The organism is Bhargavaea sp. CC-171006, assembly GCF_009761675.1.
Lineage (GTDB): Bacteria > Bacillota > Bacilli > Bacillales_A > Planococcaceae > Bhargavaea > Bhargavaea changchunensis.
The window spans coordinates 1-56357 of record NZ_QUZH01000006.1; the positions used below are offsets into that span (position 1 = coordinate 1).

The 56357-nt window shown below is 54.1% G+C and carries 61 protein-coding genes and 1 riboswitch (1 of these 62 running past the window's edge); of the genes, 36 read left to right on the forward strand and 25 right to left on the reverse strand.

The features are described 5' to 3' along the window. Positions 1-95: 95 nt before the first annotated feature. Positions 96-617: an antibiotic biosynthesis monooxygenase family protein gene (locus DZC51_RS02610; protein WP_157293821.1), complete on the reverse strand. Its 522-nt coding sequence runs from the start codon at positions 615-617 to the stop codon at positions 96-98. A gap of 211 nt (positions 618-828) precedes the next feature. On the opposite strand from DZC51_RS02610, the gene hemE reads away from it, so the two are divergent. From hemE to DZC51_RS02625, 3 genes are all read left to right on the forward strand, one after another. Continuing rightward, positions 829-1869, forward strand: coding sequence for a uroporphyrinogen decarboxylase (hemE, locus tag DZC51_RS02615; RefSeq protein WP_157293822.1), 1041 nt, complete (start codon positions 829-831; stop codon positions 1867-1869). Between the two features lie 30 nt (positions 1870-1899). Beyond that, positions 1900-2829, forward strand: coding sequence for a ferrochelatase (hemH, locus tag DZC51_RS02620; protein WP_157293823.1), 930 nt, complete (start codon positions 1900-1902; stop codon positions 2827-2829). A gap of 106 nt (positions 2830-2935) precedes the next feature. Further along, positions 2936-3421 (forward strand): nucleoside deaminase, encoded by a 486-nt coding sequence (locus DZC51_RS02625; RefSeq protein WP_157293824.1) that lies wholly within the window; start codon positions 2936-2938, stop codon positions 3419-3421. Positions 3422-3693: 272 nt separating this feature from the next. Here DZC51_RS02625 and DZC51_RS02630 read toward each other — a convergent pair whose 3' ends face one another. Continuing rightward, a complete protein-coding gene (locus DZC51_RS02630; RefSeq protein WP_157293825.1) occupies positions 3694-4347 on the reverse strand; it encodes a LytR/AlgR family response regulator transcription factor in 654 nt (217 codons plus the stop codon). Between the two features lie 188 nt (positions 4348-4535). Between DZC51_RS02630 and aceA the strand changes: the two genes are divergently transcribed. From aceA to DZC51_RS02650, 5 genes are all read left to right on the forward strand, one after another. Then, complete coding sequence (aceA, locus tag DZC51_RS02635) at positions 4536-5813, forward strand: isocitrate lyase (RefSeq protein WP_157293826.1); 1278 nt, start codon at positions 4536-4538, stop codon at positions 5811-5813. An 18-nt stretch (positions 5814-5831) separates the two neighbouring features. Continuing rightward, positions 5832-7442 (forward strand): malate synthase A, encoded by a 1611-nt coding sequence (gene aceB / locus DZC51_RS02640; protein WP_157293827.1) that lies wholly within the window; start codon positions 5832-5834, stop codon positions 7440-7442. A 27-nt stretch (positions 7443-7469) separates the two neighbouring features. Beyond that, complete coding sequence (locus DZC51_RS16185) at positions 7470-7598, forward strand: hypothetical protein (protein WP_008300729.1); 129 nt, start codon at positions 7470-7472, stop codon at positions 7596-7598. A 178-nt stretch (positions 7599-7776) separates the two neighbouring features. Next, positions 7777-8148, forward strand: coding sequence for a hypothetical protein (locus tag DZC51_RS02645; RefSeq protein ID WP_157293828.1), 372 nt, complete (start codon positions 7777-7779; stop codon positions 8146-8148). Between the two features lie 107 nt (positions 8149-8255). Beyond that, entirely contained in the window at positions 8256-8522 is a 267-nt protein-coding gene (locus DZC51_RS02650; protein ID WP_157293829.1) for a hypothetical protein, read from the forward strand. A gap of 206 nt (positions 8523-8728) precedes the next feature. On the opposite strand, the gene DZC51_RS02655 is transcribed toward DZC51_RS02650, so the two are convergent. From DZC51_RS02655 to yhfH, 3 genes are all read right to left on the reverse strand, one after another. Further along, the gene (locus DZC51_RS02655) at positions 8729-9511 is read right to left on the reverse strand and encodes a CPBP family intramembrane glutamic endopeptidase (protein WP_157293830.1); all 783 of its coding nucleotides are present in this window, start codon (positions 9509-9511) and stop codon (positions 8729-8731) included. A gap of 101 nt (positions 9512-9612) precedes the next feature. Next, positions 9613-10002: an RDD family protein gene (locus DZC51_RS02660; protein ID WP_157293831.1), complete on the reverse strand. Its 390-nt coding sequence runs from the start codon at positions 10000-10002 to the stop codon at positions 9613-9615. 294 nt (positions 10003-10296) lie between these two features. After that, on the reverse strand, positions 10297-10422 hold the full coding sequence (yhfH, locus tag DZC51_RS02665) for a protein YhfH (protein ID WP_157293832.1): 126 nt from the start codon (positions 10420-10422) through the stop codon (positions 10297-10299). Positions 10423-10633: 211 nt separating this feature from the next. On the opposite strand from yhfH, the gene lplA reads away from it, so the two are divergent. The 10 genes from lplA to DZC51_RS02715 all read left to right on the forward strand — a co-directional run bounded on the left by lplA (position 10634) and on the right by DZC51_RS02715 (position 21583). After that, positions 10634-11626: a lipoate--protein ligase gene (gene lplA / locus DZC51_RS02670; protein ID WP_157293833.1), complete on the forward strand. Its 993-nt coding sequence runs from the start codon at positions 10634-10636 to the stop codon at positions 11624-11626. A 131-nt stretch (positions 11627-11757) separates the two neighbouring features. Continuing rightward, positions 11758-12462: a response regulator transcription factor gene (locus DZC51_RS02675; RefSeq protein ID WP_157293834.1), complete on the forward strand. Its 705-nt coding sequence runs from the start codon at positions 11758-11760 to the stop codon at positions 12460-12462. Next, positions 12459-13487 carry a sensor histidine kinase gene (locus DZC51_RS02680; protein WP_157293835.1) on the forward strand — a complete coding sequence of 343 codons (1029 nt, stop codon included), beginning with the start codon at positions 12459-12461 and terminating at the stop codon, positions 13485-13487. Before DZC51_RS02675 ends, DZC51_RS02680 begins: the two co-directional genes overlap by 4 nt. Further along, complete coding sequence (locus DZC51_RS02685; protein ID WP_157293836.1) at positions 13468-14241, forward strand: ABC transporter ATP-binding protein; 774 nt, start codon at positions 13468-13470, stop codon at positions 14239-14241. Before DZC51_RS02680 ends, DZC51_RS02685 begins: the two co-directional genes overlap by 20 nt. Then, positions 14213-16135, forward strand: a complete 1923-nt coding sequence (locus DZC51_RS02690; RefSeq protein ID WP_157293837.1) for an ABC transporter permease — start codon at positions 14213-14215, stop codon at positions 16133-16135. The genes DZC51_RS02685 and DZC51_RS02690 overlap by 29 nt, the downstream gene beginning before the upstream one ends. Positions 16136-16291: 156 nt before the next feature. After that, positions 16292-17851 (forward strand): fatty acid--CoA ligase family protein, encoded by a 1560-nt coding sequence (locus DZC51_RS02695; RefSeq protein ID WP_157293838.1) that lies wholly within the window; start codon positions 16292-16294, stop codon positions 17849-17851. Between the two features lie 151 nt (positions 17852-18002). Continuing rightward, entirely contained in the window at positions 18003-18173 is a 171-nt protein-coding gene (locus DZC51_RS02700; RefSeq protein ID WP_157293839.1) for a hypothetical protein, read from the forward strand. 170 nt (positions 18174-18343) lie between these two features. Next, on the forward strand, positions 18344-20320 hold the full coding sequence (locus DZC51_RS02705; protein WP_157293840.1) for a S9 family peptidase: 1977 nt from the start codon (positions 18344-18346) through the stop codon (positions 20318-20320). Positions 20321-20336: 16 nt separating this feature from the next. Next, positions 20337-20882 carry a GNAT family N-acetyltransferase gene (locus DZC51_RS02710; protein WP_157293841.1) on the forward strand — a complete coding sequence of 182 codons (546 nt, stop codon included), beginning with the start codon at positions 20337-20339 and terminating at the stop codon, positions 20880-20882. An 83-nt stretch (positions 20883-20965) separates the two neighbouring features. Beyond that, positions 20966-21583 (forward strand): LysE/ArgO family amino acid transporter, encoded by a 618-nt coding sequence (locus tag DZC51_RS02715; RefSeq protein ID WP_157293842.1) that lies wholly within the window; start codon positions 20966-20968, stop codon positions 21581-21583. Positions 21584-21657: 74 nt separating this feature from the next. Here the strand turns inward: DZC51_RS02715 and DZC51_RS02720 are convergent, their stop codons facing one another. The 3 genes from DZC51_RS02720 to DZC51_RS02730 are packed head-to-tail and all read right to left on the reverse strand — an operon-like array spanning position 21658 to position 24879. Further along, positions 21658-22875 carry an ABC transporter permease gene (locus DZC51_RS02720; RefSeq protein ID WP_157293843.1) on the reverse strand — a complete coding sequence of 406 codons (1218 nt, stop codon included), beginning with the start codon at positions 22873-22875 and terminating at the stop codon, positions 21658-21660. After that, the gene (locus DZC51_RS02725; protein ID WP_157293844.1) at positions 22872-23552 is read right to left on the reverse strand and encodes an ABC transporter ATP-binding protein; all 681 of its coding nucleotides are present in this window, start codon (positions 23550-23552) and stop codon (positions 22872-22874) included. Before DZC51_RS02725 ends, DZC51_RS02720 begins: the two co-directional genes overlap by 4 nt. 1 nt (position 23553) lies before the next feature. Then, positions 23554-24879, reverse strand: coding sequence for an efflux RND transporter periplasmic adaptor subunit (locus DZC51_RS02730; protein WP_157293845.1), 1326 nt, complete (start codon positions 24877-24879; stop codon positions 23554-23556). A gap of 325 nt (positions 24880-25204) precedes the next feature. On the opposite strand from DZC51_RS02730, the gene DZC51_RS02735 reads away from it, so the two are divergent. From DZC51_RS02735 to DZC51_RS02755, 5 genes are all read left to right on the forward strand, one after another. Continuing rightward, positions 25205-25804, forward strand: coding sequence for a trimeric intracellular cation channel family protein (locus tag DZC51_RS02735; protein ID WP_157293846.1), 600 nt, complete (start codon positions 25205-25207; stop codon positions 25802-25804). 43 nt (positions 25805-25847) lie between these two features. Then, the gene (locus tag DZC51_RS02740; RefSeq protein WP_157293847.1) at positions 25848-27002 is read left to right on the forward strand and encodes an ArgE/DapE family deacylase; all 1155 of its coding nucleotides are present in this window, start codon (positions 25848-25850) and stop codon (positions 27000-27002) included. Between the two features lie 590 nt (positions 27003-27592). Next, positions 27593-28378 (forward strand): class I SAM-dependent methyltransferase, encoded by a 786-nt coding sequence (locus tag DZC51_RS02745; protein ID WP_157293848.1) that lies wholly within the window; start codon positions 27593-27595, stop codon positions 28376-28378. Between the two features lie 13 nt (positions 28379-28391). Then, entirely contained in the window at positions 28392-28577 is a 186-nt protein-coding gene (locus DZC51_RS02750; protein ID WP_157293849.1) for a hypothetical protein, read from the forward strand. 65 nt (positions 28578-28642) lie between these two features. Continuing rightward, a complete protein-coding gene (locus DZC51_RS02755) occupies positions 28643-28903 on the forward strand; it encodes an iron-sulfur cluster assembly accessory protein (RefSeq protein WP_157293850.1) in 261 nt (86 codons plus the stop codon). Positions 28904-28956: 53 nt separating this feature from the next. Here DZC51_RS02755 and DZC51_RS02760 read toward each other — a convergent pair whose 3' ends face one another. The 6 genes from DZC51_RS02760 to DZC51_RS02785 all read right to left on the reverse strand — a co-directional run bounded on the left by DZC51_RS02760 (position 28957) and on the right by DZC51_RS02785 (position 32093). Further along, positions 28957-29724 (reverse strand): STAS domain-containing protein, encoded by a 768-nt coding sequence (locus DZC51_RS02760; RefSeq protein ID WP_157293851.1) that lies wholly within the window; start codon positions 29722-29724, stop codon positions 28957-28959. Continuing rightward, complete coding sequence (locus DZC51_RS02765; protein WP_157293852.1) at positions 29678-30355, reverse strand: cobalamin B12-binding domain-containing protein; 678 nt, start codon at positions 30353-30355, stop codon at positions 29678-29680. The genes DZC51_RS02760 and DZC51_RS02765 overlap by 47 nt, the downstream gene beginning before the upstream one ends. Continuing rightward, complete coding sequence (locus DZC51_RS02770) at positions 30342-30701, reverse strand: globin family protein (protein WP_157293853.1); 360 nt, start codon at positions 30699-30701, stop codon at positions 30342-30344. The genes DZC51_RS02765 and DZC51_RS02770 overlap by 14 nt, the downstream gene beginning before the upstream one ends. Beyond that, positions 30698-31003 (reverse strand): antibiotic biosynthesis monooxygenase family protein, encoded by a 306-nt coding sequence (locus DZC51_RS02775; protein WP_157293854.1) that lies wholly within the window; start codon positions 31001-31003, stop codon positions 30698-30700. Before DZC51_RS02775 ends, DZC51_RS02770 begins: the two co-directional genes overlap by 4 nt. 138 nt (positions 31004-31141) lie before the next feature. Beyond that, the gene (locus DZC51_RS02780; RefSeq protein ID WP_157293855.1) at positions 31142-31309 is read right to left on the reverse strand and encodes a hypothetical protein; all 168 of its coding nucleotides are present in this window, start codon (positions 31307-31309) and stop codon (positions 31142-31144) included. Between the two features lie 163 nt (positions 31310-31472). Next, positions 31473-32093: a YdhK family protein gene (locus tag DZC51_RS02785; protein WP_157293856.1), complete on the reverse strand. Its 621-nt coding sequence runs from the start codon at positions 32091-32093 to the stop codon at positions 31473-31475. 171 nt (positions 32094-32264) lie between these two features. Here DZC51_RS02785 and DZC51_RS02790 point away from each other — a divergent pair, with 171 nt between their 5' ends. The 5 genes from DZC51_RS02790 (at position 32265) to DZC51_RS02810 (ending at position 37791) form a co-directional block, all read left to right on the forward strand. Continuing rightward, positions 32265-33671, forward strand: a complete 1407-nt coding sequence (locus tag DZC51_RS02790) for a sensor histidine kinase (RefSeq protein ID WP_157293857.1) — start codon at positions 32265-32267, stop codon at positions 33669-33671. Next, positions 33646-34332 (forward strand): response regulator transcription factor, encoded by a 687-nt coding sequence (locus tag DZC51_RS02795; protein WP_157293858.1) that lies wholly within the window; start codon positions 33646-33648, stop codon positions 34330-34332. Before DZC51_RS02790 ends, DZC51_RS02795 begins: the two co-directional genes overlap by 26 nt. Before the next feature lie 129 nt (positions 34333-34461). Next, on the forward strand, positions 34462-35172 hold the full coding sequence (locus DZC51_RS02800; RefSeq protein ID WP_157293859.1) for a ZIP family metal transporter: 711 nt from the start codon (positions 34462-34464) through the stop codon (positions 35170-35172). 137 nt (positions 35173-35309) lie between these two features. Further along, positions 35310-35696 carry an ArsR/SmtB family transcription factor gene (locus tag DZC51_RS02805; RefSeq protein WP_157293860.1) on the forward strand — a complete coding sequence of 129 codons (387 nt, stop codon included), beginning with the start codon at positions 35310-35312 and terminating at the stop codon, positions 35694-35696. Next, entirely contained in the window at positions 35686-37791 is a 2106-nt protein-coding gene (locus DZC51_RS02810; RefSeq protein WP_157293861.1) for a heavy metal translocating P-type ATPase, read from the forward strand. The genes DZC51_RS02805 and DZC51_RS02810 overlap by 11 nt, the downstream gene beginning before the upstream one ends. Positions 37792-37839: 48 nt before the next feature. On the opposite strand, the gene DZC51_RS02815 is transcribed toward DZC51_RS02810, so the two are convergent. Beyond that, positions 37840-38100 carry a hypothetical protein gene (locus DZC51_RS02815; protein ID WP_157293862.1) on the reverse strand — a complete coding sequence of 87 codons (261 nt, stop codon included), beginning with the start codon at positions 38098-38100 and terminating at the stop codon, positions 37840-37842. A gap of 243 nt (positions 38101-38343) precedes the next feature. Here DZC51_RS02815 and DZC51_RS02820 point away from each other — a divergent pair, with 243 nt between their 5' ends. After that, entirely contained in the window at positions 38344-38874 is a 531-nt protein-coding gene (locus DZC51_RS02820; protein ID WP_157293863.1) for a GNAT family N-acetyltransferase, read from the forward strand. Between the two features lie 25 nt (positions 38875-38899). Here DZC51_RS02820 and DZC51_RS02825 read toward each other — a convergent pair whose 3' ends face one another. The 5 genes from DZC51_RS02825 to DZC51_RS02845 all read right to left on the reverse strand — a co-directional run bounded on the left by DZC51_RS02825 (position 38900) and on the right by DZC51_RS02845 (position 43509). Then, entirely contained in the window at positions 38900-39244 is a 345-nt protein-coding gene (locus DZC51_RS02825) for a DMT family transporter (RefSeq protein ID WP_157293971.1), read from the reverse strand. Next, positions 39244-39567, reverse strand: a complete 324-nt coding sequence (locus tag DZC51_RS02830) for a DMT family transporter (protein WP_157293864.1) — start codon at positions 39565-39567, stop codon at positions 39244-39246. The genes DZC51_RS02825 and DZC51_RS02830 overlap by 1 nt, the downstream gene beginning before the upstream one ends. 148 nt (positions 39568-39715) lie before the next feature. After that, positions 39716-40891, reverse strand: a complete 1176-nt coding sequence (locus tag DZC51_RS02835; RefSeq protein ID WP_370513668.1) for an acyl-CoA dehydrogenase family protein — start codon at positions 40889-40891, stop codon at positions 39716-39718. 14 nt (positions 40892-40905) lie between these two features. Continuing rightward, complete coding sequence (locus DZC51_RS02840; protein ID WP_157293866.1) at positions 40906-42102, reverse strand: acyl-CoA dehydrogenase family protein; 1197 nt, start codon at positions 42100-42102, stop codon at positions 40906-40908. A 24-nt stretch (positions 42103-42126) separates the two neighbouring features. After that, positions 42127-43509: an LLM class flavin-dependent oxidoreductase gene (locus DZC51_RS02845; RefSeq protein WP_157293867.1), complete on the reverse strand. Its 1383-nt coding sequence runs from the start codon at positions 43507-43509 to the stop codon at positions 42127-42129. A 171-nt stretch (positions 43510-43680) separates the two neighbouring features. Beyond that, positions 43681-43785: riboswitch (SAM riboswitch) on the reverse strand. 204 nt (positions 43786-43989) lie between these two features. Between DZC51_RS02845 and DZC51_RS02850 the strand changes: the two genes are divergently transcribed. Beyond that, positions 43990-44193, forward strand: a complete 204-nt coding sequence (locus tag DZC51_RS02850) for a hypothetical protein (RefSeq protein WP_157293868.1) — start codon at positions 43990-43992, stop codon at positions 44191-44193. Positions 44194-44278: 85 nt separating this feature from the next. Here the strand turns inward: DZC51_RS02850 and cspC are convergent, their stop codons facing one another. Then, a complete protein-coding gene (gene cspC, locus DZC51_RS02855) occupies positions 44279-44479 on the reverse strand; it encodes a cold shock protein CspC (RefSeq protein WP_092097212.1) in 201 nt (66 codons plus the stop codon). Between the two features lie 258 nt (positions 44480-44737). Here cspC and DZC51_RS02860 point away from each other — a divergent pair, with 258 nt between their 5' ends. Next, on the forward strand, positions 44738-46330 hold the full coding sequence (locus tag DZC51_RS02860; protein ID WP_157293869.1) for a long-chain-fatty-acid--CoA ligase: 1593 nt from the start codon (positions 44738-44740) through the stop codon (positions 46328-46330). 56 nt (positions 46331-46386) lie between these two features. On the opposite strand, the gene DZC51_RS02865 is transcribed toward DZC51_RS02860, so the two are convergent. Together DZC51_RS02865 and DZC51_RS02870 are read right to left on the reverse strand one after the other, a co-directional pair. Beyond that, positions 46387-46929, reverse strand: coding sequence for a DUF4256 domain-containing protein (locus DZC51_RS02865; protein ID WP_157293870.1), 543 nt, complete (start codon positions 46927-46929; stop codon positions 46387-46389). A 304-nt stretch (positions 46930-47233) separates the two neighbouring features. Beyond that, complete coding sequence (locus tag DZC51_RS02870; RefSeq protein ID WP_157293871.1) at positions 47234-48010, reverse strand: enoyl-CoA hydratase-related protein; 777 nt, start codon at positions 48008-48010, stop codon at positions 47234-47236. A 169-nt stretch (positions 48011-48179) separates the two neighbouring features. Here DZC51_RS02870 and DZC51_RS02875 point away from each other — a divergent pair, with 169 nt between their 5' ends. Further along, on the forward strand, positions 48180-48545 hold the full coding sequence (locus DZC51_RS02875; protein WP_008300262.1) for a YhjD family protein: 366 nt from the start codon (positions 48180-48182) through the stop codon (positions 48543-48545). On the opposite strand, the gene DZC51_RS02880 is transcribed toward DZC51_RS02875, so the two are convergent. Further along, complete coding sequence (locus DZC51_RS02880) at positions 48542-49054, reverse strand: competence protein ComK (protein WP_157293872.1); 513 nt, start codon at positions 49052-49054, stop codon at positions 48542-48544. The two genes, DZC51_RS02875 and DZC51_RS02880, sit on opposite strands and share 4 nt — an antisense overlap. 174 nt (positions 49055-49228) lie before the next feature. Here DZC51_RS02880 and DZC51_RS02885 point away from each other — a divergent pair, with 174 nt between their 5' ends. From DZC51_RS02885 to DZC51_RS02900, 4 genes are all read left to right on the forward strand, one after another. Beyond that, positions 49229-49474: an IDEAL domain-containing protein gene (locus DZC51_RS02885; RefSeq protein ID WP_157293873.1), complete on the forward strand. Its 246-nt coding sequence runs from the start codon at positions 49229-49231 to the stop codon at positions 49472-49474. Positions 49475-49745: 271 nt separating this feature from the next. Then, positions 49746-51728, forward strand: a complete 1983-nt coding sequence (uvrB, locus tag DZC51_RS02890; protein ID WP_157293874.1) for an excinuclease ABC subunit UvrB — start codon at positions 49746-49748, stop codon at positions 51726-51728. 7 nt (positions 51729-51735) lie between these two features. Continuing rightward, entirely contained in the window at positions 51736-54606 is a 2871-nt protein-coding gene (gene uvrA / locus DZC51_RS02895; RefSeq protein WP_157293875.1) for an excinuclease ABC subunit UvrA, read from the forward strand. A gap of 97 nt (positions 54607-54703) precedes the next feature. Further along, positions 54704-55924 carry a DUF4097 family beta strand repeat-containing protein gene (locus tag DZC51_RS02900; RefSeq protein WP_157293876.1) on the forward strand — a complete coding sequence of 407 codons (1221 nt, stop codon included), beginning with the start codon at positions 54704-54706 and terminating at the stop codon, positions 55922-55924. A gap of 175 nt (positions 55925-56099) precedes the next feature. Here DZC51_RS02900 and DZC51_RS02905 read toward each other — a convergent pair whose 3' ends face one another. Further along, on the reverse strand, positions 56100-56357 hold the end of the coding sequence (locus DZC51_RS02905; RefSeq protein ID WP_157293877.1) for an N-acetylmuramoyl-L-alanine amidase family protein. It continues 300 nt past the right edge of the window; 258 of the gene's 558 nt are visible here — the last part of the coding sequence; its start codon lies beyond the right edge, outside the window — the gene reads right to left on this strand; its stop codon occupies positions 56100-56102.

A 56357-nucleotide genomic window follows, 5' to 3' on the forward strand; every position in this document is an offset into this window, starting at 1 on the left:
TTTTCAGGAATAGAAAAAACTGCAGACCAAGGAGTAGTTCACTCACTTTGTCTACAGTCTGAAACGGCGCCTGGGCGCCGTTTCCTGATGCCGGCTCAGATCTTTTCGTCTTCCGGCTTTTCTGTTTCATATTCAGTGATGTAAGAGGACGCGCTGAAGATGTGCTGTACTTTCTCTGCCGTCGTAGGCTGTTCTTTCCGGTCGTGCGCGCTCTTGAATGCCTGCGAACCCTTCCACAGTTCGTAGTGGTCTTTCGACTCCCAGGCGGTTACGACGCGATACGTATCGTCCTTGATCGGACGGAGAAGCCGGAAGGTGAGGAAGCCCGGCTGGCCGTCGACCATATTCGCCCGGTTCTGGAAGCGATGCTCGAAGATCGGACGCCCTTCGTCGGTGACCGGGATATTGTTGACGATATAATACCCGTGCTTGGCAAGCGGGCCGCTTGCGCCGATCACTTCATAGCGTTTCGGCGTCTGGAAAACGCTCTTGCCCTCCGTCTCGTGCAGAAGAAGCGAGTTCCCCGCACCGTGGAGGAGCACCATGTTTTCCCCGTTATGCTTTTCTTTGATTTTCTCCATGAATTCCGGCGTACCGGATGTGGTGTACAAGTTCATTTGACATACCTCCCGTATCTACCTATCCTGCATTAATTTTCCCACAGCCGGGCCGGTTAAAACAAGTGTGACCAATCCTTGACAAGATATATGTCCGAACCGTGTCGGGAAAGGTTAAATTCTATGACATTTGCCTCTCCAATCTATACAATAAATGATGGACAGCCTATAGTTAAAACGGAATGATTACGAAGAAAGTAGGAATCATGACATGACCAAGTTTAACGACACGCTGCTTCGCGCAGCCCGCGGGGAGAAAACGGAACACACACCGGTCTGGTTTATGCGCCAGGCGGGACGTTCCCAGCCGGAATACCGGAAGCTGAAGGAAAAGTACTCGCTGGAGGAAATTACCCACCAGCCGGAGCTTTGTGCCTATGTGACGAAGCTCCCGGTCGACCAGTACAACGTCGATGGGGCGATCCTCTACAAGGATATCGTCACCCCGCTCGCAGGCATCGGGGTGGATGTGAAGATCAAGTCCGGCGTCGGCCCGGTGATCTCCAACCCGATCCGCTCCCGCGCGGATATCGACCGCCTCGGCGAGTTCCATGCCGAAGAACAGGTGCCGTACGTGCTTGAGACCATAAAAATCCTGACAGAGGAGCAGCTGGACGTGCCATTGATCGGCTTTGCGGGTGCGCCGTTCACCTTGGCAAGCTATATGATCGAGGGCGGTCCGTCCCGCAGCTACAACCTCACAAAATCGTTCATGGTGTCGGAGCCGGAAGCCTGGCAGGCACTCATGGATAAACTCGCGGATATGGACATCGCTTACCTGAAGGCGCAAATCGCCGCAGGCGCGAAAATTGTTCAGGTGTTCGACTCGTGGGTCGGCGCATTGAGCGTGGCTGATTACCGCCGGTTCATCAAGCCGACGATGACTCGCATCGTCTCCGAAGTGAAAAAGACCGGCGTTCCGGTGATCACGTTCGGCGTCGGGGCAAGTCACCTGGCCAATGAATGGAACGACCTGCCTGTTGATGTCGTCGGCCTCGACTGGCGCCTCCCGATCAGAGAAGCAGGGGAGCGCGGCATCCAAAAGCCGGTCATGGGCAACCTGGACCCGACACTCCTGATTGCAGACTGGGACGTTATCGAAGAACGGGCGAAGGAAATCGTCGAGCAGGGCGTCGAACACGGCGCGCACATCTTCAACCTCGGCCATGGCGTCTTCCCGGACGTCCAGCCGGCGACACTCAAGAAGCTGACAGAGTTCGTCCACACGTACTCTGCGCAACTGAGAAAATAACCTAAACTCCTTAACTGGAAGGTGAAACGAATGGCGAAAAAGACGATGGGCCTTCTCGTCATGGCCTATGGAACCCCTTATAAGGAAGAAGACATCGAACCGTATTACACGCATATCCGCCGCGGCCGTCCGCCTGCGCCGGAGCAGCTCCAGGACCTGAAGGACCGCTACGAGGCGATCGGCGGAATATCCCCGCTCGCCAAGACGACCGACGAGCAGGCTGAAGCACTCGGCAAGCGGCTCAACGAAGTGCAGGACGACATCGAGTTCAAGGTGTATGTCGGCCTGAAGCACATCCACCCGTTCATCGAGGACACAGTGGAGAAGATGCATGAAGACGGCATTACAGAGGCGGTCACAATTGTCCTGGCACCGCACTACTCGACCTTCTCCGTCGAGTCGTACACCAAGCGCGCAAAGGAAAAAGCGGCGGAACTCGGCGATATGCAGATCCATTCCGTCAAGGACTTCTACCGCCAGCCGAAGTTCATCCAGTACTGGGAAGAGAAGATCCGTGAAGCATACGAGTCGATGACGGAAGAAGAACGCGAAAATGCGTGCCTTGTCGTCTCCGCGCACTCGCTTCCTGAGAAGATCAAGGAACACGGCGATCCGTATCCGGACCAGCTGGACGAGACTGCGAAGCTGGTTGCGGAAGCGGCTGACGTGAAGACTTACGCGGTCGGCTGGCAGTCCGAGGGCAATACGCCTGACCCATGGCTCGGCCCGGACGTCCAGGACCTGACGCGCGACCTTCACAAGGAACACGGCTACAAGGCATTCGTCTACACGCCGCTCGGATTTGTCGCGGAGCACCTCGAAGTGCTCTACGACAATGACTACGAGTGTAAAGTCGTCTGCGATGAAGTCGGCGCTTCCTACTACCGTCCGGAAATGCCAAAAACGCACCCGCTGTTTGTTGATGCGATGGCAGACGCTGTCATGGACGTACTGAAATAAGAAATGAGGGAATCGGGAACGGCTATGTGCCGTTCCCGATTTTTCGTTGGTCCTCTATCTGTTTCTTTATTAAGATGGACATAAAGGAAACAAGGAGGAGATTGAGATGATCACGGATGTGGATTTGAAGCATTTGCGGCGTTGTGTAGAGTTGGCGGAAACAGCGCTGGAGAAAGGGGACGAGCCATTCGGTTCGGTCCTTGTCTCCGCCGGCGGGGAAGTGCTTGCCGAAGACCATAACCACGTGGCAGGGGGCGATCATACCCAGCACCCGGAATTCGCGCTGGCGCGTTGGGCGGCGGAAAACATGACACCCGAAGAAAGAAGCGGGGCGACCGTCTATACATCCGGTGAACACTGCCCGATGTGCGCCGCGGCACACGGCTGGGTCGGCTTGGGCCGCATCGTCTATGCTTCTTCTTCGCAGCAGCTGGCAGAATGGCTCGCTGAACTGGGCGTCGCTCCTTCGCGTGTCCGGAACCTTTCCATACAGGAAGTGATCCGGGATGCTCAAGTAGACGGGCCGGTTCCGGAACTCGCGGAACAGGTACGGGAGCTGCATCGTGAGCTTCACAGTAAGGCGGGAAGGTGATAAGGGATTTTTGCGATTAGGATGTTTTAATTCCGGATCTACGGTTTCGTCCTTCATGGTCGGAGTCTCGTCATTCAAGGCCTCAGTTTCGTCATTCGTGGCCCTAATTTCGTCATTCGCACGGCCGGATCCAGCGAATGACGAAATGATCTGGATGAATGACGAAATCAGACGGTCGAATGACGAAACCTAACCGCTGAATGCGGAAATTGATTAAAAATCTTACGTACGAGAAACGCCGTTCCGGACATGCCGGAACGGCGTTTTCCATTTCAGAATCCGAGAACTTTCCTGAGCGTGGGGGCATGGGTCTGGCTGACCGGGATTTCCGATCCGTCCGATGTCGTGATGAGGAGTCCCGAGGTGAAGTCGTCTTTGCGGATGCGGCTGATGAAGTCCGTGTTGATGAGATAGGAGCGGTGCACCCGGAGGAAGGAGCCCGACAATTCCGCCTCCAGCTGTTTGAGTGTCCGGGTGGAGGCGAATTCTTCCCCGTCCGCATAGAACCAGGTTTTCTTGTCCGCGCTTTCGATGTGTGTGATGCGGCTGACGGAGACCGGCACCCAGTCTTCATCATTGCGGCCGGTCAGGTAACGGATCGGGGCGGCCTTCTCCGTTTTCTTTTCCTCGGGCAGGAGGATGATCACGGCACCCGGCAACGAATCAATTTCCACCGGATAGCCGATTCCATAATAGGAAGAGTCACGGTCGGGGAAGGACAGCCGGTCTTCCGCGCGCCGTCCTGTCTGCAACACCCGGTGGGCAATGTCCCCCGGAGTGACGGGATGGCCGGTGGCGAGCGGGATGTCCAGGCCCCGCTGGTCCAGATGAATGTAATGGCCGTCTGCCGCCACGGCAAATGCCGCCTTTTCCGGAATCCACTCACAAGCAAATTGCGCCAACTGTTCTAACACACCGTTTTTCATCTGATCTCCTCCATTCATCGGCGAACCGCCCATGTTCATCAAAGAATTTCCCTCTTTTGTCCGAAAACCCAGACAAAAAAGACGATTCTGTTATATAGTAAGTTACAACAAAGACAGCTGTTATGAAACAGTCAAAAAGAACTATTTTATAACAGCGTTAATAAAACCCTCTGAAAGGTGTGTATCGGATGACTACAAAACAGGCGGAAATCGAACAGATTGAAATGGGATGGCAGGATGAGCGGTGGAACGGAATCACACGGCCTTACACGGCGGAAGATGTGTACCGCCTCCGCGGCTCCGTCCAGATTGAACATACGCTCGCAAAGCGCGGAGCGGCACGGCTCTGGAAATCCCTTCAGGAACAACCGTTCATCAACGCACTCGGCGCACTCACCGGGAACCAGGCGATGCAGCAGGTCAAAGCAGGACTGCAGGCCATCTACCTGAGCGGCTGGCAGGTCGCAGCTGACGCGAACATCTCCGGCCATATGTACCCTGACCAGAGCCTTTACCCGGCAAACAGCGTGCCGCATGTCGTCAAGCGCATCAATCAGGCGCTCCAACGCGCAGACCAGATCGACCGCGCGGAAGGCCGTGAAGGATTTGACTGGTTCGCGCCGATCGTCGCGGACGCGGAAGCCGGATTCGGCGGACCGCTCAACGTCTTTGAACTGATGAAAGGCATGATTGAATCTGGAGCTGCCGGCGTCCACTTCGAGGACCAGCTCGCGTCCGAGAAGAAATGCGGACACCTCGGCGGCAAGGTCCTTCTCCCGACGCAGAACGCAGTCAAAAACCTGATCTCTGCCCGTCTGGCGGCAGACGTCATGGGCGTCCCGACCATCATCATCGCCCGCACCGATGCGGATGCGGCCGACCTGATCACAAGCGACATCGACCCTGCGGACCACGAGTTCATCAAAGGAGAGCGCACGCCGGAAGGCTTCTACCGCACACGTGCCGGCATCGACCAGGCGATTGCACGCGGCCTCGCCTACGCGCAGTATGCCGACCTGATCTGGTGCGAGACATCCAAGCCGTCTCTTGAAGAAGCGAAAAAGTTCGCCGATGCAATCCATGAGAAGTTCCCGGGTAAGATGCTCGCGTACAACTGCTCGCCATCATTCAACTGGGAAGCGAACCTCGACAAGGAAACGATTGCCGAGTACCAGCGCGAAATCGCGAAGATGGGCTACAAGTTCCAGTTCGTCACGCTCGCCGGTTTCCACTCGCTGAACCACAGCATGTTCGAACTGGCAAATGCGTACAAGGATGAAGGCATGGCAGCCTACTCCCGTCTCCAGCAGGCCGAGTTTGCCAGCGAGGAAAAAGGCTACACGGCGACACGCCACCAGCGCGAAGTCGGCACCGGTTACTTCGACGAAGTCGCGCAGGTCATTTCCGGCGGCCAGTCGTCGACAACCGCGATGGCAGGGTCCACGGAAACCGCGCAGTTCGCATAAGGGAAGGAGCGGGTGTACATGACGACAAACGAAACGGCAAGGGAGCGGCAAGTCAATGTCACGGGCGGCCGGACGCCGTCCTCGGATACGATTCTGACCGAAGACGTACTCCGCTTTATCGGCGAACTGCATGAGCGGTTCAACAACCGGCGGCTTGAATTGCTGGAAAAGCGGATGGAGCGCCAGGCAAGGTTTGATGCGGGGGAGCAACCGGACTTTCTTCCAGAGACGGAACAGATCAGGGAGGGTGATTGGGAAGTCGCCCCGATCCCTGACGACCTGAAGGACCGCCGGGTGGAAATCACCGGTCCGGTCGAGAGGAAGATGGTCATCAACGCGCTGAACTCCGGTGCGAAGACCTTTATGGCTTGCTTCGAGGACGCCACCTCCCCGACATGGGAAAACATGATCGAGGGCCAGAAGAATATGCATGATGCCGTACGGCGGACGATTTCCTACACCCGTCCGTCCGACGGCAAGGAATATAAACTGAACGACGAGACGGCGGTCCTGATTGTCCGACCGCGCGGGTGGCATCTGGAAGAGCGCCATGTCACGGTCGGCGGGGAGCCGGTGTCCGGCAGCTTGTTCGACTTCGGGCTCTTCTTCTATCACAACGCGAAAGAACAGATCGCCCGCGGAACGGGGCCGTATTTCTACCTTCCGAAGGTGGAAAGCCACCTGGAGGCACGCCTCTGGAATGATGTCTTCACCTATGCACAGGAGCGACTCGCCATCCCTCATGGCACGATCCGGGCCACTGTCCTGATCGAGACGATCCTCGCCGCATTCGAAATGGATGAAATCCTCTATGAACTGCGTGACCACGCGGCAGGGCTCAACTGCGGACGCTGGGACTATATCTTCAGCTTCCTGAAGCGGTTCCGGAACCAGGACGGTGTGCTGCTTCCGGACCGCGGCCAGGTCACGATGACAGCGCCGTTTATGAGGGCCTACACCCAACTGTGCATCAAGACGTGCCATAAGCGCGGCGCGATGGCGATCGGCGGCATGGCGGCCCAGATCCCTGTCAAGGGCGATGAAGAAGCCAACGCAGATGCTTTCAACAAAGTCGCCGAAGACAAACGGCGCGAGGCGTCCGACGGCCATGACGGCACTTGGGTCGCGCATCCCGGCCTCGTCCCGGTCGCGATGAAGGAGTTCAATGCCGTCATCGGCGACGAACAGAATCAGGTGGACCGGAAGCGGGAAGACGTCCAAGTGACCGGCCGGGATCTGCTTCAAGTACCGGACGGGACCATCACGGAAGGCGGCATCCGGACGAACATCAACGTCGGCATCCGCTATATCGCAGCCTGGCTTTGCGGCAGCGGGGCGGTCCCGATCAACAACCTGATGGAAGACGCCGCGACGGCTGAAATCTCCCGCTCGCAGATCTGGCAATGGATCCGCCACCCGGAGGCACGTCTCGATGACGGCAGGGAAATCACAGAAAGCCTATTCCGGCAGCTGCTTCAAGAGGAACTGTGGAAAATCCGAAAGTCGGAAGGCGCGGAACGGTTCACAGAAGGACGTTTCCAGGAAGCCGCCGACCTGTTCAAGGAACTCACGGAAAACGACGACTTTGAAGAATTCCTGACCGTGCCGGGATACGGCCGGCTGGCATAACCCCAAACCCATAAGGAGGAGATCTAAATGATGAAAAACCAGCAGAAGATCGAAAAGTCCCGGAAGATCTGTGTCGAGTGCGGTTGTGAAATCGTTGAGAAAGTCGAGTCCCTCCATCACGAATGCGAACGCTGCGTCGGGAAATCGGAGCAGTAAATGAAATAACGGGGAGCCGTCATCTTAGATGACGGCTCCTATTAGTTTTAATTTAAAGGGAAATTCTGTATGGGACCAGAATGCTATACCAAACGATTCATCGAAAGGTGGGACTATTATTGAGATTTTGCAGGCCTGGCAGCCCGTCACTTATTTGAAAGGAAGAAGTCTAGGGGACTTGGGTTTTTTTGAAGTCCTCACCCATTTTGATTACCTGAAACTCTCGTTCAGTGACTTGGCAGACACGAAAGTCGAAGTCATTTACGACCAGCCCGTTTCGCCTGTCGAGTATTACGTTTGGTCTTATCGGTTTTCAACTGAATATGGCAGGTTTGATTTGCTCAGCAAGGAAATGGATCTATCCACCGTAAAAGACGAGAGTTCGCTGTATTTCTATAAAGTCCTGAACTCGGAGTACCTGAAATGGTTCGATCACAATCCGCTCATCAACAGAAAGACGTACCCGAAACTGGAGCATCATCTGTACATGAACGGCGATCAGGTCTTTGAAGTCTTGTCCGAATACGAGCCGAGATTTATCAGAGTTTAACAACCATCAGGAGAGCTGTACATTTTGTTTTGATGCTTGTTTCCAGTTGTTTAAAGTATGGTCAGGAATGACATCGGCTTCAGGCCCTGACGTTAGGAGAGTCTTCTATGGATAATAAAAATTCCTCTGACCATTCCCGTTACAACGAACTTCTGGCCCATATTAAACATGGTCGTGAAATTGAATTTCTTTATCAAGGACAGGAGTACTTTATCTCAAAATCTATTGAAGGTAGGGCCTTATGGAACGGAAAAACACAATTAAGCCAAATTTATAAAGATGATGATGATGCATTGAATTTTATAGAAGTTAATGGAAAAAAGTTGAAAGATCTCTTTAAGGAATCAAAAGTCGTGATTCAAACAATTTTTTAATGTTTGCGCTCTATTCATTCAAATGGAGCGCAATTATGTAGAATGCAGGATTAAAGGATCGGCCTCCGATGATTCTAATTAGGAAGGGGGGGCAACGCTGCGTCGGCAGTGAACAAATCAAAGGAGCCATCACTTCAGGATGGCTCCTTTGATTTTTATAAACAATGGCCTGACGAAAGCACAAGAGCTTTTACTGTGTCAAAAGGTCAAAGTATGAAACCACTTAAGACCATCCCCATATTCACAACAAAATGAAGTGCGATTGCCGGAAAGATGCTGTTTGATTTTATTACGACCATACCGTAAAACAATCCACCGAAAGAAAATAATAAACTAACGATGAATGGAATCCCTACAATAACGTGTAATAAACCAAAGCCGATGCTTGTAATGATTAAGGCATTTATAACAGAAATGTGCTCCATTAAATTGGTTAGCATGATGCCTCGCCAAATCATTTCTTCAAGTGAGGCGTTGATGATCGAGAAGAGGATAGCAAATAATAATATGGATTTAATAAAAGCAGAGTCTTGTTGAAGAAGAAAAGGGAGAAAGGCTATTACGGATACGATTAACCCAATTAGCATAAAGCGGGAAAGTTTAACTGTATGGAATGGCATAGAAATGGATTGACTCCATTTAGGTTTGTGATTGAAAAAGGTGATTTTCTTATTTAGATATAGGTTAACGATACTTATGCCTAAAAAAATCATAAGAAGTAGTCCTCTATTAACCAGCACCTTTACCTCTTTTGATATATCAAAATCATATATGAATGAATTCGTTAGTTGATATAGGAAAAAACTGATCAGAAACGCGATAAAGATTGAAATGACAAACCGATGAGACCCAATTGTAAGATGGATCATGAGTAAAATGGCAATGATGCCGGCCACTCCAACCCAGATACTATATGAAATGAAGATGATACCGAGAAAAAAGAGTAGGGCTATTAATGATAATGTGAATTTCTTGTCAGCTGAAAACATCCCCATCCCCTATTCGAAAGTCAAACACACTTTGATTATACGATTGCCAAAGTGTTTCTTATTCGTTAATTAAGATGCTGAAAACGCCATGAAAGTTTATATCACTGTTCCTTCACAACCGTCCCTGAAATCCGGTCGTGAGGGAACAGCGCCCCGTCCTGTGCCTCGAAGGCATCCCGGTCTTTCAGGTACTGGAATGTGCTGATGGTGTCCCGATAGGCCATTCGCTTGACGATCTGGCAGGGCGTCGGTTCGGTTCCGTCCACGTTTTCAAGGGCCAGTCCCATCGTCTTGTAGCCGATGGTCCGGCCGCTGTTCCGGAGCTGTGCGTATTCCAGGGCCCACATGACGGCGGTCGGGGTGACGAGCGCATGGAAGGCCTCGCTTTTGATTTTCTTCCGTAACAGGTATTCGACGCCTGCAGTTGCGGCGGTTGATACGGCCAGGTCAATCAGGTAGGCCCTAAATCGTTTCTTGGTGATCGGCTTCACTGTGGTTCCTCCCATTCGTGTCTTGTATGTCTGGGATACGTAATGACAGAATGATTGGTTTCATTCAATGGAACGGATACAGAAAAAGCGGTAAAAGCTTACTTTCCGTTTTATCGGACGATTTACTGCCTCATCTCCGATTTACTCTGTTTCATCCGTTTTCTATGGGACAAACTGTACTGATACAAAATAAATCTATCTGTACTATAAAAGCGCTTTCATAACTGTTTTGAAACAGAAGAAAAACGCCCCGGACAGAAGATCCGGGGCGCCGTTAAGGTCGGTTGGCTGTTGTTATTTGCAGTTGCATTTGTCGCACTTATTGCTGTAGCACTCGTGTTGCTCCTCGATTTTTTCACCACAGTCAGCACACATTTTCGGAGGCAGGTTCTTGAAGAATTCAACGACACTTTCCATCATTCCGCATTCTCCTCTCGATGAAGTTTTGTTATACAACTTCTGTTGTTGTACACAGTGTATTATAACAGTGGTTTGGGTGTCAATGGTTTTCACCTAATTTTATAAATATTTTTTCATATTGGTTTCGGACACTTTCGGACAGCCTAATCGCGGGAGCGTTTTGGGGGTGTGTGATAAACTGAATGAAGCAAAATGACAGGAGGTCGAACCATTGAAATTCATTGACAACAAGGGCATCCACGACCCGTACATCAACCTCGCGATCGAGGAATACATCCTGAATACATTCGATACGGATAAGGATTCTTATCTGCTGTTCTACATTAACGGCCCGTCCATCATCGTCGGCCGCAACCAGAACACCATCGAGGAGATCGATGCCGGCTACGTGGATAAAAACGGCATCAAGGTCGTCCGCCGGCTTTCCGGCGGCGGAGCGGTGTACCACGACCTCGGCAACCTGAACTACAGCTTCATCACGAAAGATGATGGCGAGAGCTTCCGCAACTTCAGGAAGTTTACGCAGCCGGTCGTCGACGCGCTCAACAACCTCGGCGTCAAGGCCGAGCTACAGGGGCGCAATGACCTGCTCGTCGAAGGCCGTAAGATCTCGGGTAACGCCCAGTTCTCGACTCAGGGCCGCATGTACAGCCACGGCACGCTCATGTTCGATACGGACATCGGCGAAGTCGTGAACGCCCTGAAGGTCAAAAAAGACAAAATCGAGTCCAAGGGCATCAAATCGATCCGGTCCCGCGTCGCGAACATCTCCGAGTTCCTCGAGGAGCCCATGACGGTTGAAGAGTTCCGCCAGTACATCCTCGAGCAGGTCTTCGGCGGCAAGGACAAGATCGAGTACATCGAACTCACGGAAGACGATTGGGAGAACATCAAAAAGCTGTCCGAGAAGCGTTACGGCAACTGGGACTGGAACTACGGCAAATCACCCAAGTTCAACATGTCCCACTCGAAACGCTTCCCGGTCGGCGGCATTGATGTGAAGCTGGATGTGAACAAAGGCAAGATCGAGGATGCGGCGATCTTTGGTGACTTCTTCGGCGTCGGCGAAGTGGCCGAGATTGAAGAGGCCCTTAAAGGTGTGCAGTACAGCACGGAAGGCATCGAGAAGGCGATCGAGGGCATCGATATCGAGAAGCTGCTCGGCGGCATCACGAAACAAGAGTTCATCGACCTGATTTACTGATTAATGGAAGACCATACAAAGGGGACCCGACAGACGCCGGGTCCCTTTTCTGCTATCATAAAAGCAGTGAAAACACGGATTCCGGCCTGAGTAATCCGGCTGGAACCGGAAATGGAAAAGAGGGACTGAACGTGGAACAACACCGGATCCTCATCATTGAAGACGACCGAAAAATCGCCTCGCTCCTTGCCGAGACGCTAAGGAAATATCATTACAACGTTAAGACAGCCGATGACTTCGACCGGATCTTGGAGGCGGAGGCCGAGTTCTCCCCGCATTTGATCCTGCTTGATATCAACCTGCCGTCCTATGACGGCTATTATTGGTGCCGCCAGCTGCGGCAGCGGACGACCGTTCCGATCCTGTTCATCTCCGCCCGTTCCGGCGAGATGGACCAGGTGTTTGCGCTGGAAAACGGCGGGGACGACTTTATCACGAAACCGTTCAACTACGAAATCGTCCTGGCGAAGATCAGAAGCCATCTGCGCCGGTCATTCGGCGAATATGCGCCAAAAATGGAAGAGCGAACTGTCCGCCTCGGCCGGCTGGAGCTGTATCCGGAGCGGATGGAACTGCATGCGCACGGACAGGAGATCCCGCTCCAGAAAAAAGAGTGCGTCATCCTGGAGCTCCTCCTGTCCGAATCGCCGAAGGTTGTATCGCGTGAGAGGTTCCTTGAGGAACTGTGGGATGACCAGGCGTTCGTCGACGAAAACACGCTGAACGTCAATATGACCCGTGTGCGAAAAAAGCTTGCCGACTACGGCATCCAATCACAGATTGAGACAGTTCGCGGGGCGGGCTACCGGTTTAACGCCGCGCCGGGGGAAGCATGAAGGCACTCCGCCTGTTTCTCCGGGAGCATTCGGCCTATCTCGTGTTTCATGCGCTGCTGACTGTTTTCATCCTGTCGCTGTATTGGCTGGACGGTTTCCGGAACGTGGATACCGCTGTTTACTCGGTCGTCATGGTCATCATCCTGACAACGCTTTTTCTGACTGCCCGCTTTATCGGGCGAAGGACATACTACAACCGGATCCTGAAGCAACCGGCCAAAATGGAGGACCTCCTCATTCGGACCTCGAAATCCCCGGAAACTTCGGAGGCCGAGCGTTTCGGCCATGAAGTGTACGGCATTTACCAGAGGGAAGTGCAGGCGCTGCGCTCGGAAAATGAACGTCATGAGACGTTCATGAATCAGTGGGTGCACCAGATGAAGACGCCGCTGTCGGTCATCTCACTGCTGCTGCAGGAAGAGGAAGTGGACCGGGAAGCGATCGGTGAAGAGGCCGACCGGATCCGGCGCGGCCTTGAGACCGTCCTGTTAAATGCACGGCTCGGTACCTTCGAGCGGGACATGCAGATTGCCCGTGCGGACCTTGCCTCGCTTGTCCGCGAAGTGATTTCGGAGCATAAAAAGCTGTTCATCACAAACCGGGTCTACCCGTCTTCCTCGATCGAAGAGGGACTCACCGTCACGACGGATCCGAAATGGATGAAGACGATCATTGCCCAGTTCATCACGAATGCCGTGAAGTACACGCAGGGTGAAGGGAAACATGTGTACTTTAGCGCGGACAGGACAGAGGACGGAATCCGGCTGACCGTCAGGGACGAGGGAATCGGAATTCCGGCTTCTGACCTGAAGCGAGTCACCCATGCGTTCTTTACCGGAGAAAACGGAAGGCTGACAGGTGAGTCGACAGGGATGGGGCTGTTCATCGCAAAGGAAGTGTGCGACCAGCTCGGCCACGGCCTGGAGATCGAGTCGGAACCCGGGAATGGGACGGCGGTATCCGTCCTCTTCAGGGAGAAGAAGGAAGAAGGAAAGGAAGAGGCGCATGCCGATCGTCAGCATTGAAGACGTCATCAAGATCTATGAGGGAAAAGTGACTCACCGGGCGCTTGACCGGCTCAGCTTCGACGTGGAGGAAGGAGAATTCCTTGCCGTCATGGGACCATCCGGAAGCGGCAAAACGACGCTTCTGAATCTGATCTCCGGCATTGACATGCCGACATCGGGAAGAGTGCTCATCAAAGGGACCGATCCGTCGGAGCTCCGGCCGGATGACCTGGCCCGATTCCGCCGCCGCGAGCTCGGTTTCGTCTTCCAGGACTTTAACCTGCTGCGGATGCTGACGGTCGAGGAAAACATCGTCCTTCCGCTGACGCTTGACCTGCTGCCCGTCGCGGAGATGGACGCGCGGGTCAAGGCGGTCACCGCACGCCTCGGATTGGAAGGCATCCTTCACAAACGGCCGGATGAGATTTCGGGCGGACAGGAGCAGCGTGTTGCGATTGCGCGTGCGCTCGTCCACCGGCCGTCAATCGTCCTTGCAGACGAGCCGACGGGGAATCTGGACTCGAACGCAGCGCGCGAAGTGCTGGACCTGCTCGGGACGATCAACCGCGAAAACCGGACGACGTTCATCATGGTGACCCATGATCCGATCGCTGCCAGCTACTGTGACAGGGTGCTCTTCATCAAGGACGGCGCTTACTACAATGAAATCCACAAGGACGACCGCCGAAGGACGTTCTTCCAGCGCATTCTGAACATGCTGTCGCTTCTGGGGGGCAACGTCGATGACCTTTCGTCAGTTCGCCTACCGTAACGTCGTCCGGAACCGCCGTGTCTACGCAGCGTTCTTCCTGGCGAGCGTGTTTTCAGTCATGGTGTTTTTCCTTTATTCGATGCTCATGTTCCATCCGGGCATCGGGGAACGGTTCATCACCGGCATCACGCTGATCGGGATGACCACGGCGGACATTATCCTGTATGTGTTCATGCTGTTTTTCCTGTTTTATTCGATGCGTGCGTTTATGCAGGCGCGCTCGGGTGAATTTGCAGTGCTCCTTCAGATCGGCATGGAGCGCCGGCAGCTCGGGAAGCTGCTGCTTCTTGAGATGCTGCTTCTTGGTGCCGCATCAACCGCGAGCGGCATCGTGCTCGGGTTCGCGTTCTCGAAGTACTTTTTCATGATTGTCCGCGAATTGCTCCAGCTTCCTGCTTTGCCGCTGTATGTTTCCTGGGAACCGTTCCTGATGACAGCGGGCGCTTTTTTTAGCCTGTTCCTCATGATCGGTCTGCTATCCGCCTACATTGTCGCCAACCGGGACATCTCGGAATTCAGGAAGGGGATCGGCGGGGAGGCGGATCCGTTCGGTTATTCACCTGGCAGGGCGGCGGCCGGCATTCTGTTGCTGCTGTCATCCTACGGGGCGGCGCTGCTTGCCGGGCGGGTGAATGTCCTGTATCTCTCGGTGCTGCTCCCGCCAGCGGCCACGCTCGGGACGTATTATTTCTTCTCGCACTCGATCCTGTACTTGCTCGACCTGTTCAGGGACCAGAAAAGCCTGTACTGGAAGCGGGCGCGGCTCGTGTCGCTTGCCGAGACCGCGGCGAAACTCCGGGACAACGCGAATATGTTCTTTATCGTCGCGATTGTCTCGACCGTCGCGTTCCTGTCGGTCGGGACGCTTGCAAGCCTTGCCACCTATACGGCACAATACCGGGCACTGAACCCGCTAGGCCTCGTCTACGAAAGCTTCCAGGGCAACCCGCATGAATATGAGCATGTGACCGGGCTGATGCAAGAACTGGAAAACGCGGGTCTCGAGTACACCCACGTGCCGCTCACCGTCGCCAGGGAAGAATCCTCCTTCTCGGGGCAGCCAATCAATATCCTTCGTGAGGGCGAGGTCAACCGGCTCGCGGAAGCGCTTGGCGCGGGATCGGTACGCTTGAGTCCTGGTGAGGCCATCTTCCTTCCTTATTCAACGGAAGCCGCCCCCAGGCTGCAGGATGCGGATATCCAGACGGTGCTGGAGGAAAGCGGAGTGGAAGTCCATGTGAAAGGCGTAGTCGGGGGCCTTCTGCTGCCGGCCTACAGCCTCGGGACAAATTCGGTCGTTGTCAGCGAAACCGACTTCGTTAAAGTCGCATCCGCCCAGCAGGAGAACCTCCTCCGCATCCATGCATTCGATGTGCCGGATTGGGAGGGGACCGTCGGCATCGGGCTCTCGATCGAGCAGTCGATGGTCATGTCCGAAATTCAAAAAGGAGAGGCTCTGCCGTTCTACTTTAAGAACCCGGGGCTCGACTATTCGATTATCCGGTCGACATTCCACTTGCTGCTGCTGACCGGCCTGCTGGTCGCCATGGTCTTCCTGCTTGCCGCGGGCAGCTTTATCTACTTTAAGCTTTACACGATGCTTGACCGCGACAGGCGCCAGGCGGCCGTCCTGAAGCGGCTCGGCATGACAGAGCGTGAGTTCATCAAGATCGTCAACCGCCAGCTGATCCCGCAATTCTTCCTGCCTTGGGGAATCGCGATGCTCCACAGCACATTCGCCTTCATCTCCCTTCAGGCGATCTGGAAGGAATTCGCCGACATCTCGATCCTGAACGAGATGGCCCTCGTCCTCGTCGGCTTCACGGTGATCCAGCTGCTGTATTTCTATCTGATCCGCTGGCGTTATCTGGCGCATGTGAAAGGACCGGCTTGAGCGGTCCTTTTTTTGTGTGGAAGCAGTACAACATCCGGGAAGAAAGGGCTATGTTAAATTTCCTGACTACAGGTTGTCTGCTCTATATTATTGCTCTATAATAGTCACTGGGGATAGTGAATGACTATTCATTCAATTCAAACAAGGGGGATGGCTATGAATCTTGTGAAGCGCGTGCATCAGACGGCGCTTGAGGAACCGCAGAAGATTGCCTATCATTTCATGGGGAAAGACACGACTTACGCAGAGTTTGACCAGACGGTCGGGCTTCTGGCGGCCGGCCTTCAGAAAAGCGGCATCGGCAAGGGGGACCATGTCGTCTTCTTGCTTGGCAACACACCGCACTTCCTCGTTTCGCTGTATGCTACGATGCGAATCGGGGCGACAGCGGTGCCGGTCAACCCGATCTACTCACCTGAGGAGATCGCGTTCATCGTCCACAACAGTGACGCCAAGGCGGTCATCGCACTGGACAAGCTGTTGCCGCTGATCCAGCAGGCCTCTGCCGCGTTCCCGGCGGTTGAAAGCTATGTGATCTGCGAAACAGAGCCCGGGACAGAAGAAAAAATCGCTTCACTTCCTAAAGATGTGCATGGAAAAGTGAAACCGTTTACAAAAGTGGTTGCTTCTGGCGACGTCCCTGCGGAAGCGGTGGAAGTGGATGACGACGATACAGCTGTCATCCTCTATACGTCCGGAACAACCGGGCATCCTAAGGGCGCGATGCTTACACACAAAAACCTGTATTGCAATGCCCGTGATGTCGCGGACTACCTGCAGTTCAGCCCGGATGACCGCGTCGTCGCGACACTTCCGGTGTTCCACGTGTTCGCGCTGACAGTCGTGGTGAATGCCCCTCTGCTGCGGGGCGCTCAGGTGCTGCTCGTTCCGAAGTTCAGCCCGGCTGACGTATTCCGTGTCATCCGTGAGAAAGAGGCAACGATTTTCGCCGGCGTTCCGACGATGTACAACTTCCTCTATCAGTATCCGGAAGGGAACCCGGAAGATTTCAAGTCGATCAATCGTGCGATTTCCGGCGGATCGTCACTTCCTGTCGCACTGCTCCACAACTTTGAGGATAAGTTCAATGTCCGCATCTCTGAGGGCTACGGCCTGAGCGAGGCATCCCCGGTCACCTGTTTCAATCCGCTCGACCGCGATCGGGTACCAGGCTCGATTGGCACGAACATCATCAATGTGGAGAACAAAGTCGTTAACGAATATGGGGAAGAAGTGCCGGATGGGGAAGTCGGCGAACTCGTCGTCCGCGGTCCGAACGTCATGAAAGGCTACTATAAGATGCCGGAAGAGACGGCGGTCGCGCTCCGTGACGGCTGGCTCTACACGGGCGACCTTGCCCGTCGCGACGAGAACGGCTACTTCTACATCGTTGACCGCAAAAAAGATCTCGTCATTGTCGGCGGCTACAACGTCTACCCGCGCGAAGTGGAAGAAGTGCTCTATACGCACCCGGACGTGGTTGAAGCCGCGGTTGTCGGCGTGCCGGACTCCAACTATGGCGAAGCGATTCAGGCCTATGTCGTGAAGAAGGACGGGTCCGCCCTGACGGAACACGATCTGAAAGCCTTCAGCGCAGAAAAACTCGCGAAATACAAAATCCCGGCATCCATCGAATTCCTCGACGAACTGCCGAAAAACACCACCGGTAAAATCCTCCGGCGTTCGCTGAAGGACATGGCGGTCAATAGTAAGTAATAGTTGGTCAAGCCCGCCTTTTGCGGGCCTTTTGTATGTGCCGGGGTTGAATCGGGCCGCGAAAGTGACGCAAGTGACCGTGAAAGTGACGAAAGCGGTGCTGAAAGTGACGAATGGTTCCTGGTTGCATATCTGATAGGGGGGTGCTGTCTTGAAGTATCTTGAAGAAACGATCTTGATCGTATCCGCTGCATGGATGCTGATCTATTTCTTTTATCCGGCAGGCTCCGAGTTGCTGCAGCTGGCAATCTGGGCCATCCCGTTTGCCATGATCTACACGGCGATTCTGATGATTGTCGTTAAGCGGAAACGCGGAACGTGAACGTTTAACTGCAGTATGTTAACGTCTCACGCCAGTATGTTAACGTCTCAATGAACTATGTCAACGTTTCGCCCGCACTCCGGATCAAGCCTTAATAAAAGAAGAATATTGTTCCGCAAGTCGAAATAGTTTAGACTTATCAGTAGGTTTTGTTAAAGGGGGAGTTACTGATGAGCAAGAAGAACATTTCGGCTGAATCGCTATTTGAACTGTATTCCGTGGCGAATCCAAATCTGGCGCCGACGAGCGACAGAGCGGTATTTGTGCGGACGCATATGGACAAGGAAGAAAACAAGTACATTTCGAATCTGTTCCATGCGGATCTGGCATCCGGAGACGTGACGCAGTGGACGTACGGCAAGAATCGGGTGAGCAGTCCGGCGTGGTCCGCGGATGGCAGCAAGATCGCTTTCCTGTCCGACCGTGACGGCAAGAACCAGCTTTACGTGCTGAGCGCTGCAGGCGGAGAGGCGGAGCGGGTGACCGACTTTGCGAACGGGGTATCGGCATTTGCCTGGTCGCCATGCGGCAAGAAAGTATGGGTGAACGGAGCGGTCAAAAAAGACAAGTCGTTCACGGACAAGGAAGAGGAGAAAAAGGACAAGAACCCTGAGCCGGTCGTCATCGAGAAGATGAAGTATAAGGCGGACGGGCTCGGACTCCTTCCTCAGGACATGTTCCGCCAGATCGGTGTCGTGGACCTGGAATCGGGAGATGTGACGCAGTTTACGGAAGGCGATCATCAATACGGCCTGAACACGGTGTCCCCTGACGGCAAGAAGGTCGTCTTCAGCGTTAACCGCGCTGAAAACCAGGACTTCGAGTTCCGGGGCGCGCTGTATCTGACCGATGCGGAAACGAAGGAAGAGACTACGATCATCGATCAGGACGGCTACTACGGCGGTGCGACTTTCTCGCCGGACGGCAAGAAGATTGCCTTTATCGGCGCGGACCGCAGGCTCGAGAATGCGACACACACGGATGTTTATGTATATGATGTGACAGCCGGTTCTCTCACTGTCCTGACGGAATCGCTCGACGCGCCGGTCGGCGACCTTGTTGCGGCAGATTTCCAACAAGGTACTGAAACTCCTGCGGCTGTATGGGCGGGGAACGATGCACTTTACTTCCAGGTGTCCGTGATGGGCGATGTCCGCCTCTATTACGCGACGCTTGAAGGGGAACTGTATCCGGCCACACCAGAAAACGAGCATGTCTATGGCTATGACGTGACAAAAGACGGCAAGACTGCGCTCCTCACGGCAAGTAATCCGGTCCACCCGGGCGAGCTGTATGCCCAGGAAATCATGACCGGTGAACGCAAGGCACTGACTTCATTCAACCAGAAATTCATCGAGGAACATGAAATAGCCAAGCCGGAGCCAATCGTCTTCAAAGGTCCTAAGGACTGGGACGTACACGGCTGGATCATGAAGCCGGCCGGATTTGAGGAAGGGAAGAAGTACCCGCTCATCACGGAAATCCACGGCGGGCCGCACACGATGTATGCCAACACGTTCTTCCACGAATTCCAGGTGCTCGCTTCCAAAGGATACGGTGTGCTGTTCGTGAACCCGCGCGGCAGCCACGGCTACAGCCAGGAATTCGTCGACGCGGTGCGCCGCGACTACGGAAACGGCGACTATCAGGACATCATGGCGGGCGTCGATTATGCAATCGAAAACAACGACTGGATCGACACCGAGCGCCTTGGCGTCACGGGCGGCAGTTACGGCGGCTTCATGACAAACTGGATTGTCGGCCACACCGACCGCTTCAAGGCGGCCGTCACCCAGCGCTCGATCTCGAACTGGATCAGCTTCTTCGGGGTATCCGACATCGGCTACTACTTCAGCGAATGGCAGCACGGCGCAGTCATGGATGACGTGGAAGGGCTCTGGGACATCTCGCCGCTCAAATATGCGGCCAACGTCAACACGCCTCTCCTCATCCTCCACAGCGAGAAGGACTTCCGTTGCCCGATCGAGCAGGCGGAACAGCTATTCATCACACTGAAGCATATGGGCAAGGAGACGGTCTTCGTCCGCTTCCCGGAAGCCGACCACAACCTGTCGCGCACCGGCAAGCCGAACCTGCGCATCGAGCGTCTGGATCAGATCACGGAATGGTTCGAGAAGTACCTGTAAGAAAGGGACGAATCATTTGACATACACTGAAAACGGCACGACGATCCGCCCGGCCAAAGAGGCGGATCTCCGCCGCATGTGGGAACTCAGCTTCCGGGACAAAGACCCGGAATGGAAAAAGTGGGACGCCCCGTACTATCCGCACGAGCCGATGGCATGGGTTGCGTTCTACGAAAAGAAAGACAAGCTCGTCGACCAGGAGGACTACTGGCTGATCGAGCACGAAGGCACGATCATCGGCATGGTCGGCTACTACTGGGAGCACAAGCCGTCCCAGTGGCTTGAGATGGGCATCGCCATCTATGACCCGGCCTACTGGAACGGGGGCATCGGCACGACCGCCTTTAGAATGTGGCGGGACCATCTGTTCAACGCGATGCCGCTCGTCCGGACGGGGTATACCACCTGGTCCGGCAACGAGCGCATGATCCGGGCCGGCGAAAAGCTCGGATTCCAAATGGAAGCCCGCATCCGCAAAGTCCGCTACTGGAACGGGACGTACTACGACTCGATCCGGATGGGGATGCTGCGGGAAGAGTGGGAAGAACTCCAGAATAAGTGAGATTTAGAAACAGGCAGGGCACCGCGTCCCTGCCTGTTTTCTTCTGTTAAGATAGAAAGAAAAGAGAGATAGGGGACAATGGAATGCTTGCCGCTTTGATTCACGGGATCGTCCTTGCTTTTGGACTGATTCTGCCGCTCGGCGTACAAAATGTATTTATCTTTAACCAGGGGGCGACGCACCGGAAATTTTCACGGGCTCTGCCAGCCGTGGTGACCGCAGGGATCTGTGATATGTTGCTGATTCTGCTTGCGGTGATGGGGGTCTCGCTGATCGTCTTCAGCTTCGCCTGGCTCAAGAACCTGATCTTTCTCGTCGGCTTCTTTTTTATGGTGTATATGGGATGGTCGATTTTCCGGAGTGCTCCAGGAAACGGAGAGGGGCGGCGGGAGGCGCTATCGCCCAAGCAGCAGGTTCTCTTTGCAGCTTCGGTCTCGCTCCTCAACCCCCACGCCATCCTGGACCTGATCGGTGTCATCGGGCCGAGTTCTCTGGCATACGAAGGGGACCGGCTCGCTGTGTTCACAGCGGCGTGCATCGGAGTGTCATTTATCTGGTTTTTCGGTTTGGCACTGGCCGGCCGGATGGTCGGAAGGATGGATACCGGAGGAAGTGTCCTCAGACGATTAAATCAGGTTTCCGGGCTGATCATTTGGGGGATCGCCATCTATTTGGGCATTCAACTTGTGGATAACCTGTAGCCTCGGTGTGAAAGAGAAAGGCTATCATAAGCATGAAAAGGAGGCAGCGCATCTGATGCGCTGCCTCTTCCTCATCATTCATACCTCAACGCATCAATCGGGCTCAGCTTGGAGGCTTTGTTGGCCGGCAGGATGCCGAACACAATCCCGATCATCGAAGAGAAGAGGATTCCGATAATGACGACGACCGGGTTGATGATCGGAGAAAATGGCAGGACAAGTGCCAGAACTGCGGTTACGAGTGCCGCAAAACCGATTCCGATCAGTCCGCCGAGTGAAGTCAGTGTCACCGATTCGATCAGAAACTGCCGGAGAATCTGGCCTCGCGTTGCGCCGAGTGCCTTTCGCAGGCCGATTTCCCTCGTGCGCTCCGTGACGGAGACGAGCATGATGTTCATGACCCCGATGCCGCCGACAAGAAGCGAGATGCCGGCGATGCTGCTGATAAACAGGGTGATGGTCATGTAGAAGCTGTCGAATTCCTCGACATACGCGGACATGTCCTCTGCGACATACATGCCTTCTTCGCTGCCGGTAAGTTCAGTCAGCTTCTCGGCAGCGGCAAAGCCTGTTTCCGTCAGATTGTCTGGCTGTTCTGCAATCACGTTGATCGTATCGATCTCCGGACTCCCGAACATCATGGAAATGAGCGTGCGTGGCATCAGCATCTGTCCGTTTGAGAATTCCTCCATGTGCCGGAACTCAGGAGGCAGCGTGGACTCGTACACGCCGACCACTTTATACGGATTGTCGTTGATGTCAATGATCGCCCCGACCGCTTCTTCATCCGGCGCGAACATGTTCTCCCTTGTAAGGGAATCAATCATCGCGACGCGTGAGTAACTGTCATTGTCCCGGGTGTTCAGGCGGCGCCCTTCCAATAGTGTAAGGTCTTTGGCGATAAAGTACTGGTTGTCGACACCGATGATTTCCATGTCGGCAGTGTGTTCGTTATGGTTCATCGTGCCCCAGCCGCTGTTTGTGCCGAGAACATATTTCACGCCGGCTACTTCTTTCACCGCATCAAGCTGTTCACCGGTCACTGCAGGGGGCTCGACCCACATCATTTCCCCGTTTTCCTCGTACGTGGTCTGTTCAAAGTAGAGGGGGATGGCATTCTCGTCCGTGCTGAACAGGTCGTCCGCCATCTGTTGCCGTGCGCCATCACCGATCGCCACAACGATGATGACGGCGCTGACACCGATGATGATGCCGAGCATCGTCAGGATGGACCGGATTTTATGGTTCCAGATGGAGGACAGGGCGAGGGTAAAGCTTTCCCACAGGTTCATGAGGTCACCTTCCTGTCTTCCACGATCAGTCCGTCACGCAGGACGATAATGCGGTCTGTGTAGGCCGCAATTTCTTCTTCATGAGTAACGATGATGACCGTTTTGCCTTCGCGGTTCAGCTCGGTGAGCAGATCCATGATTTGTGCGCCTGTCTTTGAGTCCAGCGCGCCTGTCGGCTCATCTGCCAATATGACGGTGGGCTGGTTGACCAGCGCACGGGCGATGGCTACCCGCTGTTTCTGGCCGCCCGACAGTTCGCTCGGAAGATGTCCGGTCCTGTCCTTCAGGCCGACTTTATTCAATAGGCCCAAGGCGCGTGCTGTACGTTCCTTTTTCGAGATACCTGCGTAAAGCAGAGGCGTTTCCACATTTTTCTGGGCGTTCAGGCGGGGGAGCAGGAAGAACTGCTGGAACACAAAGCCGATGTGTTTGTTGCGCAGGCCCGCCAGCTGCTTTTCATTGGCCTGCTTCACGTCTTCGCCGTTCAGGGAGTAAGTGCCGCCGGTCTGCTTGTCGAGGAAGCCGATGATGTTCATCAGCGTGGATTTGCCGGAACCGGACGGTCCCATGATTGCCACGAATTCGCCGTCTCCGATTTCCAGATCAATGCCGCGGAGAACCGGAACGGCAAGACTTCCGCTCCCGTAGGTTTTTGTAAGCTGAGAAAGCCTGATCATGTTAGGCCTCCTCCGACTCGTCGGCTTCCGGCTCCGTTTCTTCCGGGGCGTCCCCGCCATCTGCCGGTTCTGCTTCCGTTTCCGTTTCTGTTTCACCATTCATGTCAGGCTCTTCCGTGCCTTCGTCTGCATTCACGAAATCCTGAACCTCCTGGCCGGGTTCGAGGTTTTTCACCATGATGACATAGGGGTTGGTGACGACCAGGTCGCCGGGTTCCAGGCCTTCTGCCACGCCGGCGAACTCGTCATTCATTTCACCAAGCACCACCGGGCGCTTTTCAAGGATATTGTCATGATTGATGACATAAACAAACTCATTGCCCTCGTCATCCATATCCAGCGCCATATGAGGAATGGCCAATTGTTCACTCTGTTCAAGGTCGGAGACATTGATTTCCAATGCGACATGGAATCCCTGTCGCAGATCCTTCGTGTCGCCGGCAATGGCAACCGTAAACGGATACATCGTCACATTGCCTCCGCCTCCTCCGAACTCATCCATGCTTCCCTGGTCCCCTTCAGGAAACTGGGAGACGGATTCGATGCTTCCATCCCACGTCTGGTCTTTAAACACTTTTGGCCGGATGACAACAGCCTGTCCCGGCTTGACTTTAACCGTATCAAACTCGCTCATCGACCCGACCACCTTGAACGGGCCGCTGGAAATGAGGTGGACGACCGGCTCGGAGGAACCGTTTTCGGACGGTTCCACATTTTTATTGATCTTCACGACGGTGCCGGCAATCTTGCTTTTGACGGTCAGTTTTTCTTTCTGCATGGCCAGCTCATCAATCGTCTGCTGTGCAGAGCTGACTTCATCTTTAATGCCTTCGATATCCATTTCAAGTTGTACGATTTCCTTGGAGGCGGCATTTAATTCTTCTTTTGTGACGTCGGCGTTTTTCTTCATGTCCGTACGGAGTTTGCGCGCTGCCGTCAATTCATCGTTCGCAATGGCAAGGCGCCTGTTCGTGAGATCTCGCGTACGGACTGCTTTGTTGTATTCACTGTTCACTGTGGAGTCGTCATATGAAAACAGCGGGGTGCCCGCTTCGACAACCTGGTTTTCCTCCGCGAAAAACTCCTTCACTTCACCGTTTTCAGCTTCGTGGAACACTTTTTGCTCATCGCTCGGGATGATTTGCCCTGTGACGAGAATGCTCTCACCCATCTCTCGCATGGCGGCTGGCTGCACCATTACCGGCTCCTCAAGCTCTTCAGATGCCCCGGCAAGAAATAGCCGGTCCTTGAAGACAAATGCCGCTGCGCCCAGCAACCCGACCGCGAGGACGACGATACCTGTCCAAATCATTACTTTTTTCTTCATATTTCCCCCTTGATTGGTCAGGCGCATGTTTTTGTCTATTTTTCTGCGCCCTTTATTTTATCCGAAACCCTCATTAAGGAAGGGTTTCAGACATGGAAAAGCGCTCTGCCCGTCTGTGATTTAAACAGCCAATTAAAATCCAAGAAACGGAATGAGCATATTTCCTCATGATTATACAATATTTCCCGTTAAGAGACTTCTACAAAACCGTTATTATTGATAATAATTTGATGTGATTGGTGGATTTGTTCCGATTGCACGTTCTACCAACTATAATGAGGGACATGAAGATTGTTTTGGTCTACGGGGAGGAAGGTGCTGTTAAATGACTTGGGACGTGCTGAATATCATCGGCACCTTGGCCTTTGCGGTCAGTGGTGCGATCGTCGCGATGGATGAGGACTTTGATATCTTCGGCGTCATGATTCTGGGGTTCACGACCGCATTCGGTGGGGGTACGATCCGAAACCTCCTGATCGGAATCCCGGTTGAAAACATCTGGACGCAAAGCAATCTGTTTGTTCTGGCCTTCACCGCCATTCTTGTGGTGTTTCTGTTTCCGACACACTGGTGGATGAGCTACTGGCACCGCTGGGGAATCTTTTTCGATGCCATTGGCCTGGCCGCGTTTGCCATCCAGGGTGCCCTCATGGCCGTCTATTCCGGTGCATCGCTTGCGGGAGCCATTGTCGCGGCGACCCTGACCGGGGCAGGGGGCGGGATGATCCGGGATGTGTTCGCAGGAAGAAAGCCGATGATCTTCAGGGATGAGATTTATGCACTGTGGGCGGCGCTCGGAGGTCTTCTGATCGGACTTGGCCTGGTCAAAGGAGCATGGCTGACCGGTGCACTGCTTGTGGTGATCGTCCTGCTCCGGATGCTGTCCGTCCATTACAAGTGGCAGCTTCCTAAACGGTCCCTGTAATAATAGTGTGTAGAAAGGGGATATAAAAACTGGAGGTGGTCACTTGAAACAGGAACAAGCCAAGGAGATTCTGAAACAGCTGATTCGCATCAATACTGTCAACCCGCCGGGGAACGAAACGGATGTCGCAAAAGAGCTGAAGGCTTTATTTGAGCGGCATGGCATCGAGACCGAACTCGTGGAATATGACGAAAATCGCGCCAACCTGATTGCCCGGCTGAAAGGTAGTGAAGCCGGTCCAGTGCTCGGGCTGACGGGACATATGGACGTGGTGCCGCCCGGCGAAATTGAATGGACATATGATCCGTTCGGCGCCGAGGAATCAGAAGGGAAAATCTATGGCCGCGGGGCGTGTGACATGAAAAGCGGGCTTGCCGCATGTGTCCTCGCCATGATCGCCCTGAAAGAGCAGGGTCTTCCCGAAAAGGGCGAACTGGTACTGCTTGCGACGGTCGGGGAAGAAGCCGGAGCGGTCGGCGCCCGCCAGCTCACGCAGGAAGGATACGCCGACCAACTGGACGCCCTGGTCGTCGCGGAGCCGACCCGAAACCGGATCAAAATTGCCCATAAAGGTGCACTATGGCCGCAGATTGTCACTTACGGAAAAACCGCACATGGATCGATGCCTGACAAGGGAACGAATGCCGTGATGCATATGAATGAGGTTCTTCACCGCCTTCTTGGCGGAGACTTTACATTTTCCTACGAGGAAGACGAACTGCTCGGCGGACCGACATTCAGCGTCAACGTCATAAGCGGCGGGTCCAATACGAACGTTGTCCCGGACCAATGTACGGCCAACATCGACATCCGGACGGTCCCGTCCCAGGACCACAAGCAGATCATCGGCCAGATCGAGCAGATCATCGAGTCGGCAAAAGGGCGGTACCCGGACCTTCGTGCAGAAATTAAGATCCTGAATGACCAGAACCCTGTAAAGACGCCAGCGGACGATCCGTTTGTCCGGCTCGTGCAGGAAGTGGTGAAGGAAGCGGATGGTGCGGAGGAACTCGGCGGCATGACCGGATACACGGACAGCGCACAGTTTGCCCTTGCCAAAAAAGACTTCCCGATCATCGTGCTCGGACCCGGGGATACGACAGTGGCCCATCAGCCGGATGAGTATGTGGAAATCGATGAATACTACGCAAGCATCAGGCTGTATCAGGAAATTGCAAAGAAATTCTTGGCGGACTGACAAAGGCCCCTTTCTGCAATGGCAGAGAGGGCCTTTTTCTGGTATAAGGTCCTTCTTTGCGTTATCCTGTGGCATTCGGCTGAACTCGCCTAAGGACGCTTAAAGCGGGGGAATGATGAACCGTTTGCATCATGAGATTATCACGGAAGTCATTAATCTGATCGATACTCTAATCCTTTCTTACCATTAATAACTAATGTTGAAGGAATTCCTTATTGCCGTTAGAATAGGATATAGCAAAGAGTTCGTGAAATCACTGAAAGTTTGTCATCTTTTTGTGCTCTTGTATAGGTAGAGTCTGGAAGTCCCGGTCAGGGATTGGCGTACATACTGCATAGAAGAAAACTTTATTGGAATTGAATCGTCCAGAAAAGTATAGCAAGACAAGCTGGTTGTTATTGATTACGGGATGAGCAAATCGCTATACGAAACGATGTTGGGTTCCGCTTGCGGAAGCCGGTGTTCTTCCGCAGATCATATATGCTGTCTGCAACGTGTGCGGTGAGAAAAAGGAGCTTCGGATATACGGGGAAGCGGATCAGGATAAACGATGCTATTCATGCGGCAAGGAATAGAAGGAGGCCATTCGAATGAAAGTAGACTTCGGGAAAGTGGCGAAGGGCTTTGCGCTCTACCGGAATGACCTGACGGAAAATCTGATTGAAAACCTCCAAGTGAGGGGGCTGACATTTCGGGAGCGGTCGGTCGCGGACCTCGGGTCTGGCACCGGCGTCCTGACGCGGATGCTTGAGGAACACGGGGCGGAGGTGACGGGCGTCGAACCATCAGCTGAACTGATTAGGGAAGCCAAGATGATCGACCAGGAATCCGGCGTGGAAATCGACTACGTCAACCGGTACGCGGAAGATACGGACCTCCCCGGACAGTCTTTTGATGTCGTGACCGCTCTGCGCGCATGGCATTGGTTCGATGGGGAGGCCGTCCTGAGAGAAGTGAAGAGGATTCTTAAGCCGGACGGGGATCTTCTGATCATGGATTCCGGATTTGTCAGTGCCGATCCGGTCGTGCAAGAGACGATGGCTCTCCTGAAAAAGGAGATACCTGGACGAATTAAGCCTGCCGGAAGAAAGGCAGGATCCGGACAGTCCATCAACAGCTTCCCGGTGGAGTGGTTCGCCGAATGGCAGTCGCACGGATTAGAACTGAAAGAGCTGTATAACGAGGACTACACAGTGGCCTTCACTCCGGAAACCTGGTGTGAGCGGATCAAGACGCTTTCCTGGATGCTGCACCTGGAAGAGGGGGAGCGAAACAATATTATGGACGGCATAAAGCCCCATCTTATTCGTCTATTTGGAGACCGGACATACGAGATTGAACATAAATTCCATGTGGTCATGCTTAAAAATGTCTGAGGAGGAATCCGCAATGCTTAAAAATAGCTTGCGGTATGGACTTTTCTTCTTCACCTTTATGACTCTCTGGCAGTTTGTGTTTAATCGGGAAGTCGAATGGGGGATGGTGGCCGCCGTAAGTATCTTGGCCGCCCTGTTCAACCTGTCATGGGACTGGGCCAAGGTACCATACGAGTGGAAAAAGCGGAGCGGAGATTGAGGGCTTCCGTGCCGGCGGTGGTATACTCGTGAGGACAAACTGTTTGAACTGAGGAGCGAAAGCACATGTTAATTACAGATGAAGCCCAAGAGCTATTGGAACCGTTTCTGAAGGAGCGCGGCTTGGCCGGCTTGCGCCTGACAGTGGAAACGGGCGAGTTCGGTCCTCAGTTCGCCATCACTTTCGACGAACCGCAGGAGTTCGACGTCGTGCAGGAGATCAAGGGAATCCGCGTGGCGATCGATGCGCAGCTGAGCGATACGGACCTTCTGACATTGGATATCGAGGAAACGCCGGAAGGGCGGGGAATCGTATTGCGGGGCTGACAGAATAAAAGCAGGAGCATCCATTACGGGTGCTCCTGCTTTTTCAAATGGCTTCACTGCTGCAAATAAATGCTCAGTTCCTCTTTCAATGAATGGTTAAACTGGACCCATTGGTCGAGGTGATGGTGATTCAGCTCTTTTGCGAGGTTTGGCTTGATGCCGATGAGCTTAATGACATTTCCGGTCATGAAGTTCAGGGTCTTCACCAGCTGGATGAATTGATCAATGCCATCCGTCTGGACCTCTCCGACGGCGGTGAGGTCAAACAGGACCACTTCATAGTTTCCCCTGAAGACAGACTGCAGGCAACTTTCGGAGATGGTGTTGATCTTGTCCGCGGTGATGTCGCCGAACAGGGGAATCATGCACAGCGAATCGGACAGCGGGATGAACGGTCCGGATAGTTCATCCATCCGTCTCAGTACATGCTCAAGCTCATCTTTTTTCTCCAATAACTCAAAGTCGGTAGAAGCCAGGCGGTTTTGGATGTTCATCAGCTTTTCAATCAGATCTTCATTCGAGCTGTCTTTCGGCAGGAAAATCATGCTGGCGCGATTTTCCGGATTCCACTGAAGATGAACGTCAAATAGTGCCAGTGGCTTTTCCTTTGTGATCATATTCAGTTCCATTTTGACCGGGGCCTGTCCCTGTCCGGAACTGATCCGGCCCAGCTTGTTGACCGATTCTTCATCAACCAGGGATTTAATATGTCCTGTACTCAGGTCAAACCATTCATCGGCAAGGGCTGAATAGCTGACGATTCTTCCGTCCCTGTTAACACTCAAATACGGGAGGGGAAGGGATAGATTCAGTCGTTCCACTCTGCTGTCCTCCCGTCATAAAATTTTGGAGCCATCTTTCAGTTTCCGGCAAATCACCGAGAATGACCGTATCCTCAGTGCAGTGCGGACGGAGGTCGTACATGCCTGTCAGGCGGCCTCCCAGAAGGATAGCCGGTTTTTTCTGCAGTTGGCTGAAAGCCTCCACATACTGTTGGAGCCTTGGCAGGTGATAGACGATGCTGACGGATAGACCGATTATGTCCGGTTTCCAGCTTTCCGCTGTCTGTAGGGCGTACTCCAAAGGCAGGCTCGGTCCGAAATACCGTGTTTCCCAGCCTTGCTCCCTGAACAGACTGTCGACCATCTTCAGGCCGAGATAGTGCTGTTCACCATCAAGGCAAAGGAACATCGCCTTGCCGCCCGATCGTTCCTTCCCGATGCTAAACGCCAGTTTTGAAAGGATGAAGTCACATGTCGCGGTCGCCAGGTGCTCGTCTGCAACCGTGATTTTATTGGTCTCCCACAAATGGCCGATATGCCGCATGGCCGGTGTGAGGAGGTGATGATAAAGATCAGGCCTGGAGGTTTCGGGATAATTTTCGATACATGCCCACGCCTTGTCCGGATCGCCTTCCAGCAGACAGGAAGCGAGCGTTTCAATAGGTGTCATGTTTCACCCCTTCCTTGAGGGTTGAGATGGCTGTGGTGAGGTATTGGCGGTAAGTTTTGGCCTGTTCGCTCGTTTCTTCTTCAAGCAAAGACCGGATGATTTCAAAGTTATCGATGAGGTGCTTTGTGTTCATGCCGTGTTTCGTGAGGATCCCGTCGAGCCAGACCGCGTAATCGGTGAAGACCTTGGTCTCGTTCAGATTATAGGCGGTCTGGAGATGCCTCATGTGATGATGGTTATCTTCCCGGCACTTTGCTTTTCCGGGCTCACCAAAACGTTCCAGGAGGGCCGGTTCAAGTTCATAGATCTTTTCTGTCACCTGATTAACGATCATATCGACGTTCACTTGGCCACCACCTTGAATTTGGACACCTTCGGAATGATGGAGGCCAGTTCCTGATCCGGATACTTTTTCTCCAGCTCATGGATTCTGCGAAAATCCTCACTCCGTGCCCAGTCTAGGTAATTCTCTTTTGTATCGAATATCAGCTGCACCGTCAGTTCGCCGGGACGACGGTCGTTCTGCAATAGCAGAAAATTGACGAATCCATTGGCCTGGTCGACCAGACGGGAGCGGTTTTGATAGATCCGGATGACTTCCTCCGATTTTTCCGGGGGAACATCAAATGTTGAAAAGACGGTATACATCAGCTTTCCCCCTTTTTCTAGCAATTCGTGTGTCTCGCAAGTTTAACATACTGACACAAAGGTGGCGCCCAATCCGAATTGTTCGGACGTAAAAAGGGCAGGTGCACCCAATCGGATGCGCCTGCCCTTTTTGATTCATCACCAGTCAAACAGCCGGCCGAACGACCGGCCGATCCACGTCAGCATGCCCCACAGGAGCCTGAACGGCCAGATAAGCAGTTCAGGGAACCAAAGGAAAAATTCTGCAATGTCGCTTTTGTCCTTTTTCCTCTTCTGTCTTTGCCCGTCCTGTTCCCGTCCGTTCATCAGCTGATCTCCTCCTGTTTGGTCTCTTCTTATTTGTCATTACGGATAACCGTTGAAAAAGGTTTCAAAGATTCAGCTAAACGGAAACCGGCTCTGTTCGGGAAAAAGACTGCAGGGAAGACGGGTTCTCTGCAGTCTTTTGCATCGTTATCGTTGCCGTGCATTACTCCTCGGACAGCTCTTCTTCCGTCACCCACTTATGATTCTTGACTTCTTCATTGCTGTCACTCGGAATGAAGTCGACCATGTAGACGGTCGTCTGTTCGGCGGAATCGACCGTCGCCGTTGCTCCTTTCATACCCGGCATGTGGTCTGCGAGAAGTGTCACTTCAGTCCCCGGCTCAAGCGGTGCTTCTCCGGGGTTCTCAAGTTCTTCGTGGACCACCCATTTATGGTCTTTGACAGGCTCGCCTCCGTCAGTCGGGGTATAGGTGACCGAATAGGCCGTCGTTTCAAATGCTCCGCTGATGGTTGCTTCGACACCATTCATGCCCGGCATATGATCGGCATGCATCATGGCTGTGCTGCCGACGCGGAATGTAGGGTTTTCGGCTTCCTTCAGGCCTTCCGGCACTTCTCCGGAACTGCTGTGCATGGCGTGCGAGTCCTGGCTGCCGTCATTTTCGCTGCTTTCTTCCTGAGCCGGCTGTTCCGTGTTTTTGTCGGTTTGCTCAGTCTGCTGGGCGGCATCTTCCTTGGGTTCCGTGTCGTCAGACTGGCAACCGGCAAGCAGGAGGACAAGGGTCCCTGCGGCAACGGCCGTTTTCCATTTCAATAAGTTCATGTGATCTGCCTCCTTGGATAAAAATAGTACCAATCATACGGTACCCACTTAGCATGCAGGTTCTGTGCAGATATTATGAACAATTGAGCAAGATGACGGGTTTCTGTACCGTAATTCCTTCTTCCTCGGATAAAATGAAGGAAGAAAATCTGCCAAGGGGAGAGGTTCGTCATGTTCAGTAAGCTATCCATCCGGTTGGGCCTGCTCCTGTTCAGTATTTTGCTTCTGATTGAACTTCTGCTGTATGCGGGGCTGTATGTCTCCTTGGCCGATGAGCGGGCCGATGAAGTCATCAGTCAGCTGTTGGCGCGTGGGAACACGCACCGGGATGTGCTTGAAGATCATTTTGATGAATTGACACTCAACCATGTCATCATGATGGAATCGGCCTCTGTCTTTTCTGTCGTCGTTACTGACGGGAATGGCCTGGTGTTGGAGCGATCGGAAGAAGTAGCCCCTGCTTTGCTGGAATTAATCCTTCATTCCGATGAAGAACCGGTTTCCCATGCCGGAAGAGTGCTCCAATCAGGATGGCGAGATCACGAATTCATCGTCACAGACAGTCCGTTGACCATTGAAGGCCGGCACAGCGGCCATGTGTATATGCTGGCACCATCGGCAATGATCCGGGAGACCGTCGGAGAACTGAGACGCCGTTTCCTGTCGGTCGGTGCTTTTTCAGTGCTTCTGACAATTCTGGTCATTCCGTTCCTGACCCGCTTTGTCACAAGGCCGCTGCTCCGCATGAAGCAGGTGACAGAACATTTGGCATCGGGTGGGCACCCTTCCGGTCTAGATACAGCAAGATCAGACGAATTGGGCGATCTTGCCCGCTCAATCGGCCAGCTGTCGAACGACCTGGAGCGGATGAGAAATGAACGGAACGAGTTTCTCGCCAGTGTCGCTCATGAGCTCAGGACGCCGATCACTTATATCAAGGGCTATGCGGATCTTGCATCAAAGAATGGAACCGATGAACAGGCAAGAAAAGAATATCTTGTCATCATCCGGAATGAAGCCGGGCAACTGAATCGGCTGGTCGGCCAATTGCTGGATCTTGCCCGTTCGGACAGGCAAGGGTTCTCAGTCAGCTTGTCATCTGTGCATCTGTCTTCCCTTGCTGAATCGGTTTTGTCGCTTGTCCGTCCGGCATATAAGGACAAAGGGGTCCGGTTATCGTGCCGAATTCCCGATGACCTAACTGCAGATCTGGATATCGGCCGCTTCAAGCAAGTGCTCCTGAACCTTTTGGATAATGCGCTGAAACATACGCCTTCAGGGAAAGAGGTTTCCCTGGAAGCGGTCCGGACTAAAAAAGGAATCCGGGTCTCGGTCGCAGATGAAGGGGAAGGAATTCCGAATGAAGAGCAATCGGCGGTGTTTGAACGGTTCTACCGTGTGGATAAGTCGAGGTCCAGGAAAAGCGGAGGAGCCGGTCTCGGGCTTGCCATTGTGAAGGATATTGTCGGGGCGCATGGCGGCACTGTCGCAGCTGAAAGCCGGCCCGGAGGAGGAACCGTCATGACGATCATATTGGAAAGGAGGAGAGGCGATGGTGCAAATCCTGCTCGTAGATGACGAACCGATGATGTTGGACTTGCTTCAGTTATATTTGGAACCGCATGGATTCCACTGCCTGAAGGCTGTCTCAGGAGAAGAGGCCTTGAACCTGCTTAGTCTTCATAAGCCAAACCTGGTGGTACTGGATGTCATGATGCCCGGCATGGATGGGTGGACGGTGTGCCGGGATATCCGGCAACGGTCTGCAGTCCCCATTCTGATGTTGACAGCACGGGGCGAGACAGAGGACTTGGTAAAAGGGTTGGGTATAGGTGCGGATGACTATCTGACAAAACCTTTTGAAGAAGAGGAACTGGTGGCACGTCTCAATGCATTATTGAGACGTTCAGGCATGTCTTGTGTGCTTGAAACGGCAGGCCTGGTCTATTCGCGGGATTCATTCACGCTTACATACAGAAAGGAACCGATCCGCCTGACACCGAAGGAGTTTGCCTTGCTGGGTAAGCTGATGAGTGAGCCGGACAGGGTATTCAGCCGTGACAGTTTGCTGGGACATGTTTGGGGATGGAATACGGAAACAGAGGGCAGGACGGTCGATTCACATGTAAGGAATCTACGTGAGAAGATTCGCCGCTCAGGCTTTCCGATAGATGATCATCTCCTCACTGTTAGAGGCGTGGGGTACAAGTGGAATCCGAGAGGGGACGGATACATGTAGGTGACAGGTCGTGTAGGGGCCCAAGCGACAGGGGACAGAGGACCGGGTGGGTGGATCTTCGATTTCGAAATGGTATGGTACCTCGGCTTTGGGCATAAAAAATAAAAATGACTAGCGAAGGATGGGCTCTTGTCTTCTGTTTGGTTAACCGGCTCGATCGCCACCTTTTGGGGAATAGGAATTGGCGGCTTGTTCTCTTTCCTGATCCATGGAAATAAGAGAAGTATCGGAACCATTTATTCAGTGTGTACGGGAGCGATACTGGGCTTGGCCAGTTTTGAAATCATTCCGGCAGCCCTGGAAAAAGGAAGCTGGATCACTATGGTCTTGGGGTTTTTAGCAGGAATGGTTCTATTCCTGCTTACACATCTCTTTTCGGATGTTTCCTTCCGGACTCTTAACATGCCGCATATCAAGTCAGGCTTTTTATTGGCCATCGCCATTTCGATTCATAATATCCCGATGGGGATGACGATCGGCTCCATCCAACAAAGTGATCTCACAGCGGCCTTGTTATCCGCTGTTGTCATGCACAATATTCCCGAGGGGATGATCCTGTTTGCACCACTATTCCTGACCGGTTTCAGGATGATCATTCTTTTTGGTTTTTCCGCTATGGTTGCTGTCCCGTTTGGAATTGGAGCTTACATCGGCGGATGGATCGGGATAGAGAGTGATCTAATCTGGTCGTTTTTGGTTACTTTGTCGGTGGGCATGATCTATATGATTGCAATCAGAGAAATTCTGCCACAAGCAATCAGGCATTCCTCCCATGCATACAGTCTTGTGGTTGCCGTGATTTCTTTCCTCTTGATCGGGGCTTATCTTCTCTGGATATAAAGGAAGTACATGTTTCATTACTGAAGGCATGTCCTAGGGCATGTCTTTTTATTATTTAGATATTCGTTTGACTATTCAGTTGAAGGATGCATACAATATTGATATTCAAACAAATATTAGAATGAGTAGGTGGGGCAATGTCCGGGGGAAAAGCGGTTAATCACTCCAAGGATTCCTGCGAAACGTTTAGCTACGATGAAGAAAAGGTCAGCCGCATCCAGGAAAAAATCGACCAGGTCAGCGGTGTCGAGATGATTTTCAAGGCATTGGCGGACGCCACCCGGCTGAAAATCGCCTACGCACTCACTTTGGAAAAAGAGCTGTGCGTCTGTGACGTGGCCAATATCATCGGCGCCACAACCGCAACGGCTTCGCATCATTTGAGGCTGCTCCGGAACATGGGGCTCGCCCGATACCGCAAGGAAGGCAAAATGGTGTTTTATTCGCTGGAAGACGATCATGTCCGGCAACTCGTGTCGATTGCAATGATTCATGAAAAAGAAGGGATCCGCCATGGAAGATAACCAGAACGTGTACCGGCTGCAGGGACTGTCCTGCACGAGCTGTGCTGCCAAGTTCGAGAAAAATATCCGTGCCATCGAAACCGTGGAAGATGTCCAGCTGAACTTCGGCGCGATGAAGATCACGGTCAAAGGCGACGCCTCGATCGAGCAGTTGGAGAAGGCGGGCGCGTTTGACGGAATCAAGGTGTATCCGGAACGTGAGCGGCTGGAGAAGCCGGAGCCGTTCTGGAAAAAACGAGAGAACATCGCTGCAATGATCTCCCTCGTGTTCATCATCGCCGGGTATGTCTCCGGTTTCCGGATGGGCGATGAGAGCCCGGTGACCATCGGATTGTTCGCGGCCGCAATCCTGATCGGCGGATTTGATCTGTTCAAGGTGGGGCTCCAGAACCTGACGAAACTGGAGTTCGACATGAAGACGCTGATGACGGTGGCGATCATCGGAGCGGCGCTTATCGGCGAGTGGGCCGAGGGAGCGGTCGTAGTGTTCCTCTTTGCGGTCAGCGAAGCGCTTGAAGCCTACTCCATCAATAAGGCACGCCAGTCGATCAAGGCGCTTATGGAGGTCGCGCCGAACCGGGCCACGGTCAGACGCGGCACGGAAGTCATGGAGATCGACGTGGAAGATGTCCGGATCGGCGATGTGATGCTGATCAAGCCTGGTCAGAAGCTGGCCATGGACGGCGAAGTCATCCAGGGGCAGTCGTCCATCAACCAGGCCGCCATCACCGGCGAATCGATCCCGGTCCATAAAGCGATTGGAGACGAGGTATTCGCCGGTACCCTGAACGAAGAAGGGGCGCTGGAAGTCCGGGTCACCAAGCGGGCGGAAGACACGACGATCGCAAAGATCATCCACCTGGTGGAAGAGGCACAGGCGGAACGTGCCCCATCCCAGCAGTTTGTCGACCGGTTCGCCAAGTACTACACGCCCGCCATCATGGTGGTCGCTTTGCTGGTGGCTGTCATTCCGCCTCTGCTATTCGGCGGTTCATGGTCCAAATGGGTGTACAGCGGGCTGGCGGTCCTCGTCGTCGGCTGTCCGTGCGCGCTGGTCATCTCCACGCCGGTTGCGATTGTGACCGCAATCGGGAACGCGGCGCGAAAAGGCGTCCTGATCAAGGGCGGTATCCACCTGGAAGAGACCGGAAAGCTGAAAGTGGTTGCTTTCGATAAGACCGGCACTCTTACAGAAGGGAAACCCGTTGTCACAGATGTGATCGGTTTTTCGAACATGGATAATGATGAGATTCTCGGCGTTTCCAGAGCGATTGAGTCCTACTCGCAGCACCCGCTCGCTTCCGCAATTGTCCGCAAAGCTGAGGAGACTGGGCTTGCTGCATTTACGGCCACAGATTTTCAGTCCATCACGGGCAAAGGAGCAAAGGCTTCAGTCGGAAACGAAACCTACTACATCGGAAGCCCGAACCTGTTCGATGAGATTCTCCCGATACCGGAATCTGTATCCCGGCAGATAAAAGATCTTCAGAAGCAGGGCAAAACGGTCATGCTGCTAGGAACCGACCGGGAAATCAAAGGGCTTGTCGCTGTGGCCGACCAGGTAAGGAAGAGCAGTGCAGCCATCATCCAGAAGCTTCATAAGCTTGGAATCGAGAAGACCGTCATGCTGACAGGGGACAACGAGGCCACTGGCCAGGCGATCGGCCGTCAGCTTGGACTGAGTGAAACAAGGGCAGAGCTGCTGCCCGAGGATAAGCTGGAGTCCATCAGAACCCTGCGCGGACAAAACGGAAATGTCGCCATGGTCGGAGACGGCGTCAATGATGCCCCGGCACTGGCTGCCGCCACGGTCGGGATCGCCATGGGCGGAGCAGGGACGGACGCCGCGCTGGAAACAGCCGACGTCGCCCTGATGGCCGACGACCTTGAAAAACTTCCATATACGATTGCTTTGAGCAGGAAAACACTGGCCATCATCAAGCAGAACATCTCGTTTGCCATTCTGGTCAAGATCGCGGCGCTGCTTCTCGTGGTGCCGGGATGGCTCACGCTCTGGCTCGCCATCTTCGCGGACATGGGCGCAACGCTGATCGTCGTTGCCAATTCACTTCGGCTTTTGAGATCGAAAGAATAAAAAGAGCAGGCCGGGAAAAATCGAATGTTTTCCCGGCCTGCTTTTGTATTATTGGACACCCAGCGCTTCCTCTGTGCAGGAGGAGTGTGGAGGATAGCCGAGTTCTTCGGCTTCTCCCAAAGTTGACTCCTCAATGAAATTGGTCGGTTCGGATTCCTCAAAACAGGAAGGTGCGATATACGTTTTATGGGTATGATCCAGGATGACTCTTGAATCTGAAGGGTCATCTTTGAGCCAATTAAAGGCCGCAATGGCCAGTATGATCAGCAAGATGAGTGACGTGGCCAGCATGATCACGTTATTCCGCATGTTCCTCCTCCTTCAAGTGGGGGGGCGTTCTAAAAACCCAGCATAACATGGCTTCTGTGTATAAGGATGTTTGTCCTCATCATGTTCGAAAACTGTCAAAAACAGTCGGGGAATTTAGCTTCCTGGTTCAGGGTTGCTGAAAATAAAAGTGGACTAAACAGTAAAGCTGACACAGAGTATGCTGGGAAAATGGTAAACTGATTTTGCAGAATTATTTATAAATTAAGTGAGAGAGGAGAAAACATGTTTCCGACCTTAGAAACAGATAGATTGCGATTGAGAGAACTGACAAAGGCTGATGCAGACGGTCTATTCGCCTGTTTTTCAGATGAACGGGTAACCCGATTTTATGGGCAGGAAACAGTGCACACCATCGAACAGGCAGAAGCTTTCGTTGATTTCTTTGCATACAGCTACAAGGAAAAACGAGGGATCCGCTGGGGAATTGAAGTGAAAGAGCGCCCGGGCATCATAGGGACGATTGGATTTAATGCTTGGTCCCCCAAACATAAACGGGCAGAAATAGGATACGAAATTCTCCCTGAACACTGGAGGAAGGGTTACACCTTCGAGGCGATAACTAAACTCATCCAATATGGGTTTGACGAATTGGGCCTGACCCGCATCGGGGCTGTTGTATTTATGGAGAATGAAGCATCCAACCAATTACTTGCCAAAGTCGGATTTCAAAGAGAGGGCATTTTGAGAGAATACATGTACCAAAATGGAAAGGCTTATGACACTTACGTCTATTCCATTCTGAAAAATAATTGAAGGCTGCAAAAGCAGCGGACGAACCTTAATCTGCAGGTTCCTCCGCTGCTTTCTTTCCGTTCGAATTCAAGAGGATGACGCCGCCGATGATGAGGAGCACACCGGCTATTTTCATCGGGCCGAACAGCTCGCCCCAGACAAGTGCGCCGAGCAGGGCGGTGAGGGCGGTCCCGATGCCCGACCAGATCGCATAGGCAAGGCTGAGCGGAACCGTCTTCAGGCAGAGCGAAAGACAGTAGAATGACAGTCCGTAAGCCGCCGCAACTCCGATGGTAGGGAGGGGGACGGTAAATCCTTCCGACAGCTTCAGCATAGCGGTGCCGAACACTTCGGTGACGATGGAGATGGTGAGGTAGAGGTAGCCTTTCATCATTTGGCACCTCCGGCACTCAGAAGGATGACGCCCGCGATGATCATTGCAAGCCCGGCTAACTTCTTGCTGTCGAAGCCTTCCTTATAGACGATAACGCCGACCATTGCGGTGAGGGCGGTCCCGAGTCCCGACCAGACAGCGTAGGTCAGGCCGAGGGGAAGAGTGAGAAGTGTCAGCGAAAGGGCGTAGAAGGCGAAGCCGTAACCAGCGACGACTCCGAGAGTCGGCAAGGGCCTTCTGAATCCGTCGGTTGCCTTCAGGAGCGAGCTGCCGACCACCTCGCTGATGATGGCAAAGAGTAATAATATGTAGGCATTCATCAGGTGAACCTCTCTTTCTTTCCATGTAAAACTCTATCAACGGGGTGCAAGTTTGGGAAGAAAAAGAGATCGGAAGCCTTTTGTTTTTCAGGGCAAAAAAACCGGGAGCGTGTTAGCTCCCGGCAACAATTTTTCTTTGGGTGGTCCTTTATAGTGGAGGCAGGCCGACCAGCGCTTTGCCGATTTGGTCCAATGCGATATTGTTTGACGGCGCCATCGGAATGCCGCCGCGTGCATCGCGGTAAAGCTTTTCGAAGATACCCGTGTGGTAACCGTAACCGCCCGCAACATCCATCGCCGTTCTGGCAGCAAAATCAGCAAGTTCTGTGACTTGGACCTTACATTCATTCACTTCAGCGGTGACATTATTCAATGGCTCTCCCGCTTCATTTAATTCATCCAGATGGCGGGCGATGTCGATCAGCCATGCGCGGGAAGACTTGATGCGGATGGCGACCTTTGCAAGTTTGGCCCGGATCACCTGATGATCGGCAAGCGTATTCTGGAAACCGTGATTTTTAGTTTTCATCACATGATCGGTCGCTGCATCCAGCGCTGCCTGGGCGACTCCCAGCCAGACGGCATTCAAGCCGATGATGGCCGCGGAGTTTTGGTAGATGTCTTCCGGTGTAGCGTTCAATAAGTCGTTTTTATGAACGCGTACATGTTCAAAAGTGAGCGGGCCGCTGTGATTGCCCCTTACGCCCAAAGCATCCCATGGCTTGGCTGTAATTCCCTCATGACGGCCATCCACGATGAAATAGCTTTGTGCACTCAGTTCTATCGCATTTGCCGTTCCGGTTTGGGTCACATAGAAATCCGCCTGGCCGCCGCTTGTGGTGAACGACTTTGTGAGGTTTAAGATGTACTCATCACCATCCTGGACAGCCCGGCTCAGATTGTACCAGACATGTCCGCCAGTGGACTTCTCGCTAATGGCGAAGGTCGTGATGGATCCATTTTCCCGTACCGGAAGCAGCCAACGCCGCTTCTGGTCCTCGGTACCATAAAGATACACTTTCTCTGAGGCGGCGATATGCATGGTATAGACAAGACCGGTCGATGCGTCCGCCTTCGCAATTTCTTCCGCAGCAATTACAAATTCGGTATAGCCCAAGCCCAAACCTTTTAGGCTTTCATCAAATAGGATTGAATTCCAGCCTGCCAGGCCCAACGCTGTGAGGCTCTCACGCGGGAACAGGCCTTCCCGGTCATCCACCTTAACGTGGGGAGTCACATTCTGGGAAACGAATTCACTGATCTCATTACGTACGGTCTGCAAATACCGGCGGTCATCGCGTTGTTTGTCGACTGTACTGATCACATGTACTCCCCCCATTAGAAGTAGACCTCATGAATCGGCAGTTGTTTATCATTTAGCAGATAATTGCCAATCCATCGCTCTTTGTAAACAGCCGGATTGTGCGAAGCGATGGTGCGGATGTTGCGCCAGTGCCTGTCGTATTGCTTGCCTGCCCGGACAGCAGAAGATCCGCCGACTTCAAATAAAAGGTTCGCCGACTGCAGAGCCAGATCATCGACGATCACTTTTGCTTCTGAAGCTTCAAGTGCTGCCTGGTGCGTATCGCTTACTTGCACTTCGCCGTTTTGAGCGCCGTCCACTGTTCTTTGCAGGGCATGGGCTGCCTGCAGGACAGTCGCTTTGGCCGCATAGGCATTGCTCGCGAGGCGTCCCAGCACTTGCTGAAGCTGTGGGTCTTCCGCAGGCGTATCGGACGTTGCATAGGTGAAGGTCCGTTTGCGGGAAAGGATGATCTCTTTTGCATCGGATACAATTTCTTGCGCAATGCCGGCGATGACTGCCTGCAAGAACAGCTGCAGATACGAATTGAACGGTGTTTTGGCTTCCATCAGACTGAACTCATCCGGTGAAACCTTTACATGATGGAAGCGGGTGGTTCCGCTGCCGGTTGAACGCTGCCCGAATCCGTCCCAGTCATCAATAATCTCCACGCCCTCACGGTCAGCGGGCACCACTGCCGCCACCGCTTCATTTTTCTCGTTGGCCGCAGTCACGACGATATAGTCCGAGTACATCGTGCCTGTGCTGTAGTATTTCGTGCCATTCAATACATAGCGGTCCCCGTCAGGGAGGAGGGTCGTGTTGAACTGCAGTTTCCCTACGTTCTTCGATGAGATTTCCGTATAGGCATTGCCCAGGATGGCGCCATCTGCGACTTTTTCAAGCCACTTTTTATTCCCGGTGGCTTCAGTGTCCATTAAATACGCTTCCACCTGCCAAAAGTGCGCGCGCAGAATATGTGCGGCATCCGGATCCGCTGCGGCCAGCCGGATCAGGGCCTCAAAGAGTTCCGGAATGGTGGCACCGCCGCCTCCGAGTTCGACCGGCAGGCGCAATGCGCCGAACCTTGCCTCTTTCAGCAGTTGGATGGAGCGGTAGGGGTGTTCGGTTTCGGGTAATTCACGTCTCCGTCTTGCATCATTCCGGACAGCGGCAATCAGTTCGTCAAATTCGGAAGTGCCATATTGGATGGCTTGTTCTTTAACTGTCATTTTGGAAAGCCTCCTGTCTCGTCGTTATTTAACGGGTTCGGCGATACGTTTATAGCGGTGTCCGATATGATCGTTCCGGAGATAAGGCGACTCACCAAAAAGTTTTTCACGCAGTGTGCCTTCGCCGTATGCTTTCTTGAAGATGCCGCGCTTCTGCAGTTCCGGGATCACCAGCTCGACGATATCTTCAAAGGTGCCGGGGGTGATGGCGTATGCCAGGTTAAAGCCGTCAATGTCGGTTTCATCGATCCACTCTTCAAACAGATCTGCGATCGTCTCCGGTGTCCCGATGAAAATCGGACCCAATCCGCCGATGCCGGCAAAGTTGGCGAGTTCACGCGGTGTCCATTTTTTGTTCGGGCTGGCTTTCGTCAATCCTTCCAGCATGGACTTGATGGCATTCGTCTCGATGTACTGCAGCTCTTGATCGGGGTCGAACTTGGAAAAATCAATGCCCGACCACCCGCTCAGTAAAGTCATCGCCCCTTCGTAGCTCACATATTGGGCAAGGTCCTCATACTTGGCCTGGGCTTCTTCTTCCGTTTCCCCGACAATAACAGTGGCCAGAGCGAGAACCTTGAGGCTTTCCGGATCTCTGCCTTGCTTTGCAGATTCGGCCCGCAAGGTTTTCACGTAAGTCGCGGTCGCTTCCTTGGATGGCGTCGAGATGAACGTCAGCTCCGCATGCTTGGCGGCGAATTGTGTTCCGCGTGGGGAGGCGCCTGCCTGGTACAGGACCGGGGTGCGCTGTGGCGACGGCTCGCACAAGTGAATTCCGGGAACGCTGAAGAATTCTCCCTGGTGACCGATTTCGTGGACCTTCTCGGGGTCCGTAAATACGCCGCGTTTGGCGTCCCTGACAACCGCGCCGTCTTCCCAGCTTGATTCCCACAGCTTATAGCAGACTTCCAGGTATTCATCGGCAATGTCGTACCGCTTCGTATGTTCGAACTTGTCGCCGATCTCAATGTTCTTGGTCCCGCTTTCCAGATAGGAAGTGACGATATTCCAGGCGATTCGGCCTTTCGTCAGGTGGTCGAGTGTGGAGATGCGGCGGGCGAACGTATACGGATGCTCGAATGTGCTCGAAGCGGTCAGGCCGAAGCCGATATGCTCGGTGGCGTAGGCCATGACAGAAATCAGCATGGCGGGGTCATTGACCGGAACCTGGGTCGCTTCGCGGATGGTGGCTTCACGGCTGCTTTCGTAGACGTCATACAGGCCGATCACATCAGCGATAAACAGGCCGTCGAATTTGCCCTTTTCCAATAACCTGGCCAGATTCACCCAATACTCGATCGTGTTGTAGGTGTCCGATTGATCATTGGGATGCTTCCAAAGCCCGGGGGACTGATGCCCGACACAGTTCATGTCAAATGCGTTCAGATAGATTCGTTTTTTGCTCACCTAAAAAACCTCCATTATTCTTTTTCTCGCCAATTAAGCTTATCGATCTAGTCGGGATAATGAATAACGGGGCTCGGTGTTTTTCTTTGATGAGTTGATGCCACTCCACATGGGAAGGACAGCAAAAAGCCCCTTCCCGATGAGGAAGAGGCCATATGTTTGATATTCCGCCCCTCATCTTCCAAGCATGCGCTTGCTGGACTTAGCACCTTGTTACATCGTAACGGTTGCTGCGGGATCTCAGGACCAGATTCCTCCCCCGACTCTTGATAAGGAAATCGAGCTATTCAATTAGCGAGTACCCACATCTTAACCAAAAGGTATTTGACTGTCAACAGGGAATTTTCTTAAAGTTTACAGCGACCAAATTCGTATGAGGGGATGGAACGGGGAGTCGGCGTAGGTTTCTGAATCTGCCGGTCGGCTCCGTGCGATCGGAACATGTGCTATCATTGGAAATAATAGGGGGTAGTGGGGCGGATGTATCTAAATTCTCGTATTAAGCACTACGTGCCGGTGCTTCTGGCCATGGCGTCTGCGTTTGCGGTGATCTCCGTGGTGGTGGAGAAGCCCGACTATTCGACGGCCATGATCGCAATTGGGATCGGCTTCGTGATGGGGGAGACTTTCCATTACCTGAAATCAAAAAAACCGGTCAGATCACGGAATAAACCGTTCAGTTGAGTGGTGCTGCAAACTATATGCCAACAAAAAAAGACCGCCGAATCAATTGCTGATTCGGGGTCTTTCTTGTTTTTGCGATTTAAGATTAAGCTTTTTGAACGTTAGCTGCTTGAGCTCCGCGAGCACCTTGCTCAACGTCAAACGTTACTTTTTGACCTTCGTCCAACGATTTGAATCCGTCGCTTTGGATAGCGGAGAAGTGTACGAATACATCGTCGCCACCTTCACGTTCGATGAAGCCAAAACCTTTTTCTGCGTTAAACCATTTAACTGTACCTTGTTCCATGTTTGTTGCCTCCTAGTGCGTTACCACACATTTTATTACTATCGTTGCTCAAAGTATCCTCAAGATGAAGAGTAAATATTCATCTTATCCTTTACGCCGAACAAAAATAAGTTATTTGTATCATAACAGGCATCGGAAAGAAATGCAAATCCGAATGATCACTGGAAAAAACATTCTTCCCGATGTTGTTGTAAACGTTTTCCGTTTCTATTAAAATAATTCTGATAAGATAAACGATTCTGAAGGGAGAGGGGTTACATGTTTGCTGCGCTGACGCCGCTGGACTGGAAGCGGAGGGCGGTCAAGTACTACCCGGACAAAATTGCGGTGATTGACGAAGATAAGGAATTTACTTATAAAGAGTTTGCGGAGCGGGCGGACCGGCTGTCCATCGCGCTGCACAATGCCGGCATCCGCGAGGGGGACCATGTCGCGGTCATGCTGCCGAACACGCACTACATGCTCGAAGCCTTCTACGGCATCTGCCAGATCGGAGCGGTCATGATGCCGCTCAACTACCGGATCTCGCCGGCGGATATGGAGTACATCCTGAACCACAGTGATTCCAAGATGCTCATCGTTGACGAGGAGTTCACGGCTCCAATCGCGGAAGTCCAGGACAAGCTGGGCTTCGACCAGTTCGTCGTCGTGAAAGTGGACGGAGCGGAGCACGGACTGCCTGCCGCGGACTATGAGGCGTTTATCGGGGACATTCCGGAAGACGCCAAGGTGCCTGAAGTGCAGATCGACGAGAACCAGCTGCTGACTCTGAACTATACGAGCGGAACGACTTCCCGTCCGAAGGGCGTCATGCTGACTCACCGCGGCAACTACTTGAACGCGGCGAACTTCATGTACCACCTGAGCGTGAAGCATGACGATGTCTACCTGCACACGCTCCCGATGTTCCATGCGAACGGATGGGGCGGGGTCTGGGCGATCACGGCAACCGGTGCGACACATGTGTGCCTCCGGAAAGTTGTGCCGTCCACAATCCTTGATCTCTTCGAAGACAAGAAGGTCAGCCTGCTGTGCGGCGCTCCGACCGTCGTGAACATGCTCGTCAACGAACCGAAGGCCCAGGAAGTGAAAATTACGACGAAGCCGCGCATGGCGACGGCGGGCTCACCGCCGGCGGCAGCGCTGATCCAGCGCGCCCAGGACCTTCTCGGCCTGAACATGATGCACGTCTACGGCCTCACCGAGACGTCGCCGTTCATCCTTTACAATGAGTGGAAGGCGGAATTCGACGACAAGTCCGCCGACGAACAGGCAGCGATCAAGGTGCGCCAGGGCATCGAGCTCGCCTTTAACGGCGAGACGAAAGTCGTCCGCGAAGACGGCACGGAAGTCGACTGGGATGGCATGGAACTTGGCGAGATCGTCACACGCGGCAACGTCGTAATGGACGGCTACTACAAGGATCCGGAAAAGACCGCGGAAGCGATCAAGGACGGCTGGTTCCACACCGGCGATCTTGCAGTCACGTATCCGGACGGCTACATCGAAATCCGCGACCGCGCCAAGGACATGATCATCTCAGGCGGCGAGAACATCTCCTCGACCGAGATCGAAGGCGTCCTCTACAAGCACGGCTCCGTCCTGGAAGCGGCCGTCATCGCCGTGCCGGACGAGAAGTGGGGCGAGGTGCCGAAAGCGATCGTCGTCCTGCACAAGGACCGCCCGTCAACGGAACAGGAAATCATCCAGTTCTGCCGCGACAATATGGCCCACTTCAAGGCACCGAAGTCGGTCGAAATCGTCGATGCCCTTCCGAAAACCGCAACCGGGAAACTCCAGAAGTTCAAGCTGCGGGAAATGTACTGGGAAGGCGCGACGAAGGTGAACTGAATACGAATCAAGCCCCGGACGGTTGTCCGGGGCTTTCATTTTAGTGCATTTGGTTGTCAGACCCTGAGGGATCCGCGGAATCCTCTTGCTGCATAGTACGAATCGGCGCCATTGTGATAAAGGAACACTGTGTCATACCGGCGATCGCAGAATAGGGCGCCGCCTAGCTTGCGGATGCGCTCCGGAGTCTGCACCCAGCTGGACGTTTTCTTGTCGACATGTTCCAGCTCCTGCAGATGCCGGTACTCTTCCTCAGTCAGCATCTCGATGCCCATCTCGGCGGCCACATCCATTGCGGAATTCTCCGGCTTGTTCTTTTTTCTCTTCTCGAGTGCCTCCCGGTCATAGCAGATGCTCCGACGGCCTTTCGGGCTTTCCGGCGAGCAGTCGTAGAACAGATACTCGCCCGTTTCCGGATCTTTCCCGACCACGTCCGGCTCGCCTTCGGTGTCTTCCATGGCCTGGAGGGAGCGGAGCTTGTCCGGGTTTGCTTCCAGCCGGGATTGGACATCCGCCCAATCGATGCCTTCATGGCGGTGCATGTTTTCTTCGAATCGTGTTTTCAGTACGTCGAGCAGTTCTTCCTGGTTTTGTGTCATGGGGGAGCCTCCTTGATAGGGATAAACTCAGTATACCGAAATTTCATCTCGCGACCCGTTCGCAGCGGGGAAACTTGCTCGAAATAACAAGGTCAGTATTGCAACAAGGGGACTTGATTTGCAACAAGGCCTCTGATTTGCCACATGGGATCCGAATTTGCCGCACGGTCTCCGGAATTGCCACATGGCTTCCGGAAATGCCACAAGGCCTCCGGAATTGCCACAAGGCCTCCCGATTTGCAACAAGCGGATAGCCTCAATCAAAAAGCCGGAGAGTCCCGCAACGGACTTTCCGGCTCTCACATTATTTCCCCTTAAACTCCGGTTTCCGCTTTTCAGCAAATGCATTCAGTGCTTCGATCCGGTCTTCGGTCGGAATCGTCACTTCATACGCCTTACGCTCGATGGCGAGTCCGGTCTGGATGTCGGCGTTCATGCCGTGCTTGATGGCGAATTTCGCCTGCTGGAGGCCGATCGGGCCGTTGGCGAGCATCTGGTCGGCGAGTTCGACGGCAGCGTCCATCAGTTTTGCAGCTGGCACTACCTTTGTGACGATGCCGTACTGATACGCTTCCTCCGCCTTCATGCGCTTGGCGGTGAGGATCAGTTCGAGCGCTTTGGCTTCGCCGACCAGGCGGGGCAGGCGCTGTGTGCCGCCGGCGCCCGGAATGATGGCAAGGCTCGTCTCGGTCAGGCCCATGACCGCCGTTTCCGAGGCGACGCGGAAGTCGCAGGCGAGTGCCAGTTCCATCCCGCCGCCGAATGCGTATCCGCCGATCACGGCGATGGTCGGCTGCGGAAGGTTTTCGATGGCAGTGAACACCTCGCCGATTTTATACAGATTCCGTTTGACGTGCTGATCCGGCAGTGTCTTGCGTTCCTTCAGGTCCGCGCCGACGCTGAATGCGCGGTCGCCTGATGCGGTAAACAGCACGACCCGGATGTCCGGGTTGATGCGGATCGATTCAACGACCTGCCCCAAATCGGTGATGAGTTCATAGTTGAACGCGTTCATCGCTTCCGGGCGGTCGAGCGTCACAATGCCGAGATGGCCTTTTTGTTCGTAGCGGATCGTTTCCATGTCCAGTCCCCCTTGTTGTTTGAAAAATCCCCCGTTTACAAAAACATTACCATGAGGCGGCACGTTCCGCCACCGCATGACAGAAAAAGGTCATTGCATAAACATGAGGGAATGGGGTAAGATAAAAATACGAACAGATGTTCTTTTCTCGGAAGGAGGGGAAGGGACGATGCCGCTGATCCCGCCGGAGGCACTGCCTCACTTTGAAAACCAGATCTACCTGCCGATGCTTCTCATCATCCTGGAGCGTGACCGGCTCGCATTCGAAAAAGGTCCGTTCAAGCTCAAGCGCCCATACCTCGCGATGATCGCGGAGGCGGAAAAGCTTGTGCAGAAGGACCTGAAGGAATCCCGTCTTTACATGCGCCGCCACTCGATGAAGGTGATCAAGGGAGACCATGACGACATGTTCACGGAGTATGTATTCATCCATGGCGGCTATGAGGACCACCGGCGCTACCTGAACGTCCGGCTGCGGAACCGGTCGGAGGAGCTGTTGGGCGTGTATTTGGCAATGGGCGACCGCGCCATCTAGATGAATTCCCGGTCGAGCCCGGGGTGGCGGAGATAATACTGCATCCGGGAAAACTTTTTGTCGAGCCGGCATGCGAGGGCATACTGCCGGTTCATCGTCTGGATGGAGACATTCACCCGGATGGTGTCACCGTTTTCCAGCAGTATCTCACAGGAGCCGGAGTCTCCCCAATAATCCTCGATGCCATGAAGGCCAATCCAGACATTGCTCTCGGATTGCGGCGAGAGGGTCGGGAGGAAAATGCACGGCATCCCCATATCCTGGACAATGAGCACAGGAACTTTATGATGGTTTCCGATCAGTTTGCTGGAAATCTGGATCGCCTGGCGAAGCGTGGTCCCGTACATCTCGCAAGCCCGCTTCAGATTATTGAGCGGCCTGTTGTCGAGAAGGAGCTTGTCTTTCTTCTCCGTAACAACTGTGCAGACTTTGCCATCAATCACTTTTGGCTCAAGAGCCAGTGTGTCAAACGAGATATAATAAGGAGATGCCAGCCGCTTCAATTCCAAAATAGATGACCCCCTGACTATGTATACTTCTAATTATAGAAATCGTTGGAAATAAAGCAAGACTTATTTCTCACTATTGTCAATTAACTGTGAATATCGAATTTTTAAAAATAACCGTTGCATTCGCCGGCCTTTTGCATATATAATAGGAAAAAGCGCCAGGTGGTGAATGGAATGGAACATTACTATTCGTACGCGGAATTCCTGAAAGCGGTCGGCAAGGGTCAGGCGAGTCCGTCTGAGCAGCTGCTGAACGACATTTACATGGACCTGTTCCTGAAGCATGTGCACCGTGAACAGACGAGGGAACGGTTGCTTAACCTGATCGACGAGGCACTGGACAAAAAAGACGTGGAAGCCTTCAACCTGCACACCGAACAGCTGAATCAGCTGGATGACGACGAAACCGGGAAACCGTAACTCTGGAGGATTGCTGACATCATGCCGAAATCATATTGTTGAACCGTCCGTACTGAAGGGGATCTGAGCCCTGTGTGCGGGCGGTTTTGTGTGTCCGGATCCGTTCAGACCGCCTGCCCGGAGAAGGGAATGACCGCTCCGTTTCCTCAAAAAACCGGCATCAGATTGATAGAAAACACCTGTTCGCTTTTTGCTCGAGAAGAATAGGGGAATATGATACGATAGTGACATTATCGTGAGTTTCATGAAAGCAATCGGAAGGGGACGGGACATGGTCCAGAAATTTGAACTGCAGGCACCGTATGAGCCCTTGGGCGATCAGCCGAGGGCAATCGACCGGCTGATCGCCGGCGTCAGGGAAGGCAAGCGCCACCAGACGCTTCTCGGGGCGACGGGGACGGGGAAAACGTTCACCGTCTCGAACGTACTGACGGAGATCAACAAGCCGACGCTCGTCATCGCGCACAACAAGACGCTCGCCGGCCAGCTGTACAGCGAGTTCAAGGAATTCTTCCCGAACAACGCCGTCGAATACTTTGTCAGCTACTACGACTACTACCAGCCGGAGGCCTACGTGCCGTCGACGGATACGTATATCGAAAAGGATGCGAGCATCAACGATGAGATCGACAAGCTGCGCCACTCTGCGACGTCTTCGCTGTTTGAGCGGAATGACGTCCTGATTGTGGCGTCGGTGTCGTGCATCTACGGTCTCGGTAACCCGGACGAATACCGCGAGATGCTCGTGTCGCTCCGGGTGGGCATGGAGATCAGCCGCAACGAGCTGCTGCGCCGGTTCGTCGACATCCAGTACAACCGGAATGACATGAACTTCATCCGCGGGACGTTCCGCGTACGCGGGGACGTCGTGGAGATCTTCCCGGCATCGCGCGACGAGCGCTGCATCCGGATCGAGTTTTTCGGCGACGAGATTGACCGCCTTCGCGAGGTTGATGCGCTGACAGGCGAGATCCTCGGTGACCGTGATCACGTCGCGATCTTCCCGGCTTCCCACTTCGTCACGCGTGAGGAAAAGATGAAAAAGGCGATCGAGAATATCGAAGCCGAGCTGGAGGATCAGCTGAAAGCGCTGCGCGCGGAGGACAAGCTGTTGGAGGCCCAGCGGCTCGAGCAGCGCACGCGCTATGACCTGGAAATGATGAAGGAGATGGGCTTCTGCTCAGGGATCGAGAACTATTCCCGTCACCTGACCCTAAAGCCGGCGGGTGCGACGCCGTACACGCTTCTCGACTACTTCCCGGACGACTTCCTGATGATCATTGACGAGAGTCACGTGACCCTTCCGCAGATCCGCGGCATGTACAACGGTGACCAGGCGAGGAAGCAGGTGCTCGTGGACCACGGGTTCCGCCTGCCGTCGGCACTCGACAACCGCCCGCTGAAGTTCGAGGAGTTCGAGGCGCGGCTCCGACAGGCGATCTATGTGTCGGCGACGCCCGGCCCGTACGAACTCGAGCATTCACCGGAAATGGTCGAACAGATCATCCGGCCGACGGGACTGCTTGATCCGGTCATCGAAGTGCGTCCGATCGAGGGGCAGATCGATGACCTGATCGACGAGATCCAGGAGCGCATCAAGAAAAACGAGCGCGTCCTGATCACGACGCTGACGAAGAAGATGTCGGAAGACCTTACCGACTACCTGAAGGAAATCGGCATCAAGGTCAACTACCTCCACTCCGAGATCAAGACGCTCGAGCGGATCGAGATCATCCGCGAGCTGCGTCTCGGTACCTACGATGTGCTTGTCGGGATCAACCTCCTGCGGGAAGGGCTGGACATCCCGGAAGTGTCGCTTGTCGCCATACTCGATGCCGACAAGGAAGGGTTCCTGCGCTCCTCGCGCTCGCTGATCCAGACAATTGGGCGTGCCGCGCGGAACTCGAACGGGCACGTCATCATGTACGCCGACCGGATAACCGACTCGATGCGCATTGCGATCGATGAAACCGCGCGGCGTCGCGAGAAGCAGATTGCCTACAACGAAGAGCACGGCATCACGCCGACGACGATCAATAAGCAGATCCGCGAATCGATCCGTGCGACACACGAGGCCGACGAAACGGCCACGTATGCGGAAAAGGCGACACAAGGGAAGAAACTGACGAAGGACGAGAAAGCAACGCTTCTCGCTTCCCTCGAAAAGGAAATGAAAGAAGCGGCAAAGGCACTCGACTTCGAACGGGCCGCCACGCTCCGCGATACGATACTCGAACTGAAAGCAGAGGGGTGAGATCCGCATGAGAAACCAGGAAATCGTCATTCAGGGCGCGCGTGCGCACAACCTGAAGGACATCAATGTCACCATCCCGAGGGACAAGCTGGTCGTCGTGACCGGCCTGTCCGGCTCGGGCAAATCCTCGCTCGCCTTTGACACGATCTACGCAGAGGGGCAGCGTCGCTATGTGGAATCGCTGTCCGCTTATGCCCGGATGTTCCTCGGACAGATGGACAAGCCGGACGTGGACGCGATCGAAGGGCTGTCACCGGCAATCGCGATCGACCAGAAGACGACAAGCCGAAACCCGCGGTCGACCGTCGGGACGGTCACGGAAATCTCCGACTATCTCCGGCTTCTGTACGCGAGGATCGGCAAGCCGATCTGTCCGAATCACGGCATCGAGATTTCTTCCCAGACGGTCGAGCAGATGGTCGACCGGGTGATGGAGCTGCCGGAGCGGACGCGGCTCCAGATTCTCGCGCCTGTCGTCTCGGGACGCAAGGGCACGCACAAAAAGCTTCTGGAAGACATCAAGAAACAGGGCTATGTCCGCGTGAGGGTCAACGGGGAACTGTATGACCTGGACGATGACATCGACCTGAACAAAAACAAAAAGCACGACATCGAGGTCGTCATCGACCGGATCGTCGTGAAGGACGATGTGGAAGGGCGCCTTTCGGATTCCCTCGAGACAGCGGCATCCCTTGCCGGCGGCCGCGCGATCATCGACATCATCGGCGGCGAAGAACTCATCTACAACGAACACCATGCCTGCCCGATTTGCGGGTTCTCGATCGGCGAGCTCGAGCCGCGGCTGTTCTCGTTCAACAGCCCATTCGGCGCCTGCCCGGAATGTGACGGGCTCGGCTCCAAGCTAGAGGTCGATCCGGACCTCGTCATCCCGGACAAAAGCCTGTCACTCGCCGAAGGTGCCATCGCCCCTTGGGAGCCGACGAGTTCCCAATACTATCCTGAGCTTCTGAAGGCGATCTGCAAGCATTACGGAATCTCCATGGATGTGCCGGTAAGCGAGCTTCCAAACAGCCAGCTGGACAAGATCCTTCACGGTTCCGGAAATGACCGGATCCGCTTCCGGTATACGAATGAATTCGGGAAGACCCGGGACAATCAGATTTATTTTGAAGGGGTGCTCAAAAACGTCGAGCGCCGCTACCGCGAGACAAGTTCCGACTGGATCCGTGAGCAGATGCAAAAATACATGGCGGAGCGGCCGTGCCCGGTCTGCCAGGGTGACCGTCTCAAGGAAGAGGCGCTTGCGGTGAAAGTCGCCGGCCTCAACATCTCACAGGTGACCCGGTTCCCGATAACGGAAGCGGTCGAGTTTTTCCAGGGCCTCAACCTATCAGAGAACGACCGCGCGATCGCGAACCTGATCCTGAAAGAGATCAATTCACGGCTCGGCTTCCTCGTGAACGTCGGGCTGGATTACCTGTCGATGTCCCGCGCGGCGGGGACGCTGTCTGGCGGCGAAGCACAGCGGATCCGGCTGGCCACACAGATCGGTTCGAAGCTGTCGGGCGTCCTTTATATCCTCGATGAGCCGTCGATCGGCCTCCATCAGCGTGACAACGACAAGCTGATCGGCACGCTCAAGGAAATGCGAGACCTCGGCAACACGCTCATCGTCGTCGAGCACGATGAAGATACGATGATGGCCGCCGACCACCTGATCGACATCGGACCTGGCGCCGGCCTGCACGGCGGGGAGGTCATCGCGCAGGGTACGCCTCAGGAAGTGGCGGAGAACCCGGATTCCATCACGGGCGATTACCTGAGCGGCAGGAAATTCATTCCGATTCCGGTTGAGCGGCGCAAGCCGGACGGCCGGACCGTCCGCATCGAGGGCGCGTCGGAAAACAACCTGAAGAACATCGACGCCGACTTCCCGCTCGGCCAGTTCATCGCCGTCACCGGGGTTTCCGGTTCAGGAAAGTCGACGCTCGTCAACGAAATCCTCTATAAGACACTGGCACAGAAGCTGAACCGGGCCAAGGCGAAGCCGGGTGCCTATGCAGCCATTTCGGGCCTGGAAGAACTTGAGAAAGTCATCGACATCGACCAGTCGCCGATCGGCCGTACCCCGCGCTCTAACCCGGCGACATATACCGGTGTGTTCGACAACATCCGCGACCTGTTCGCCTCGACGAACGACGCAAAGGTCCGAGGCTTCCAGAAGGGCCGCTTCAGCTTCAACGTCAAGGGCGGTAGATGCGAGGCGTGCAAGGGGGACGGCATCATCAAGATCGAGATGCACTTCCTGCCGGATGTCTATGTCCCGTGCGAAGTGTGCCACGGACGCCGTTACAACCGGGAGACCCTCGAAGTCCGATACAAGGGCAAGAACATCTCAGACGTGCTCGACATGACTGTGTCGGACGCGGCGGTGTTCTTCGAGAATATCCAGAAGATCCACCGGAGGCTGCAGACACTTGTCGACGTCGGACTCGGCTATGTGAAGCTCGGCCAGCCGGCGACGACGCTCTCCGGCGGGGAGGCCCAGCGGGTCAAGCTCGCCTCTGAACTGCATCGCCGGTCAAACGGCAAGTCGTTCTATATCTTGGATGAGCCGACGACCGGCCTTCATGCACATGACATCTCGCGCCTTCTGGAAGTGCTCCACCGTCTTGTGGACAACGGCAACACGGTACTGGTCATCGAGCACAACCTCGATGTCATCAAGACGGTCGACCATATCATCGACCTGGGGCCGGAGGGCGGCGACCGCGGCGGGCAGATCATTGCGACGGGCACCCCGGAGCAAGTGGCGGAAGTCCGTGAATCCTATACGGGCCGCTACCTGAAGCCGATCCTTGAACGCGACCGGAAGCGGACAGACGCGCTTCTTGCGGAAGCCGAAGGACGGGCCTGACGGATTTTTCTGACAGGGTGATGAAACTTTTCCGGTTCCCGGCACGTATCATAACTATCAACGGAAGCGCCATGCCGCTTTCGAAGGAGGAACGCACATGAAAGACGAGAAAAGCCGTATTCTGGACATGCTGGAACAAGGGACTATCAGCGCAGACGAAGCATTGCGTCTTTTGGAAAAGTTCGAGAGCAACCGGGAAGCCGTGAAGGATAGCCATCCGGAAATCCGTGACGGGCAAGCGGACAAGCAGGAAACAGATTCCCAGCCTGCATCGGCCGGTGAGGAAGCGGACAACTGGCAGGGGGACTTCCAAGAAGACGCCCAGCCGGAAAGCGAAGAACACCGCTCCGGAAAACAGGCATCGATGGACGACTTCCTGGAAGACGTCCGCCGCGACTTTACGACGATCGGCAACCGGTTCATGCAGTTCATGCAGACGGCGGTCGACCGCGTGAAGACGTTCGACCTCGACAAGCCATTTGGCGAGCCGATCGTTTTCCGGGAGACCTTCTCCAAAAGTGCAGAGGGTATCGAAGAGATTACTGTCGACTTATCGATGGGCAGCTTTGACATCCGGATCGGAGAAGGGGAAGAGCTCCGGGCCGAGTGCGAAGTGAAGGTGCACCGCGCGGAAGACGAGGCAGAGGCGAAGCGGGAATTCGGAGAACGATTCCTCTTCATCACGGATGGCAGCCGCCTACGCGTCACGAACGACCAAAAGATGACCCAGGTGAATGTCGTGCTTCATGTGCCTGAAAAGCAATATAAGAAACTCTCTGTGCGCATGTTCAACGGCACATTCAAATCCGGCGCCGGACTGACGGCGGCAAATGTGAGGGTGCGCACGGCCAACGGCAAAATCGAGGCGGATAATCTCCACTTCGATGAGGCGGAGTTCGAGACTGCAAACGGTGCGATCCGCCTGACGGACATCCACGGCGAGCAGGTTGAGGCCGAGACGCTCAACGGCCGGATCGACATCGACGGCATGCTGAAGGACATCGAGGCCCAGTCGGTGAACGGCCATGTCATCGTCACGACACGCGATGCCGAATCCCGCAAGGTGGAGGCTACCGCCATGTCCGGAAGCGTAGAAGTATATGTGCCGCAGGATGCCGGCATTGAAGGGGAAGTTTCCTCGAACTTTGGCCGGATGGATATCCGCATGCCGGACATCACCCGGACAAAGGAACAGGAGCAACTGCTGCAGAAATCCATCCGATTCCGCAAAGAAGGCGGCAACCCGGATCTTCCTCCGCTCCGCATCAAGGGCGAGGCCAAGACGGGCACCATCATCGTCGGCTATATCGGAAACTGAAGAACATCAAAAAGACGGAAGGCACAAGTGGCCTTCCGTCCTTTTTTGCGTCTGGGTGTCCGTCTTGCGAAAGTGATGAATCGGTCGGTGAAAGTGACGAAAGCCTCCTTGAAAGTGACGAAAGGCGTCTTGAAAGTGACGAATCAGCTGACCCCGATACCCGATCCCATACGGCCTATTGCCCCTTGCCGTAATACCAGTTGATCACGGCGAATGCAATGGCGCGGGCACATTGCCTCCTGTACCGATCATTTTTCAGGAGCCCGGCTTCCGTGCGGTTGGTCATGAATCCGCACTCTAAAAGGACAGCGGGCATGCGGGTCTCGCGGACGACGGCGAAGTTGGCGCGCTTGACTCCGCGGTTTCTCCGGCCGGTGGCGGAGACGAGCGCCGCCTGGACATGTCCCGCGAGCAGTTCCGACTGGCGCTGTGC

Bases quoted from the DNA above. Each gene is read 5' to 3' on its own strand.
- DZC51_RS02735 (WP_157293846.1), top strand. From the start codon at position 25,205: ATGACTTGGGACGTGCTGAATATCATCGGCACCTTGGCCTTTGCGGTC.
- aceB (WP_157293827.1), top strand. From the start codon at position 5,832: ATGACGACAAACGAAACGGCAAGGGAGCGGCAAGTCAATGTCACGGGC.
- uvrB (WP_157293874.1), top strand. From the start codon at position 49,746: ATGGTCCAGAAATTTGAACTGCAGGCACCGTATGAGCCCTTGGGCGAT.
- DZC51_RS02720 (WP_157293843.1), bottom strand. From the start codon at position 22,875: ATGAACCTGTGGGAAAGCTTTACCCTCGCCCTGTCCTCCATCTGGAAC.
- DZC51_RS02685 (WP_157293836.1), top strand. From the start codon at position 13,468: ATGCCGATCGTCAGCATTGAAGACGTCATCAAGATCTATGAGGGAAAA.
- DZC51_RS02850 (WP_157293868.1), top strand. From the start codon at position 43,990: ATGTATCTAAATTCTCGTATTAAGCACTACGTGCCGGTGCTTCTGGCC.
- DZC51_RS02775 (WP_157293854.1), bottom strand. From the start codon at position 31,003: ATGTATACCGTCTTTTCAACATTTGATGTTCCCCCGGAAAAATCGGAG.
- DZC51_RS02680 (WP_157293835.1), top strand. From the start codon at position 12,459: ATGAAGGCACTCCGCCTGTTTCTCCGGGAGCATTCGGCCTATCTCGTG.
- DZC51_RS02755 (WP_157293850.1), top strand. From the start codon at position 28,643: ATGTTAATTACAGATGAAGCCCAAGAGCTATTGGAACCGTTTCTGAAG.
- DZC51_RS02625 (WP_157293824.1), top strand. From the start codon at position 2,936: ATGATCACGGATGTGGATTTGAAGCATTTGCGGCGTTGTGTAGAGTTG.
- DZC51_RS02630 (WP_157293825.1), bottom strand. From the start codon at position 4,347: ATGAAAAACGGTGTGTTAGAACAGTTGGCGCAATTTGCTTGTGAGTGG.
- cspC (WP_092097212.1), bottom strand. From the start codon at position 44,479: ATGGAACAAGGTACAGTTAAATGGTTTAACGCAGAAAAAGGTTTTGGC.
- DZC51_RS02650 (WP_157293829.1), top strand. From the start codon at position 8,256: ATGGATAATAAAAATTCCTCTGACCATTCCCGTTACAACGAACTTCTG.
- DZC51_RS02690 (WP_157293837.1), top strand. From the start codon at position 14,213: ATGACCTTTCGTCAGTTCGCCTACCGTAACGTCGTCCGGAACCGCCGT.
- DZC51_RS02795 (WP_157293858.1), top strand. From the start codon at position 33,646: ATGGTGCAAATCCTGCTCGTAGATGACGAACCGATGATGTTGGACTTG.
- DZC51_RS02885 (WP_157293873.1), top strand. From the start codon at position 49,229: ATGGAACATTACTATTCGTACGCGGAATTCCTGAAAGCGGTCGGCAAG.
- DZC51_RS02730 (WP_157293845.1), bottom strand. From the start codon at position 24,879: ATGAAGAAAAAAGTAATGATTTGGACAGGTATCGTCGTCCTCGCGGTC.
- DZC51_RS02765 (WP_157293852.1), bottom strand. From the start codon at position 30,355: ATGACACCTATTGAAACGCTCGCTTCCTGTCTGCTGGAAGGCGATCCG.
- DZC51_RS02865 (WP_157293870.1), bottom strand. From the start codon at position 46,929: ATGACACAAAACCAGGAAGAACTGCTCGACGTACTGAAAACACGATTC.
- DZC51_RS02900 (WP_157293876.1), top strand. From the start codon at position 54,704: ATGAAAGACGAGAAAAGCCGTATTCTGGACATGCTGGAACAAGGGACT.
- DZC51_RS02840 (WP_157293866.1), bottom strand. From the start codon at position 42,102: ATGACAGTTAAAGAACAAGCCATCCAATATGGCACTTCCGAATTTGAC.
- DZC51_RS02810 (WP_157293861.1), top strand. From the start codon at position 35,686: ATGGAAGATAACCAGAACGTGTACCGGCTGCAGGGACTGTCCTGCACG.
- DZC51_RS02725 (WP_157293844.1), bottom strand. From the start codon at position 23,552: ATGATCAGGCTTTCTCAGCTTACAAAAACCTACGGGAGCGGAAGTCTT.
- DZC51_RS02875 (WP_008300262.1), top strand. From the start codon at position 48,180: ATGCCGCTGATCCCGCCGGAGGCACTGCCTCACTTTGAAAACCAGATC.
- hemH (WP_157293823.1), top strand. From the start codon at position 1,900: ATGGCGAAAAAGACGATGGGCCTTCTCGTCATGGCCTATGGAACCCCT.
- DZC51_RS02655 (WP_157293830.1), bottom strand. From the start codon at position 9,511: ATGTTTTCAGCTGACAAGAAATTCACATTATCATTAATAGCCCTACTC.
- DZC51_RS02805 (WP_157293860.1), top strand. From the start codon at position 35,310: ATGTCCGGGGGAAAAGCGGTTAATCACTCCAAGGATTCCTGCGAAACG.
- DZC51_RS02860 (WP_157293869.1), top strand. From the start codon at position 44,738: ATGTTTGCTGCGCTGACGCCGCTGGACTGGAAGCGGAGGGCGGTCAAG.
- hemE (WP_157293822.1), top strand. From the start codon at position 829: ATGACCAAGTTTAACGACACGCTGCTTCGCGCAGCCCGCGGGGAGAAA.
- DZC51_RS02780 (WP_157293855.1), bottom strand. From the start codon at position 31,309: ATGAACGGACGGGAACAGGACGGGCAAAGACAGAAGAGGAAAAAGGAC.
- yhfH (WP_157293832.1), bottom strand. From the start codon at position 10,422: ATGATGGAAAGTGTCGTTGAATTCTTCAAGAACCTGCCTCCGAAAATG.
- DZC51_RS02610 (WP_157293821.1), bottom strand. From the start codon at position 617: ATGAACTTGTACACCACATCCGGTACGCCGGAATTCATGGAGAAAATC.
- DZC51_RS16185 (WP_008300729.1), top strand. From the start codon at position 7,470: ATGATGAAAAACCAGCAGAAGATCGAAAAGTCCCGGAAGATCTGTGTC.
- DZC51_RS02715 (WP_157293842.1), top strand. From the start codon at position 20,966: ATGCTTGCCGCTTTGATTCACGGGATCGTCCTTGCTTTTGGACTGATT.
- DZC51_RS02785 (WP_157293856.1), bottom strand. From the start codon at position 32,093: ATGAACTTATTGAAATGGAAAACGGCCGTTGCCGCAGGGACCCTTGTC.
- DZC51_RS02820 (WP_157293863.1), top strand. From the start codon at position 38,344: ATGTTTCCGACCTTAGAAACAGATAGATTGCGATTGAGAGAACTGACA.
- uvrA (WP_157293875.1), top strand. From the start codon at position 51,736: ATGAGAAACCAGGAAATCGTCATTCAGGGCGCGCGTGCGCACAACCTG.
- DZC51_RS02695 (WP_157293838.1), top strand. From the start codon at position 16,292: ATGAATCTTGTGAAGCGCGTGCATCAGACGGCGCTTGAGGAACCGCAG.
- DZC51_RS02745 (WP_157293848.1), top strand. From the start codon at position 27,593: ATGAAAGTAGACTTCGGGAAAGTGGCGAAGGGCTTTGCGCTCTACCGG.
- DZC51_RS02870 (WP_157293871.1), bottom strand. From the start codon at position 48,010: ATGGAAACGATCCGCTACGAACAAAAAGGCCATCTCGGCATTGTGACG.
- DZC51_RS02815 (WP_157293862.1), bottom strand. From the start codon at position 38,100: ATGCGGAATAACGTGATCATGCTGGCCACGTCACTCATCTTGCTGATC.
- DZC51_RS02825 (WP_157293971.1), bottom strand. From the start codon at position 39,244: ATGAAAGGCTACCTCTACCTCACCATCTCCATCGTCACCGAAGTGTTC.
- DZC51_RS02705 (WP_157293840.1), top strand. From the start codon at position 18,344: ATGAGCAAGAAGAACATTTCGGCTGAATCGCTATTTGAACTGTATTCC.
- DZC51_RS02790 (WP_157293857.1), top strand. From the start codon at position 32,265: ATGTTCAGTAAGCTATCCATCCGGTTGGGCCTGCTCCTGTTCAGTATT.
- DZC51_RS02750 (WP_157293849.1), top strand. From the start codon at position 28,392: ATGCTTAAAAATAGCTTGCGGTATGGACTTTTCTTCTTCACCTTTATG.
- aceA (WP_157293826.1), top strand. From the start codon at position 4,536: ATGACTACAAAACAGGCGGAAATCGAACAGATTGAAATGGGATGGCAG.
- DZC51_RS02830 (WP_157293864.1), bottom strand. From the start codon at position 39,567: ATGAATGCCTACATATTATTACTCTTTGCCATCATCAGCGAGGTGGTC.